The sequence below is a fragment of the Pseudomonas sp. BF-RE-25 genome (assembly GCF_019956105.1).
Taxonomy (GTDB): Bacteria; Pseudomonadota; Gammaproteobacteria; order Pseudomonadales; family Pseudomonadaceae; genus Aquipseudomonas; species Aquipseudomonas migulae.
In genome coordinates this window covers 56,810-113,899 of record NZ_JAHBDB010000006.1, presented here as the reverse complement: position 1 = coordinate 113,899, position 57,090 = coordinate 56,810, and the positions used below count along the sequence as shown (strand labels likewise).

The following is a 57,090-nucleotide window of genomic DNA, read 5'->3' as shown; positions in this document are numbered from 1 at the left end:
TCGGGTTTGACCAGCACCTTCCAGGTTTTCAGCGTCTCGGCCATGCCCCATTCCGGCGGTGTCGGCGGCGTGTGCTGAACGAACTTGGCCATGGCCGTGATTTGCTCCTTGGTCAGGGCATTGGACGTCCCCCAGTTCGGCATGCCTGCCGGTGAACCGTAGGTAATCAAAGCCTCCAGGAACGGTTGCCCGCGCGACTGGGTGATGTCCGGGGTCAGCGGCTTGCCGGTCGCCCCTTTGCGCAGCACGCCGTGACAGCCGGCGCAGCGCTGGAAGTAGATTTCCTTGGATGAATCGAACTCGGCCCGGCTCATATCGGGAGCGCCAGCGGTTTTGACCATGGGCGGTGTGGCGGCGGGCTCGTTGGCTCTGGCTGCGTGAGACACCGCAAAGGCCAGTGTCGAACACAGGGTGGCGACGGTCAGAGCAAACGTTTTTCTATTGCTGATCAGCATTCCATTTCTCCTCAGGCAAGACCTTTGCGATGCGCTGGAACGACAGCGCAGGACGCAGGTTCTTAGTGCGCTGCAAGGCTATGCCCGAGCAGGCCAATGCCCGCTTGACGGCGATCAAGTTTGTCGGCCATGTCACTTGCCAGGTTGTCGCAGGGGTCCGTAGCGTGTCCCTCAATTCTGTTGTTGAATCAGGTGCCCCATGGACCATCTCCCGTCTGGCGAACACAAGGCCGAACCCTTCTACCAACCGCTCAATAATGAGGAGGCGCTGTTCGAGCAGGCCTGGCAACACGGCATGCCGGTGCTGATCAAGGGGCCGACCGGATGCGGCAAGACCCGTTTCGTCCAGCACATGGCGCATCGGTTGAACCTGCCGCTGTACACCGTGGCGTGCCACGACGACCTGAGCGCGGCTGACTTGATCGGTCGCCATCTGATCGGTGCCCAGGGCACCTGGTGGCAGGACGGACCGCTGACCCGCGCGGTGCGTGAAGGCGGCATCTGTTATCTCGACGAAGTGGTCGAGGCGCGCCAGGACACCGTGGTGGTGTTGCATCCGCTGGCCGACGATCGTCGCGAGTTGTTCCTGGAGCGCACCGGCGAAGTGTTGCAGGCGCCGCCGTCCTTCATGCTGGTGGTGTCCTACAACCCCGGTTACCAGAACCTGCTCAAAGGCATGAAACCCAGTACCCGACAACGCTTCGTGGCGATGCGTTTCGATTACCCGCCGGTGGCCGAAGAGGAGCGCATTGTTGCCCGCGAGGCTCAGGTGGACAGCGCGCTGGCGGCGCAAGTGGTCAGGCTGGGGCAGGCGCTACGGCGGCTTGATCAGCATGATCTGGAGGAAGTCGCTTCGACGCGGTTGCTGATTTTCACCGCACGAATGATCCGCGCCGGCATGAGCCCGCGTGAGGCGTGCATGGCCTGCCTGGCCGAACCATTGAGCGACGATCCGCTGACCGTCGCGGCGCTGATGGACGTGGTTGATGTCCACTTCGGTTGAACCCGGCGGCGTCGCGCCCAGGCATTTGCCGGGCGATCTGGCGATGTGGTTTTTCATTCTGGCCGAGCTGTCGGTGTTTGCCATTCTGATTCTGGCGTTCGCCGTGACCCAGGCGCTCAAGCCGCAGCTGTTCAGCGAAAGCCGTCTGTTGCTGAACACGTCGACCGGTCTGGCGATGACCCTGAGCCTGCTGACCGCCGGGCTGTTCGCGGCGCTGGCGCAGGCGCAAGTCAGGCGCTCACGGCCTCGCCACGGTGCTGTCTGGCTGTTGGCCGCGTTGTTCGTCGCCAGTGTCTATGTGGTGTTGAAAGTCACCGAGTACCGACACTTGCTGGGCTCGGGGCTGGGGATGGAGCACAACACGTTTTTCACGCTGTACTGGATCCTCACCGGGTTTCATTTTCTTCATGTGTTGCTTGGCATGTTCATCCTCGGATGGCTGGCCGAGCGTTGCCGTCGTGGGTTGTACGACGCCAGTAATCGCAGCGGATTTGAATCCGGCGTGTTGTATTGGCACATGGTTGATCTGATCTGGGTGGTGTTGTTTCCGCTGGTTTACGTGCTGGGTTGATGAGGTTTTCATGTCTGCTTCCAGGTTCTTGTTTGTCTGCTGGGCAGCGCTGGCCACGCTGAGCGTAAGCACTGTGTTGCTGGCGCAGTCGGGCGCGACAGGGTTGTTGTCCGTGGCCATTTTGCTGGTGGCGGTTGTCAAGGCCTGGTTGATTACTGATGGCTTCATGGAAATGCGCCATGCGCCGCGATTGTGGCGTCGGTTGTTGGTGAGTTGGGCGTTGGTGTTGGCGGTGGTTGTGGGGGGGATGTTGGTGGTGGTTGATTGAGTACATATCCGTTTCTGCGGTGATGGCGGCTATTGGTTTCGCCCTTACGGCGAGTCACTTGGAAGAGCCCCAAGTAACCAAGGGCTCTTGCCCCTTTCGTTCGGTGCCTCGCTGTGGCTCGGCATGCCCTCGCTCCGGTCCTGCTCCGTGGGCCCGCCGCCATCGGCCATCCATGCCGGGTTGCCCGCTGCGCAGAACCTGCGCTCGGCCTCTCGAGGGGGCGCTCAGATCAAAAGCGGAAGGCGAGCTAACGCTCGACCTGATGAGTGGTGGAAATCAAAAGCAAACGCGATTCCCTGTAGGAGCCGGCTTGCCGGCGAAAAGCGTTTGGACAATGAGTTCATTCAGACAGCCCGCGTTATCGTTGACCTCCATCGCTGGCAAGCCAGCTCCTACAATTTCAAACCGTGTGAACCCAATCTCTTGTAGGAGCCGGCTTGCTGGCGATGGCGGTGGGTCAGTCGACGTATGTATTGGCTGGGTAGACGCAATCGCCAGCAAGCCGGCTCCTACAGGGGAGCGGTGTACATGTCCGGAATGAGTGAACGCATCAAAGAAGGACAACGCGTACACAAAATGAGCCAGGTCGGCTTTCAGGCCGCCTCGGCGGCTGTCGCGGTGGTCGCCCCCTCGAGAGGCCGAGTGGAGGTTCTGCGTAGTGGGCAACCCGGCATGGATGCCGGGTTAGCCGCCCCCGGCCATGGATGGCCGATGGCGGCGGGCCCACGGAGCAGGACCGGAGCGAGGGTATGCCGAGCCTTAGCGAGGCACCGAACGAAAGGGGCAAGAGCGCTTTGGTTACTTTCGCGCTTTTCGAAAGTGACTCGCCGTAAGGGCGAAACCAATAGCCGCCAACACCACAAAAACGGATATGTACCCCCCCCCTCAAAAAAAACCGACCGCCTGACACAAAGCGCTCCCACATTCGATCTGTGGTGTCGGTAATACCCGAGCAAAACCATCGGAGTTTCTTGATCGCCATCAAGCAGGTTTCAACCCTTCGCTTCCTATCATGGACGGGCCAAGCAAAGAGGAAGCGACCATGTCAGAGACCTTCACCAAAGGCATGGCCAGGAACATCTACTTCGGGGGAAGCATCTTCTTCTTCCTGGTATTCCTGGCCTTGACCTACCACACGGAACAGACCTTCCCGGTGCGCAGTAACGAAGCGCAATTAACCGAATCAGTGATTCGCGGCAAAACAGTCTGGGAGCAAAACAACTGCATCGGCTGCCACACGCTGCTGGGCGAGGGCGCCTACTTTGCGCCTGAGCTGGGCAACGTCTTTCAGCGGCGCGGCGGGGAGCAGGGCTTCAAACCTTTCCTGCATGCCTGGATGAAAATGCAGCCGCTGGGCGTACCGGGCCGGCGCGCGATGCCTCAGTTCAAATTGAGTGACCAGGAGGTGGATGACATCGCCGAGTTCCTCAAATGGAGCTCGAACATCAACACCAATGGCTGGCCGCCAAACAAGGAGGGCTGAGCAATGAGCATTGCCAATCCACATCTGAAATTCGCCTCGCAAGCCGTGGCCAAACCGTACTTCGTGTTTGCCCTGATCCTGTTCCTCGGTCAGGTGCTGTTCGGTTTGATCATGGGCCTGCAATACGTGATCGGCGACTTTCTGTTCCCGATCATTCCGTTCAACGTGGCGCGGATGGTGCACACCAACCTGTTGATTGTCTGGCTGCTGTTCGGCTTCATGGGCGCGGCTTACTACCTGATCCCGGAAGAAGCCGACCGAGAGCTGCACAGCCCGAAACTGGCAATCCTCCTGTTCTGGGTGTTCGCCGCCGCCGGTGTGCTGACGATCCTGGGCTACCTGCTGGTGCCTTATGCGGGCCTGGCCAGGCTGACCCACAACGAGTTGCTGCCGACCATGGGCCGGGAGTTCCTCGAACAGCCGACCATCACCAAGATGGGCATCGTGGTGGTGTGCCTGGGCTTCCTCTACAACATCGGCATGACCCTGCTCAAAGGTCGCAAGACCACCGTCAGCATGGTGATGATGACCGGGTTGATCGGGCTCGCGGTGTTCTTCCTGTTCTCCTTCTACAACCCCGGCAACCTCGCCCGTGACAAGTTTTACTGGTGGTGGGTGGTGCATCTTTGGGTGGAAGGCGTGTGGGAATTGATCATGGGTTCGATGCTCGCCTTCGTGCTGATCAAGATCACCGGGGTAGACCGGGAAGTCGTGGAGAAATGGCTGTACGTGATCATCGCCATGGCGCTGATTACCGGGATCATCGGCACCGGTCACCACTTCTTCTGGATCGGTGCGCCCGAGGTCTGGTTGTGGGTCGGCTCGATCTTCTCCGCCATGGAACCGCTGCCGTTCCTGGCCATGGTGATCTTCGCGTTCAGCATGGTGAAGAACCGTCGTCGGCAACACCCGAATCGCGCGGCCACACTGTGGGCCAAGGGCACCACCGTTACGGCGTTCTTCGGTGCGGGCGTCTGGGGTTTTCTGCACACGTTGGCCCCGGTCAACTTCTACACCCACGGTTCGCAACTGACGGCGGCTCACGGTCACCTGGCCTTCTACGGCGCTTACGCGATGATCGTGATGACCTTGATCAGCTACGCCATGCCACGCTTGCGCGGCTTGGGTGAAGCCGGCGACGAGCGCTCGCAGACGCTGGAGATCTGGGGCTTCTGGTTGATGACCCTGTCGATGGTGATGATCACATTGTTCCTCACCGCTGCCGGTGTCGTGCAGGTCTACCTGCAACGCTGGCAGGCCGACGGAATCGCGTTGCCCTTCATGTCCACGGTCGAACATTTGCAAGTGCTGTTCTGGGCCCGCCTGGGTTCCGGTGTGGGGTTCTTCGCCGGGTTGCTCTGCTACTTGTTCAGCTTCAAGCAACGTGGCCGCGCCGCTTTGCGCGCCCCGGCTGCCGTGGTTCCGTCATGAGCCTGCATAACGGCTAGAAAAGGTCGGCCCGGCTGAGACAGCGGGCCGTTTTTTTGCTTTGGAAAAAGGGCAACTACCATGGCCTTTACCGTTGAACTGGAAGAGTGGGTCGGCAGTGTCTGGCACCGTTTCATCACCCGGCGCGCCAGTGCGGATTTCCCCGAGGCACGCGTTGAGCTGATCAGCCAGCAACGCCCGCTGGCGCTGTTGTTTCGTGCTATGGGCGGTGCCAACGGTGTCGGCGTCGAAGCCGCCAGCGACCGCGATCTGCTGCTGCGGCGCAACGTGTTGCAGCAGATCGCCGGCACCTGCAAACAAGTGCCGTTGGCGTGGTGCGACGCGGCGAATCTTCGGCTGCCGTCGAGCCTGGCGGTGTTTCCTGACGTCGCTCTGAACGAAGAACTCTATCGTTGGCTCGCGCTGCTGGCGGCGCAGGCCGGGCCGATGCGTCACTGGGGTCGGGACAATCAGCGCTGGACGCAACAGCTGTTGCAGCGCTTCCCCGCGTTGCGCGTCCGCTATCAACGCCTGGTCGATGCGCATCTGCAATTACGCCCGGATCCGGCCTCGTTGAACCGCAGCGAAGCCGCGCTGGAACGGGCGTTATGCCAGGCGTTGCGTGAGCCGGGCAGTGTCGAGCATTTTCCTCGTAGCGAACGCGCTGCCTGGCCGCTGCCATTGTGGTTGTACCCGCCGCAAAATTTCGCCAGTGCGCAGGCAGCGGATCTGGGCGATGAATCCGAAGAGTCGTTGACCACGCCACCCGGCGAACAGAAAAGCGGACGCAAACGCGCCACGCGGATCGATGAAAGCACCCGTGATGGCGGGCTGTTGGTGGTGCGCCTGGAGAACCTGTTCAGTTGGACCGAACACGTGGATCTGGATCGCTGGTCGGACGACAGCGAAGACCCGGACGCCGCCCGGGTTGCCGATGACCTGGACGAACTGACGCTGTCGCGCACCCGCCTGCGCAAGGGCGGTGGCCTCAAGCTGCACCTGGATCTGCCGCCGGCCGATGTCGACGATATTCCCTTGGGCGAGGGCATCAAGTTGCCGGAGTGGGACTATCGCAAGCAACGGATGCAGGACAGCTTCGTCAATCTGCAAATGATGGTGCCGCGCGACTGTGAAGCGCAGCCGCTACCGCCACGGCTCAAGGCCTCGGCGCGACGTTTGCGCCGCCAGTTTGAGCACCTGCGCAACGACCGCCAGTGGTTACGCCAGCAACCCCAGGGTTCTGAACTGGACATGCAGGCCTGGCTGGATTTTCACGTTGAACGCGAGCATGGCGAGTGCGCCGAACGGGGTTTGTTCATGGAACAACGCCAGACCCGCCGCGACCTTGCGTGCCTGTTGCTGGCCGATGTGTCGATGTCCACCGACGCCCATCTCAACGATGAACATCGTGTCATCGACGTTATTCGCGACAGCCTGCTGCTGTTCGGCGAAACCCTGTCGGTGCTGGGTGATGATTTTGCCCTGTACGGGTTTTCCTCGTTGCGTCGCCAGCAAGTGCGCATGCAAGAACTCAAGTCGTTCACCCAGCGTTATGACGACAACACCCGAGGTCGCATCCAGGGACTCAAGCCGGGTTATTACACACGCATGGGCGCCGCCATTCGCCAGGCCACCAAACTGCTGGGCACCAGCAAACGACGCAGCAAATTGTTGCTGTTGCTGACCGACGGCAAACCGAATGATCTGGATTTGTATGAGGGCCGCTACGGTGTCGAAGACACCCGCGAGGCGGTGCGGGAGGCGCGGCGCCAGGGATTGACGCCGTTCTGTATCACGATTGATCGCGAGGCCGGGGACTACTTGCCGTACATGTTCGGCGCCAATGGCTACACCTTGATCCGCCAGCCCGAACAACTGCCTCTGCGCTTACCGCAGTTGTATCGCCAGTTGACCCAGCCATGACCCTTCCTGTCGGAGCGAGCTTGTCTCGGGCGGCGTTCCGATGATGGAGGTTAACGATAACGCGTACGTCCTGATTCAACGCGTCGTCCTCAGATCCATCGCGAGCAGGCTCGCTCCTACAGTGCGTCGCGCAGCATCAACGCGGCAGCCAGAAAAACATCGCCACGCAAAAGATCGTGAGGCCGATGCAGAACCACATGAACCGATGCTGCCGACGCTCCCCGGCGCGTTCGGCCAGTGCCGGCAGGGGCATGCCGCAGTGGCGGCATTCGGTTTCTTTTGAGGGGTTGGCGTGCTGGCAATACAGGCAGACGGGCATGGCGCTCACTCGAACTGTTCCAGGCGTGGACGATCAAGAATGGCGATCTGGCGGCCATCCTGGGTAATGATTTTTTCATCGATCAGGCGGCGGATGATGCGCGAGAACGTTTCCGGCTGGATCGACAGGTGCCCGGCAATCAGTTGCTTGGCCATCGGCAGTTCGAATTGACTGTCGATGGTTTGCTGGCGCACCAGTTGCGTCAGCAGATAGCGCACGACCCGGTGAGTGGCGTTTTTCAGTGACAGGGTTTCGATTTCGTTGACCCGCTGGTGCAGGCGAACGCAGAGCTTGCCCAGCAGTGCGAAGGTCAGCCGGCTGTTGTTCTGCAGCAAACGCATGTAGGTGCTGTTGGATAACCGGTAGAGCTGGGTAGGGCAGACCGCTTCGGCCGAGGCCACATAGTTGGGGGTGTCCATCAGCATCATCGCTTCGGCGAAGGTTTGCCGATCGCTGAGCACCTCGAATACTTTCTCCTGCCCGTCGGGTGTCAGGCGGTAGATCTTCACCGCCCCGGCAATCACGAAATAGAACGAATCGGCCGGCTCGCCCTGACGGAACAACGGCTCGCCTTTGTCGATGCTCAGCAGTTGGCTGGTACTCATCAATTCATCCAGCTGTTCTTCATTCAACGGCTCGAACAAGTGATGACTGCGCAGAATCTGGTGATGGACGCGATGAAGCACCATGGGAATTCATCCTGAAGGTTGAGGAGGTGGCTTGCGATCAAGAATCAGACAAGGCCCAGGGAGATGCCGCTGGCTACCGCCAGGACGGAGGTCAACACCACAAACCAGGCCAGTGGCTGGACGACTTTTTTCATGAGGACTCCCGGGATCGAGTTTGCTTTGAGTTCCCGAGGCTTGAGCAAGACGCGGGCCATGCCTGAAGGCCTTTGTTTATTGGGGCTGTAGACGGTCAGGGTAAAAAAGACCCATGCAATCAGGGTAAAAACAACCATTAAATGGTCATTTTTACCCTGCATCAGCTACCGTTACAGCTAGGAAGTGCCGCCAGCCGTTGATCTGGAGCGGGGGCACGGCCCTTGCACACTTGATCTGCGACAAAGGCAATTGCTCGGCAATACCCGATGATTGCACCCGGAATTACCTCGCGCGCAGGTTGGCGCCAGGTCAGCAACAAGGTAGAGGAGTGGCTTTATGCAAGTGCTTGACCGCCGTAAAGCGATGGCCATCGCGCCGCTGTTACGTCTGGCCTTTCGGCCGTTCTTCCTCGCGGGCGGCCTGTTGGCCGTGCTGGTCATCCCGCTTTGGCTGGCGGCCTTCAGCGGTTCGTTGTCCGCGTGGCAGCCGGCCGGTGGTTGGCTGAGCTGGCATCGACATGAATTGCTGTTCGGGTTCGGGCTGGCGATTATTGCTGGCTTCCTGCTGACGGCCGTACAGACCTGGACCGGTCGCCCCGGCCTCAGCGGCAAACCGTTGGCCGCGCTGGCGCTGCTGTGGTTGGCGGCGCGCGTGGCGTGGCTGGTCAATGCCCCGTGGCCGCTGCTGGTGGTGCTGGAAATGGCGTTCCCGCTGGCGGTGGCGGCGTTGATGGGCTTCACGTTGTGGAAGGTGCGGCAAAAGCGTAACTACCCGATTGTGGTGGTCCTGCTGTTGCTGGCCGGGGCTGACGGGTTGTCCGTGTCGGGGCTGGTCGCAGGTCATGAGGGCTGGCAGCGTCAGGGCGTGCTGACCGGCATCTGGCTGGTGGCGGCCATGATGGGGTTGATCGGCGGCCGCGTGATTCCATTCTTCACCCAGCGCGGCCTCGGCCGGGTTGACGCTGTTGCCCCTTGGCCATGGCTGGATTGGCTGCTGCTGATTGGCTCGCCACTGGTGGCGTTGCTGTATGCCGTCGGCCCTGCGCTCAACGCCAATGTCTGGGTAGGTTTGTTGTTCGCGGTGCTGGGGGCTGGGCATCTGGTGCGCCTGGTGCGCTGGCAAGATCGCGGCCTGTGGCGCGTGCCGTTGTTGTGGTCGCTGCACCTGGCTTACGGCTGGCTGGCGGTGGCCTGTCTCGGCATGGCGCTGTGGCATTTCGGCGTGCCGCTGAACCCGAGCCTGGCAGTGCATTGCCTGACAATCGGCGCCATGGGTGGTCTGGTGCTGGCGATGATCGCGCGGGTAACGCTCGGGCATACCGGCCGTGCGCTGGAGCCACCGTCGGGCATGACCTTGGCGTTCATTTTGCTCAACCTGGCGTGTCTGAGTCGGGTCGTGTTGATTGTGTTTTTCCCTTTGCCGGCGCTGTGGCTGGCCGGTCTGTGCTGGACGCTGGCGTTTGCGCTGTACGCCTGGCGTTATGGGCCGATGCTGCTGCGGGCCCGGGTCGACGGTCATCCGGGATGAGCAGGCCAAAGAATGGAGGCGGGCGATGATGTATCCCTTTTTGTTGATTACGCATTTGCTGGCAGCCATCGCCTTCATCGGCACGCTGTTTTTCGAAGTGGTGATCTGGCACCGCGCCCGCCAGCCGCTGGCAGAAGCGGCGCGAGCGACGGCGGATCAGGCGATTGCCGTGCGCTCGCGCAAGGTGCTGCACGGTGTGGTGTTGCTGTTGTATGGCGCCGGCATCGCGCTCGCCTGGCAACACCGTGGTGTTTTGAGCCAGCCGCTGGCCAGCAGTTTTGGCACTTTGCTGAGCCTGAAAATCATCCTGGCCCTGAGCATCATCGGCCATTACCTGCTGCTGGCGTATTGGCTGAAAAGCGCGCGGCTGTCCACGACCCGTGCGACCTGGATTCGCCGCAGCATTCTCGGGCACATGGTGTTGATCGTGATCCTGGCCAAGGCGATGTTCTATTGGCACGGCTGATGGCGCTGTAAAGCCGGTAGTTCTGAGGTGACGCCATTCGCGAGCAAGCCCGCTCCCACAGGGGAATGTTGATCCCTGTGGGAGCGAGCCTGCTCGCGAAAAGTGTGATCAGTGGTGTGGGTTCAGGGCGTTGATGAACAGCACGTTGTTTTCCAGGTGAATGTGTTGCATCAGGTCGTCCTTGAATTCCAGCAACCCGCGATAGAGTGCACGCCAGGTGTTGCAGGCATCCGCCGGCGGGGTGATGTGGTGGGTCAGGGCGAGCATCTGTTCCAGCGCTTCGCCATGTTGATCATGTTCGAAACGCAACACCTGGATCGGCGGTGCGGCCTGCGGGCCGATGCCCTGTTGCAGCATCGGGAAGAGCACTTGTTCTTCCTTGAGCATGTGGCCTTCGAGTTCTTGCTGCATGTCGCTCAGCAGATCGGCCAGGCCGTTGGGACAGGTGCTGCGCGCACCGTGCACTTGCTCGACACGTCGGGCCAGGCGGATCAGTTCCGGCAGTTGCTCGCGGTGGCGGGCGTGGTAGCGCGTCAGGAGGTGGGCAATCAACGCCTCGGACGTCTCGGTGCGCCAATCGTGCTGGGTTTCGCCGGTGTCTTGCAGGGTTTCCAGGGCATCGGCAATCAGCAGCGGATCGAGGTCTTTGCCAAGGGCCGCTTCCCGCAGGCTTTTATGCCCGCCGCAACAGAAGTCCAGTTTGAAGTTGTGAAAGATTCGGGTGGCGCCGGGAATGTCGCAGGCCAGTTGGCCGAGGCTTTGTTCCAGTAGGGTCTGGCTCATCAGGGGTTCCTTGCTTGGGTTTCAACGGTTCTCCTGGCTTGTTGCATCCGGCGTGCCATATTTAACTGATTGATAAATATGAATTTATTTTTAGTTGTGGTGATGCGCACCCTGACGCATTAGGGTGAATCCCACCATAGAGGGTAATTAAAACCATGCTGCGTGAAAGCCTGGCGGCCGACCTGATTGTCGAGTTGCCCAATGCCGTGCGGTTGCAACGACTGGTCCAGACCCTGCGCCAATACTTCAACAGTGGCGCGGTGGGTTTGTTGCGTCTGGATGACGACAGCCTCAGGCCCGTGGCGACGGTGGGGCTGGTGCATGAAGCGTTGGGACGCCGCTTCGTCATCGCCCAGCATCCTCGGCTGGCGGCGATCATGGCGTCGCGCGAACCTGTCTGGTTCGAGCCCGACAGTCGCCTGCCGGATCCTTACGACGGATTGCTCGACAACCACATCGGCGAACCACTGCCGGTGCACGACTGCATGGGCGTGAGCCTGTATGTCGAAGGCCGGATCTGGGGCGCGATCACCCTCGATGCGCTGCACGCCGGAACCTTCGACAGCCGAGCACGGGAGGAACTCAAGCGCTGCACCTTGCAGATCGAAGCAGCCGTGCGGGTCACTCGCCTGGAACAGGAAAACCGCAGCTTGCGCCTGTCCCGCAGCGATCCTCAGGATTTGCGAATGCCGGTCGAGGAGGGCGAGATCCTCGGGCAGAGTGAGGTGTTGCATCAGCTACTCAATGAGCTGGACGTGTTGGCCGACTCCGATCTGCCGGTGTTGCTGCTGGGCGAGACCGGCGTTGGCAAAGAGCTGTTCGCCCGGCGCTTGCATCGTCTGTCGCGGCGCAGCCACAAGCCGCTGATTCAGGTCAACTGCGCGGCCTTGCCCGAGTCGTTGGCGGAGAGTGAATTGTTCGGACACGTCAAAGGCGCATTCTCCGGTGCCACGGGTGACCGTGCCGGGCGCTTCGATGCGGCCAACGGTGGCACGCTGTTTCTCGATGAAGTCGGTGAGTTGCCATTGAGTGTGCAAGCGAAATTGCTGCGCACCTTGCAGAACGGCGAGATCCAGCGCCTGGGCGCGGACAAGCCGCTGCATGTCGATGTGCGCATCATCGCCGCCACCAATCGGCACTTGCCGGACAGCATCCGCGATGGCCTGTTTCGGGCTGATCTGTATCACCGTCTCTCGGTGTACCCGGTGCCGATCCCTTCGTTGCGCGAACGCGGCAATGACGTGTTGATGCTGGCCGGGCATTTTCTTGAGCTTAATCGGGCGCGGCTCGGCCTGCGTGGCTTGCGTCTGTCGCCGGCGGCGGAACGCGCGCTGCTGGCGTATACCTGGCCGGGCAACGTGCGCGAGCTCGAGCATGTGATCAGTCGTGCCGCCTTGAAGCAGCTCAGTCGCGGCAGCAGTCGTGCGTTGATCATGACACTGGAGCCCGAGATTCTTGATCTCGACAGTGCTCCGAACGCACCGCAGGTTGTTTCTGAGCCTTGCGACGCCGCTCCGGCTGATCTGCCATTCCAGCCGCTGGGTGAAGCCGTCGACGATTATCAACGCAAGAAAATTCTCCAGGCCCTGAGCCTGTCCGGGGAAAACTGGGCCAGCGCGGCGCGGATTCTGGAAGTCGATCCGAGCAATTTGCACAAACTGGCGCGGCGTCTGCGGCTCAAGTAATCGACACTGTTGATGGCGGTCAAGGTCGGTTGGCGCAGTGCCTCGCACACTGAGCAAAACCTTCCGGAGATCACTGTCATGCCGCTTTCCCTGGCCCAAATGCGCCGCAACTACACCTTGTATGGCTTGCAGGACGAGCATGCGCTGGATGACCCTTTGGTGATGTTTCGCCAATGGCTGCAACTGGCCCGCGACACCGAGAGCGCGCCTGTCGAAGCCAATAGCATGATGCTGGCGACGGTCGACAGCGATGGGCGGCCGCACTGTCGTGTCCTGTTGCTCAAGGGCTTGAGCGAGGAAGGGTTTACGTTCTTCGGTCATTACCAGAGTGACAAGGGGCAGCAACTGGCCGCCAATCCTTATGCCGCCATGACGTTTTTCTGGCCGGGGCTGGAGCGGCAGGTGCGTATTGAAGGTCGCGTCTCGAGGCTGGATCCGGCGCTGTCGGATGAGTACTTTGATTCCCGGTCCATGGCCAGTCGTCTCGGCGCCTGGGCTTCACCGCAAAGCCGTCCGCTGGCGAGTAGGGCAGCGCTTGAATTGCTGTTGGCTGACACGATCAAACGCTTCGTCGGGCAGACTGTGTCGCGACCTGAGCAATGGGGCGGCTATTGTCTGCATCCTGAGCGTCTGGAGTTTTGGCAGGGACGTGCTGACCGGTTGCATGACCGTATTGACTATCGCTTGCATGACGGTGTCTGGAAACGGAGCCGTTTGGCGCCTTGAGCCCGATGGGAAATGGTGGGGTGGCTTTGTTGGTGTGTATATCCGTTTTTTCGGTGATGGCGGCTATTGGTTTCGCCCTTACGGCGAGTCACTTTCGAAAAGCGCGAAAGTAACCAAAGCGCTCTTGCCCCTTTCGTTCGGTGCCTCGCTGTGGCTCGGCATGCCCTCGCTCCGGTCCTGCTCCGTGGGCCCGCCGCCATCGGCCATCCATGGCCGGGGGCGGCTAACCCGGCATCCATGCCGGGTTGCCCACTGCGCAGAACCTGCGCTCGGCCTCTCGAGGGTGCGACTACCGCCACAGCCGCCGAGGCGGCCTGAAAGCCGACCTGGCTCTTTGCTGCGTTCACTCATTCCGGACATGTACACCAATCCCCTGTAGGAGCCGGCTTGCTGGCGATGGCGTCCGTCCAGTCAATAAATGTGTCGACTGACACACCGCTATCGCCAGCAAGCCGGCTCCTACACGGGATTGGGTTCACACGGTCAAAATTGTAGGAGCTGGCTTGCCAGCGATGGACGTCAACGATAACGCGGGCTGTGTGAATGAACGTGTTGTCCGGTCGTTTTTCGCGGGCAAGCCTCGCTCCTACAGGGAATCGCGTTTGCTTTTGATTTTCACCACTCATCAGGCCGAGCGTTAGCTCGCCTTCAGCTTTTGATCTTGAGGTGCACGCCCCCTCGAGAGGCCGAGCGCAGGTTCTGCGCAGTGGGCAACCCGGCATGGATGCCGGGTTAGCCGCCCCCGGCCAGGGATGGCCGATGGCGGCGGGCCCACGGAGCAGGACCGGAGCGAGGGCATGCCGAGCCACAGCGAGGCACCGAACGAAAGGGGCAAGAGCCCTTGGTTACTTGGGGCTTTTCCAAGTGACTCGCCGTAAGGGCGAAACCAATAGCCGCCATCACCGCAGCAACGGATATACACCCCAACAAACCCATCCCCCCATCAGCCAGAAATCCATGCGCCCGAGAGGTACCTCCTTGGAGGAATAGGCTCATCAAGGATTCCGGTTCAGGCTTGGGCCCATACCCTCATCTACGGGAAAACCTGGACATGGCCCATCTGGCGCAACGCACATTTGAACCCCTGAACATTGCCGTGCTGACCATCAGCGATACACGCACCTTCGACACCGACACCTCGGGACAGACCCTGACCGATTTGCTGCAAACCGCCGGGCATGTGTTGATCGATCGTGATCTGGTCAAGGACGATATCTATCAGATCCGCGCCACTGTTTCCCGGTGGATCGCCGACCCCGAAGTACAAGTTGTGCTGATGACCGGCGGCACCGGTTTCACCGCTCGCGACAACACGCCGCAAGCTGTCCTGCCGCTGCTGGACAAACACGTGGAAGGTTTCGGCGAATTGTTCCGTCAGGTATCCCTGGAGGAAATCGGCATGTCCAGCCTGCAATCCCGGGCACTGGCCGGCATGAGCAACGGCGTGCTGGTGTGCTGCGTACCCGGTTCGCCGGGTGCCTGCCGGACGGCCTGGAACAAGATCCTGCTAGAACAACTGGACAGTCGCACCGGCCCCTGCAATTTCGCCCCGCATTTGAAACCTCAGGCTCAACGCAACATTGATGCCTGCGAGACACGCTCATGACCGGCCGGGTGTGCGACCTCGGCAACCTGATGCCGGTGGACGAGGCCATCAGCCGCCTGCTCGATCAGGCACCGCCGCCGCCCCTGGTGCAAATGATCCGCCTGGATCAAGCGATGGGGCGCGTGCTGGCAGCGGATATTCATTCCCCGGTGAACCTGCCGGCCTGGGACAACAGCGCCATGGACGGTTACGCCCTCAGGGCCGTCGACCTGCCCGAGGAGGGTGGCTGGCTGTTGATCGGCGGGCGAATTGCGGCGGGGGATCAGGCGTGCGTACCGTTGCTCGCGCAACAAGCGGTGCAGATTTTTACCGGTGCACCCTTGCCTCCGGGCGCCGACACCGTCGTGCCGCAAGAGCGTTGCCGTATCGACGGCGAGCGAGTCTGGTTGCCACCCGCAAGCGTTGGCGATCACGTCCGCAAAGAGGGTGAAGAAGTTCGTCGCGGGCACCTGCTGCTCAAGGCGGGAAAGCGCCTGCGCGCACAGGAAATCGGATTGCTGGCCGGCGCCGGAATTGCGCGGATCGAAGTCTATCGACCGTTGCAGGTGTGTTTGCTCAGCAGCGGCAATGAACTGCGCGAGCCGGGCGATCCCTTGGCGCCGGGACAGATCTACAACAGCAATCGCTACTGCCTGGCGGAGCTGTTGCGTGGATGGGGCGTGGAGGTGCATGACTACGGCGTGATGGCCGATGAGCTGGCGGCCAGTCGGCACGCCTTGAGCCTGGCGTCGTCGGAATGCGACCTGTTGCTGAGCAGCGGCGGCGTTTCGGTCGGCGAGGAGGATCATCTCAAGCACGCCATCGAGGAACTGGGCAGCGTCGATTTCTGGCGCATCGCCATGCAGCCGGGAAAACCGCTGGCCTTTGGCGAAGTGGCGGGCAAACCGTGGATCGGCGTGCCCGGCAATCCTTCGGCGGCATTGATTACCGCGTTGGTGGTGGTGCGACCGTTCTTGCTCCGGGCCCAGGGTATGACGGACGTGATGCCACGGCCACTGGCCGTGCCCGCCGGGTTCGAGTGGTTGCAACGCAACAAGCGTCGGCAATACCTGCGAGCCAGGTTGACGCCCGGCGCTGGCGGCCAGTTGAGCGTGGAACTGCACCCTCAGCAAAGCTCGGCGATGCTGACGGCCGCGTGCTGGGCTGACGGGCTGGCAGTGATCGACTGCGAGCAGCAAGTGCTCAAGCACGACAACGTGATGTTCCTGTCCTTTGCCGACCTGATGCAGTGAGGGCAATTGATTGCCGTCAAGGCAGTGCCTGCCGGTCTGGCTAGACTGGCAGCGCCGCTTTTTTCATGAGGATTACCCATGCAACTGGTCTGCCCGGCAGGGAACCTGCCTGCGCTCAAAGCGGCGGTGCGCCAAGGCGCCGATGCCGTGTATGTCGGCTTTCGCGATGACACCAACGCCCGGCATTTCGCGGGGCTGAACATGGACGATAAACAGTTCGACGCCGCCGTCGCCCACATCCGTCAGCATCAACGCAAACTCTATGTCGCCGTCAACACCTACCCGCAACCCAAGGGCTGGGAGCGCTGGCAGCGGGCGGTGGACCGTGCTGCCGATTTCGGTGTGGATGCGCTGATCGCCGCCGACCCCGGGGTGCTCAACTATGCCAGCCAGCGCCATCCGCAACTGGCGTTGCACCTCTCAGTCCAGGGCTCGGCGACCCACGCCGCCGCGCTGGCGTTTTACGCGCAGCGCTACGATATTCGGCGCGCCGTGCTGCCACGGGTGTTGTCGTTGGCGCAGGTGCGCCAGGTGGCCGCCAGCAGTCCGGTGCCCATTGAAGTCTTCGGCTTCGGCAGCCTGTGCATCATGGCCGAAGGGCGTTGCCACCTGTCGTCCTACATCACCGGCGAGTCACCGAACCTGTGCGGCGTCTGTTCGCCGGCCAAGGCGGTGCGCTGGAGCGAGGATGCCGAAGGGTTGAGCGCGCGGCTCAGTGAAGTCCTGATCGACCGCTACACCCCCGACGAACCGGCCGGTTACCCGACCTTGTGCAAAGGCCGTTTCCTGGTCGACGGCAAACGCTTTCATGCCCTGGAAGAACCTACCAGCCTCGACACCCTGGACCTGCTGCCGGAGCTGACGGCCATCGGCGTCGAAGCCGTGAAAATCGAAGGCCGTCAACGCAGCCCGGCTTATGTCGAGCAAGTCACCCGGGTCTGGCGCGCCGCGCTGGATGCCCATCGCGGCGCGCCGGGCGCTTTTCGGGTCAAGGAAGAATGGCGTCAGGTGCTGGCCGGTTTGTCCGAGGGCAGCCAGACCACCCTGGGTGCTTATCATCGATCATGGCAATGAGGGGACGCGACATGAAGCTCAGCCTGGGACCGGTCCTGTTTTATTGGGACAAGGAGCAACTCAGCAACTTTTACGCCGAGATGTCGGCCATGCCCCTGGACGTGATTTACCTGGGGGAAACCGTGTGCTCGAAACGCCGGGCCTTTTCACTGGATCAGTGGTTGGGACTGGGGCGTGAGTTACAGGAGTGCAGCCGGGCGCAGTTGGTGATCTCCAGTTTGACGCTGATCGAAGCAGCGTCGGAACTTTCCAGCCTGCGCCGCCTGTGTGACAACGGCCAACTGTTGGTGGAGGCCAATGACATGGGCGCGGTGCAGTTCCTCGCCGAGCGCCAGTTGCCGTTCGTGGGTGGCCCGGCCCTCAACCTGTACAACGGCCACTCGCTGGCGCAACTGCTCGACTGCGGAATGACGCGCTGGGTGCCGCCCGTGGAGTGTTCGGCGGCGCTGATCCGCGATGTGATCGGGCAGGTCCGTGAACTTGGGCGTGCGGTGCCGGAAGTTGAAATTTTTGCCTATGGGCATTTGCCCCTGGCCTATTCCGCCCGCTGTTTCACTGCCCGCGCGGAAAACCGGCCCAAGGACGACTGCCAGTTTTGCTGCATCAACTACCCCGACGGCATGGCGCTGACCAGCCAGGAAGGGCAGGCGCTGTTTACCCTCAACGGTATTCAGACCATGTCGGCCGAAGTCACCAATTTGCTCGCCGATTATTCCGGGCTGGTGGACTGCGGCGCCGATCTGTTGCGCCTGAGCCCACGTGCGCAGGGCATGGCTGAGGTGATTGACAGTTATCAGCGGGTTCGTTCGGGCGAGATGCCGCCGCTGTTTGTCGAAGGGTGCAATGGCTACTGGCATGGCCAGGCCGGCATGTTGCGCGTCGAGGAGGTTGGCCTGTGCTGAACCGAAAAAAGTGGCTGCTCAAAGGTGCCGACCGGTTGTTGCCGCTGGTGCGTCGGGTGCCGTTTGCCGTGCAGCGCCTGGCGTTGCAGCAGGCGCTCAATCGTTGCCTCGCCGAGCCGTTGCGTGATGGCGAGTTTGAGGTGTTGCGCGGGCGTTGGTTGTGTTTGCGGATTCCGGATCTGGGGTTGTCCTGGTACTTGACGCTCAGTCGTCAGGGGTTGCGGATTGCCGAGCATGCTACGGCGGCTGTGACCATCAGCGGGAACTGGCGTGAGTTTTTACTGTTGGCCAGTCGTCAGGAGGATCCTGATACGCTGTTTTTTCGTCGGCGTCTGGTGATTGAGGGTGATACTGAGTTGGGGTTGGCGTTGAAGAATTTGATCGACAGTCTTGATCCTGATGTGTTGCCGGTCTGGTTGTGGCGGAATCTGGAGCGGGCGGGGAAGGGGCTGGCGGCGGGGTGACCTGTAGGAGCCGGCTTGCTGCGGGCGGCGTTCCGACGATGGCTTTATGTCAGGCGCCGAATTTTTTCAGGTGTACATATCCATTCCTTCGGTAACGACGGCTTATGGTTTCGCCCTTACGGCGAGTCCCTTTTCCAAACGCCGAAAAGGAACCAAAAGGCTTTGCCCCTGACGTACGGCCCTTCGCCTAGGCTCAGGGTACCCTCGCTCCGGTCCTGCTCCGTGGGCCCGCCGCGATCGGCCATCCCTGGCCGTGCGCGGCTAACCCGGCATCCATGCCGGGTTGCCCACTGCGCAGAACCTCCACTCGGCCTTCCGACGGGGCAGATCAAAATCAAAATCAAAATCAAAAGCCAAAGCGAGGCGGCCTGCCAGCCGACCTGTCTCTATGATCGTACGCATTCCCCTGTAGGAGCCGGCTTGCTGGCGATGGACGTCAACGATGACGCGGGCTGTCTAAATGAACGCGTTGCCCAGACAATTTTCGCCGGCAAGCCGGCTCCTACAGTTGATCGGTGTCATGCCCGCGTATCGGATTCGCATGACGATGCTGCAGGGGCTTTGTGGTTGATCTGAGATGTCAGGCGTACACATTCCCTGTAGGGGCCGGCTTGCCGGCGATGGACGCTAACGATAACGCGGGCTGTCTGAATAAACGCGTTGTCCGGGCGTTTTTCGCCGGCAAGCCGGCTCCTACAGGGGGCACGTACGCTTTTGATTTTCACCACTCATCAGGCCGAGCGTCAGCTCGCCTTCAGCTTTTGATCTTGAGGTACACGCCCCCTCGAGAGGCCGAGTGGAGGTTCTGCGTAGTGGGCAACCCGGCATGGATGCCGGGTTAGCCGCCCCCGGCCATGGATGGCCGATGGCGGCGGGCCCACGGAGCAGGACCGGAGCGAGGGCATGCCGAGCCTTAGCGAGGCACCGAACGAAAGGGGCAAGAGCCCTTGGTTACTTGGGGCTGTTCCAAGTGACTCGCCGTAAGGGCGAAACCAATAGCGGCCGTTACCGCAGCAATGGATATGTACCCCATCAAAAAACTCGTCAGCCGAAACACAGCCATCGCCGGCAAGCCGGCTCCTACAGGGAATGTTCGCTGCCCTCAAGCCCGGCTTTCATGCTGCCGGGTATCACTGACAATCAACCCCCTGATCCCCTCAAACAACTCATCGCTCTGCGCCTCGGTGCAATCCTCGCCATAACGTTTACGCAACCCGTAATGACTCAGAATCAAATGCACATCCGCATGCAATCCATGCTGCTTCAGACAGTTCTCGACACATTGCAGCGGGCAACCATCCAGCGCAAAAATCCGCCGCCCCGACCGCGCCTTGTTGACCAGCGCGGCCACATGCCCGCCGACACCGGCGATGCAGGACATTTCAGCAACGCCACTGCGATCCAGGCGCACAGCCAATGTGTTGGCCAGTTGCGCAACATTGGAACAACCGGAACAGGCATAGACCAGAGGCAAAGTCGAAGGGGGCATTGATGCTCTCCGTTGATGGGGTGTTCAAGTGTGCAAGGCACGGGGCATTGCGCATTGATGGCAGTCAATTCCGGTTATTGGAACGCCGCCAGGTCCTCTTCCGCGAGGATGCTGATGTGACGTCGCTCCATGGCGATCAGGCCGCTGTCCACCAGGCGGTGCAAAATCCGCGAAAAGGTTTCCGGCTGAATCCCCAGCTTCGACGCCACCAGGCGTTTGGACATCTGCAAGACAATCTGGCCGGTGACCGGGTTGCGTTCCTGAAACAGGAAATTGATCACCCGACGGCTCGCGCTCGCCATGGTCAACGTGTCGATGTCCCGCAGCCGCAAGTGCAGGTGAACACTCATGCTCGCCAGAATCGCCAGGCAGACTTTCGGCTGGTCCTCCAGCGCATTGCGATAGTGGGTGCCCTCGATGCTGACCAGCACGCTGTCCTTCAACGCGGTGGCGCTCACCGGGTAGAGCCGGGCCTGGCTGAACAGCAGCGCTTCGGCAAAGGTTTGCCCGGGCTGGATGATCTCCACCAGGTTTTCCTGGCCTTCGCCAGTGAGCCGGTACAACTTGACCTGGCCGCTGACCAGCAGAAAAAAGCGTTTGGCCGGATCGCCCTGATGCATGAGCGTGCTGTGACAGGGCAGGCGCTTGAGCATGGCCAGGGCACAGACTTCCTCGAAGACTTTCTCCGGCAATTGGCTGAACAGATGATGACGGCGCAACGTTAAAACGATGGAAGGGTGGGTCAGCATGGCGTACCTCCGCTGACGGTCATAGTAGAGAGCGCAGGCCGGTTGACCTATGCCTCTGCAGGCCTACCTCCAAGGAGGCATGGCCGTCAGCCCGCACTACGCAGATGCTCCATGGCCCACACCGCCGCTTCGACCCGCGAGCGCAAACCGAGTTTGTGCAGCAGGTTCTTGACGTGAACCTTGACTGTCCCTTCGGTGATGCCCAGCTTGTGCCCGATGACCTTGTTGCTGAAGCCGCTGGCGATGGTTTTCAACACCTGGCGTTCGCGGTCGGTCAGTTCAACCACCGCCTGGCGTGGCGGTGAGCGCAACGCCTGGGCCATGACCTGGGTCAGGCCGGGGCTGATGACCAATGCACCGTCCAACGCTTCGCGGATGTACTGGATCAACAGTTCGGGCTCCATGTCCTTGAGCAGATAACCGTCGGCATCCAGGCGCAGCGCGTCGCGAATATCGTCCTCGGCGTCCGACACGGTGAACAGCAACACCTTGCCGGTGTAGTGCATCGCGCGCAGTCGACGCAGGGTTTCAATGCCGTTCATTTGCGGCATGTTGTTGTCGAGCAACACCAGGTCCGGTTGCAGCGGTTCGATCAGGCTGAGTGCTTCTTCGCCATGGTTGGCTTCGCCGACGATCAGGAAGTCATCTTCGAGTTCGAGCATTTGGCGGATGCCGCGACGCATCATGGGATGGTCGTCTACCAGCAGGATTCTATGGTGTGGGGACGGGTTCATGTGACGCTACCTTCTGTGTGCTGTCCGAGAAATTCCGGGTGGAATTCCAGCTGGACGAGGGTGCCTTGAGGCTCCCTGGAAAATATGTGCAAGTGGCCGCGCAAGCTCCGCGCCCGCTCATCCATGATGTTCAGGCCATGATGTTCGCGCTGGTCGACGTCGCCGCTGAAGCCGCGCCCGTCATCCTCGACCGAAAGCCTGACGGTTTCGCCGTCCTGACGCAGTTCCAGCCAGGCGTTTTGCGCGTGGGCATGGCGCAGGCAATTGGAGAGCGCCTCGCGGGTGATCTGCAGGATATGGATCTGCTCGCTGGCCGAGAGTTGAAAGGCCAGCGCATCGACGTGCAGGTGCACCTGGAATTCGCCGCGACGGGAGAATTCTGCGGCGGTGTCCTTGAGCTCCTGCACCAGCCCGGCATCGTTAATCTGCAAGCGGAAAGTGGTCAGCAGTTCGCGCAATTGGCGGTAGGCATTGTTCAGTCCTTCGCGCAATTCGGCGGTGACGTTTTCCAGGGTCTGCACCGGTTCGCCCCGGCGCATCAGGGTCTGCATGCGGCTGACTTGCAGCTTCATGTAGGACAGGGCCTGGGCCAGTGAGTCGTGCAGTTCACGGGCGATGATCGTGCGCTCTTCCAGCAACAGCAGCCGATGATCCTGTTCCCGTTGGCGCTTGAGTGAGAGCGAAGTGCCGATCAGGTTGGCCAGGGCCTGGATCAGTTGGGTTTCCCAGGCTTGCGTGGGGTGGCCGTCGACAAAGTAAGCCTTGAGTTCACCCAGTTCGCTGCCCTGGTTGCTGATGCTGAAGGATTGCGGCCTCGCGTCGTGGTGTTTCTGGCACGTGGCGCAATCGCTGCTGGCGCAGACGTCGCGGATGTTGGCGCCATGCAGGGCGATCAGTTGCTGGGCAGGCGCCTGCGCCTGGCCTTGCAAACACAGCGACAGGCGCAAGCCCGGCAGGCGTTGCTGGAAGCGCCGGATCAACTCGTCCAGCCCTTCGGCATTGGCCAGGCGTGTGGCCAGGCTGCGACTGCTTTGATAGAGCAACTCCAGCGCGGCGTTGGCCTGTTGCAGGTTCAGGGTTTTTTGCCGGACCTGACTTTCCAGCGTGCGGTGCGACTCTTCTATCGTTTCGGCCATGGCGTTGAAGCTCGTGGCCAACTGGCCCAGTTCGTCCTGGGACTGATGGTTGACCCGCACCTTGAAATCACCGCGTCGAAAGCGCTGGGTTGCGTCCACCAACTCCTTGAGGGGCGTGACGACGCCGTACTGCAACTCGTACAAACCTATCAGCAGGACAATCATGGTGGTGAACAGCGCCATGCCCTGGATCACTTGTTGCCAGCCCTGCTTTTGCTCGCTCTGGCGCTGGAGCAGGCTGACGAACTGGTTCAGTTGCTCAACGAACGGCCGCGCCTGGGCTTGAAATGCCACGGCATCGCCGCGTTCCAGCGCCGGGCGCAACGCTTCGTTCCATTGTTGCTGGAGTTGCCTATAGCTGGTTTGCAACGCGGTGGTCGGGCCATCTTCCAGCACGGCCTTGAGTGACTGGCTGTTGAGGCGACGTTGCAGGCTTTCAGTGATGCCGATGATTTCTTCATCGGTGGCACCGGCGGCGAGTTTCCAGCTCAGGTGGTAGGTTTCCATGCGTACCGAACCCGCGGTGTTGATGGCGGCGGCATCACCCTGGCTGAACCAGGCGATCAACCCGGCGCTCAACGAGCTGGCGAGCGCGAGCACGGCGATCAGGATCACCGCGAGCCCGGCGCGGGCGGGCAGGGAGCTGCGCAACCAGCGGATCATCGGCGCAGGTCCCGGGGGTAAAGCAGAAAGCAGAGCATGTACAGCTCCAGAGTGAGGTTGTTTGTTATGGCCTCTTCGCGGGCAAGCCTCGCTCCTACAGTTACCGGCGTTTCAGTGATCGATACCTAACCTGTAGGAGCGAGGCTTGCCCGCGAAGGCGATCCAGAGGCGCGCTACCTCTAAAGAGTTGTCGACGGCTCCCTGTCGACAGAACACTGGGTGGAAAAAGTTAAAACGCTGATAAACAAGGGGTTTTAAGCATTCTCCGGTCTACCTCCTTGGAGGTAGGCAGTGCAAGCATAGGCTTGGGCCCGCTTGGGCTTCGTTGACGTGGATCAAGTTTTTACGGGGTTGCTCTCTCTAGTCTGCCGCCATGGCTAACTGACTGGAGAGCATTGTGACCCAACCCCGTGTACGACAAGGCTTGGTGCTGGGCATGAGCACGCTGGCCTTCACTGTATGTTTCATGGTCTGGATGATGTTTGCCGTGCTCGGGGTGCCGATCAAGGAACTGCTCCAGCTCAACGAAACCCAGTTCGGCCTGCTGGCCGCGACCCCGGTCTTGACCGGCTCGCTGGTGCGTTTGCCGCTGGGGCTGCTGACCGACCGCTTTGGCGGGCGCAGCGTGTTCTTTCTGCTGATGCTGTCCTGCGTCGCACCGCTGTACCTGATCAGCCACGCCACCGCTTATTGGCAGTTTTTGCTGCTGGGCCTGTTCGTCGGTTTGGCCGGCGGCTCGTTTTCGGTCGGGATTGCCTACGTCGCCAAGTGGTTCGACAAAGAGAACCAGGGCTTCGCCATGGGTATCTTCGGCGCCGGTAACGCCGGGGCTGCGGTCACCAAATTTCTCGCCCCGGCCCTGATCGCCGCCGGCAGTTGGCAGCTGGTGCCGAAAGTCTTCAGCGCCATCCTCTTTATCACTGCGCTGTCGTTCTGGTTCCTCAGTGCCGAAAACAAGGACCACCGCAGTGCCTCGGGCGCCACGCTGCGTGAGCAACTGCGTTCGCTGAAAGATCCTGCGGTGTGGCGCTACTGCCAGTACTACTCGATCGTCTTCGGCGGCTATGTGGCCCTCGCGCTGTGGATGACCAAATACTACGTGCAGGAATACGGTTTCAGCCTGCAAAGCGCGGCGCTGCTGGCGGCGTGTTTCTCCCTGCCCGGTGGCGTGCTGCGTGCCGTCGGTGGCTGGATGTCGGATCGCTGGGGCGCGCAAAGCGTGACCTGGTGGGTGTTGTGGGTCAGCTGGATCTGCCTGTTCCTGCTCTCGTACCCACAGACCCAACTGCAAGTGCAGACCATCAACGGCACCGTGGATTTCCACATCGGCCTCAACCCCGCGCTGTTCACCGTGCTGCTGTTCGTCATGGGCATTGCCTTCGCGTTCGGCAAGGCCTCGGTCTTCAAATACATCGCCAATGACTACCCGAAAAACATGGGCGCGGTGTCCGGCATCGTCGGTCTGGCCGGTGGCCTGGGCGGTTTCGTGCTGCCGATCATGTTTGGCGCCCTGGTGGACCTCACCGGCGTGCGCTCGTCCTGCTTCATGTTGATGTACGGCGTGGTCTGGGTCTCCCTCACCTGGATGTACTTCAGCGAAATGCGCAAAAGCCCGGTGCTTGGTAAAGCGCCGACGCTGACCCCGTCCCCGATTTCCAGCATTGCCCAAGGAGAACAACATGTCCGTTCTGCAAAAGCCTGATAAAGGGCCGGTCATTCATGACTGGCGCCCCGAGGACCCTGCGTTCTGGGGAAGCAGCGGCAAACAGACCGCCACGCGCAACCTGTGGATCTCCATTCCCGCGCTGCTGTTGGCCTTCGCGGTGTGGATGGTCTGGAGCACGGTGATCGTGCGTCTGAACGCCATCGGCTTCACCTTCACCACCGACCAGTTGTTCTGGCTGGCGGCGTTGCCGGGGCTGTCCGGCGCGACCTTGCGCGTGTTCTATTCCTTTATGGTGCCGATCTTCGGTGGCCGGCGCTGGACCGCCCTGAGCACCGCATCGCTGCTGGTGCCATCGATCTGGATGGGCTTCGCGGTGCAGGACCCGGGCACCCCGTACAGCGTGTTCGTATGGATTGCCTTGCTCTGCGGTTTTGGCGGCGGCAACTTCGCCTCGAGCATGTCCAACATCAGCTTCTTCTACCCAAAGTCCCAGCAAGGCACGGCCCTGGGCCTCAACGCCGGGTTGGGTAACCTGGGTGTCTCGGTGATGCAGTTCTGCGTACCGCTGGTGATCACCTTCGGCGTGTTCGGTGTCATGGGCGGCAATCCGCAAACCCTGCCGGACGGTGGCCAATTGTGGCTGCAGAACGCCGGGTTCATCTGGGTGCCGTTCATTGTTCTGGTGACGGTGCTGGCCTGGTTCGGCATGAACGATTTGTCCAGTGCGCGGGCCTCGTTCAGCGAGCAAGCGGTGATCTTCAAACGCAAGCACAACTGGCTGATGTGCTGGTTATACCTGGCGACCTTCGGTTCGTTCATTGGTTTTTCCGCTGCGTTTCCATTGCTGATCAAAACCTCGTTCCCTGACGTGATCGCGCTGAAATTCGCCTTCCTCGGCCCGTTGGTGGGTGCGCTCGTGCGTCCATTGGGCGGCTGGCTGGCGGACAAGCTCGGCGGCGCGAAAGTGACCTTGTGGAACTTCGTCGCGATGATCGTGATGGTCTTCGGTGTCATGCACTTCCTGCCGCAGAACGGTACGGGCGGCAACTTCTACGGCTTCCTCGGCATGTTCATGCTGCTGTTCATCACCACCGGCGTGGGCAACGGCTCCACCTTCCGCATGATCCCGGTGATCTTCCGCACCCAGCATGAAAAAGCCGCTGCCGGAAAATCCCCAGCCGTACGCGAACAAGCACTCAAGAATGCCGGCAAAGAGTCCGCCGCCGTCCTGGGCTTCAGTTCGGCCATGGGCGCCTTCGGTGCGTTCTTCATTCCCAAAACCTTCGGCACTTCGATGGCCCAGACCGGCGGACCGGAGATGGCCTTCTACATGTTCGTCGGTTTTTACCTGAGCTGCATCGTCGTGACCTGGTGGTGGTACGCGCGCAAAGGCGCCGCGACACCCTGCTGAGACGACCCGAATCCAACCATTGCGTGGGCGGGGCACAGAACCCCGCAGCAAGCCTGAGAGGACTACACCGTGAGTCATTTACTGGATCAATTGCGGTTTTTCAATCGCAAGCAAAACGAGTTTTCCGAGGGTCATGGAGAGACCCGCAAAGAGTCGCGCGACTGGGAGAACGTCTACCGTTCGCGCTGGCAGTACGACAAGATCGTGCGTTCCACCCACGGGGTGAACTGCACCGGGTCTTGCTCGTGGAAGATCTACGTGAAGAACGGCCTGATCACCTGGGAAACCCAGCAGACCGACTACCCGCGTACCCGCAACGACCTGCCCAACCATGAGCCTCGTGGCTGCCCGCGTGGCGCCAGTTACAGTTGGTACATCTACAGCGCCAACCGGCTCAAGTACCCGAAAATCCGCAAGCCGTTGCTCAAGCTCTGGCGCGATGCGCGCCAGACCATGGCGCCGGTCGAAGCCTGGGCCAGCATTGTCGAGGACAAGGCCAAGGCCGACTCCTATAAAAGCAAGCGCGGCATGGGCGGCTTCATTCGTTCCAGCTGGGACGAAGTCAACGAGATTATCGCGGCGTCCAACGTCTACACCATCAAACAGTACGGCCCCGACCGGATCGTCGGGTTCTCGCCGATCCCGGCCATGTCGATGGTCAGCTACGCCGCAGGTTCGCGTTACCTGTCGCTGATCGGCGGCGCCTGCCTGAGCTTCTACGACTGGTATTGCGACTTGCCACCGGCCTCGCCGATGGTTTGGGGCGAGCAGACCGACGTGCCGGAATCGGCCGACTGGTACAACTCCAACTACATCATTGCCTGGGGTTCCAACGTTCCGCAGACTCGTACCCCCGATGCGCACTTCTTCACTGAAGTCCGTTACAAGGGCACCAAGACCGTGGCGATCACTCCGGACTATTCGGAAGTCGCCAAGCTCACCGACCTGTGGCTGAACCCCAAGCAGGGCACCGACGCGGCGCTGGCGCAGGCCTTCAACCATGTGATCTTCAAAGAATTCCACCTGGACAAACCGAGCGCCTATTTCACTGACTACGCCAAGCGCTTCACCGATCTGCCGGTGCTGGTGCTGCTCAAGCAAATGGCCGACAAGGCACCGGGCGCCGGTTACCAGCCGGACCGCTTCCTGCGCGCCAGCGACTTGACCGACAACCTCGGCCAGGAAAACAACCCGGAATGGAAAACCATCGCCCTGGATACCAGCGGCGAACTGGTGTCCCCTCAGGGCTCCATCGGTTATCGCTGGGGCGAGAAGGGCAAGTGGAACATTCTGCCGCGTGAAGGCGGCGAAGGTCGCGAGATCGATCTGAAACTGAGCCTGATCGGCGATGATGTGGCCGAAGTGGCGTTCCCGTATTTTGCCGGCGAGTCCCACGAGCACTTCCAGCACGTGGCCGGCGATGCCGTGCAATACCGTCGTGTGCCGGTGCACAGCCTCGTTCTGGCTGACGGCAGCGTGGCCAAAGTCGCCACCGTGTTCGACCTGTCGGCCGCTAACCTGGCGATCGACCGTGGCCTGGGTGGCGAAAACGTCGCCAAGGATTACAACGACGCCTCGGTGCCCGGCACCCCGGCCTGGCAGGAGCAGATCACCGGCGTCAGCCGCGAGAAAGCGATCCAGATTGCCCGTGAGTTTGCCGATAACGCCGACAAGACCAAGGGCCGCTCGATGATCATCGTCGGCGCGGCGATGAATCACTGGTACCACATGGACATGAACTACCGCGGGCTGATCAACATGCTCATGCTCTGCGGGTGTGTCGGTCAGACCGGTGGCGGTTGGGCGCACTACGTCGGCCAGGAAAAACTCCGTCCGCAATGCGGCTGGCTGCCCCTGGCGTTCGGCCTGGACTGGAACCGTCCGCCACGGCAAATGAACGGCACCAGCTTCTTCTACGCCCACAGCTCGCAGTGGCGCCACGAGAAGATGAGCATGCACGACGTGCTCTCGCCATTGGCCGACAAGTCGCAATTCCCCGAGCATGCGCTGGACTACAACATCCGCGCCGAACGCGCCGGCTGGTTGCCTAGCGCACCACAACTCAACACCAACCCGCTGCACATTTGCCGTGATGCCGCTGCTGCCGGCATGGAACCGAAAGACTACGTGGTCAAGTCGCTGCAGGACGGTTCGCTGCGCTTCTCTTGCGAGCAACCGGACAGCCCGGTGAACTTCCCGCGCAACATGTTCATCTGGCGCTCCAACCTGCTGGGCTCCTCGGGCAAGGGCCACGAGTACATGCTCAAGTACCTGCTCGGCACCAAGAACGGGGTGATGAACGAAGACATCGGCCAGGTCGGCGACTGCAAACCGGAAGAAGCCGAATGGGTGGACGAGGGCGCCATCGGCAAGCTCGATCTGGTGACTACGCTGGACTTCCGCATGTCTTCGACCTGCGTCTATTCCGACATCGTCTTGCCGACCGCGACCTGGTACGAAAAAGACGACATGAACACCTCGGACATGCACCCGTTCATTCACCCGTTGTCGGCCGCGATCGACCCGGCGTGGGAATCGCGTTCCGACTGGGAAATCTACAAAGGCATCGCCAAGGCGTTTTCCAGCATGGCCGAAGGGCACCTGGGCATCGAAAAGGATCTGGTGACCATTCCGCTGATGCACGACAGCGTCGGCGAGCTGGCCCAGCCATTTGGCGGCACCGACTGGAAAAGCGAAGGCGTGGCACCGGTGCCGGGTAAAAACGCACCGAACCTGCACGTGGTCGAGCGCGACTACCCGAACATCTACAAGCAGTTCTCGTCCCTCGGGCCATTGCTGGAGAAACACGGCAACGGCGGCAAGGGCATCAACTGGAACACCGAGGCCGAAGTGAAATTCCTCGGTGAACTCAATCACCACGAACGGGACGCCGGTATCAGCCACGGCCGTCCGAAAATCGACTCGGCCATCGATGCAGCGGAAGTGATCCTGTCGCTCGCACCGGAAACCAACGGCCACGTAGCGGTCAAGGCCTGGGCCGCGCTGTCGGAATTCACCGGCATAGACCACAGCCATCTGGCGGTGGGCAAGGAGCATGAGGCGATTCGCTTCCGCGACATCCAGGCGCAGCCACGCAAGATCATTTCCAGCCCGACCTGGTCGGGGCTCGAAGACGATCACGTCAGCTACAACGCCGGTTACACCAACGTTCATGAAGCCATTCCATGGCGCACCATCACCGGTCGTCAGCAGTTCTACCAGGATCACCCGTGGATGCAGGCGTTCGGCGAGCAGCTGATGAGTTACCGGCCGCCGGTCAACACCCGGACCATCGCCGGGGTGAAAGGCAAGCGCAGCAACGGCCACAAGGAAATCGTCCTGAACTGGATCACGCCGCACCAGAAGTGGGGCATCCACAGCACCTACAGCGACAACCTGCTGATGCTGACCTTAAGCCGTGGCGGCCCGATTGTCTGGCTGTCGGAGAACGACGCGAAAAGCGCCGGCATCGAGGACAACGACTGGATCGAGTGCTTCAACGCCAACGGTGCGCTGACCGCCCGTGCGGTGGTCAGTCAGCGGGTCAAGGACGGCATGGTGATGATGTACCACGCCCAGGAACGGATCGTGAACGTGCCCGGATCGGAAACCACCAAGACCCGTGGCGGCCACCACAACTCGGTGACCCGCGTCGTGCTCAAACCGACCCACATGATCGGTGGCTATGCCCAGCAGGCCTACGGTTTCAACTATTACGGCACGGTCGGTTGCAACCGCGACGAGTTCGTCGTGGTGCGCAAAATGTCCAAAGTCGACTGGCTCGATGGTTCGTCCGGTGATGACCTGCCGCGTCCTCTGCCGACCGATATCGAGGAGAACTGAGATGAAGATTCGCTCACAAATCGGCATGGTGCTGAACCTGGACAAGTGCATCGGTTGCCACACTTGCTCGATCACCTGCAAAAACGTCTGGACCAGCCGTGAAGGCATGGAATACGCCTGGTTCAACAACGTCGAAAGCAAACCCGGGATCGGCTACCCGAAAGAATGGGAAAACCAGGACAAGTGGAAGGGCGGCTGGATCCGCAATGCCAACGGCTCGATCAACCCGCGCATCGGCGGCAAGTTCCGCGTGTTGGCCAACATCTTTGCCAACCCGGACCTGCCGAGTCTCGACGACTACTACGAGCCGTTCGACTTCGATTACCAGCACCTGCACACCGCACCGCTGGGCGAGCATCAGCCGACGGCGCGCCCACGCTCGCTGGTCTCCGGCAAGCGCATGGAGAAAATCGAGTGGGGCCCGAACTGGGAAGAAATCCTCGGCACCGAATTCGCCAAGCGTCGCAAGGACAAGAACTTCGACAAGATCCAGGCGGACATCTACGGCGAGTACGAAAACACCTTCATGATGTATTTGCCGCGCCTGTGCGAGCACTGCCTCAACCCGGCGTGTGCGGCATCGTGCCCGAGCGGGGCGATCTACAAGCGTGAAGAAGACGGCATTGTCCTGATCGACCAGGAAAAATGCCGTGGCTGGCGCATGTGCATCAGCGGTTGCCCGTACAAGAAAATCTACTTCAACTGGAAAAGCGGCAAGTCCGAGAAGTGCATTTTCTGCTACCCGCGTATCGAAGCCGGGATGCCGACCGTGTGCGCCGAAACGTGCGTCGGTCGTATCCGTTACCTCGGCGTGTTGCTGTATGACGCCGACCGCATCAGCGAAGTGGCGAGCACCGCCAATGAGCAGGATCTGTACGAGAAACAACTGGAGATCTTCCTCGACCCGAATGACCCGGCGGTGATCCGTCAGGCCCTGGCAGACGGTGTACCGCAGTCGGTGATCGATTCCGCCCAGCGTTCGCCGGTGTACAAAATGGCCGTGGACTGGAAACTCGCGCTGCCGCTGCACCCGGAATACCGCACCTTGCCGATGGTCTGGTACGTACCGCCACTGTCGCCGATTCAAAACGCCGCAACCGCTGGCACCGTCGGCATGAACGGGGTGATTCCGGACGTCGACAGCCTGCGTATTCCACTGAAGTACCTGGCCAACCTGCTGACCGCCGGCGATGAAAAACCGGTCAAGCGTGCGCTGAAACGCTTGCTGGCGATGCGTGCCTACAAGCGTTCCGAGCAAGTCGATGGTGTGCAAGACCTGCAAGTGCTGGCAGACGTCGGTTTGAGCGTGGACCAGGTCGAGGAAATGTACCGCTACCTGGCCATCGCCAACTATGAGGACCGCTTTGTGGTACCGACCGCCCACCGCGAAGACGCCATGAGCGACGCCTTTGCCGAACGCTCCGGTTGCGGTTTCAGTTTCGGCAGCGGTTGCAGTGGCAGCTCCGACACCAACATGTTCGGCGCGAAAAAGGCCAACCGTCGCGACGTCCTGAAAACCGTGCAGTTGTGGGAGGAATGAGCATGCAAATTCTCAAAGTGATTTCGCTGCTGCTCGATTACCCGACTGAAACGCTGATCAGCGGCCGTGACGAACTGGAGCAGGCGATCATTCAATCGCGGGAAATCAGCCCGAAGCAGCGCGGTGCGTTGTTCGAGTTGCTGGAGCTGATCTGCGCCAATGACCTGATGGACGGGCAGGAGCACTACGGTGCGCTGTTCGGTCGGGGGCGCGCGCTCTCGTTGCTGTTGTTCGAACACGTGCACGGTGAGTCCCGCGACCGTGGCCAGGCCATGGTCGACATGATGGCGCAGTACGAAGACGCCGGTTTTGCCATCGGCGTCAAAGAGCTGCCGGACTACATCCCGTTGTACCTGGAGTTTCTGTCCACTCGCGAAGACATTGAGGCCCGGGAGGGCCTGGCGGATGTCTCGCACCTGCTGGCCTTGCTCGCGGCGCGTCTGGAGGAGCGTGAAAGCGCCTACGCCAGTTGCTTCCGGGCGCTGCTGCAGATTGCCGGCTCCGAACCGCATCAGGCCGTGGCCGACCTGCGTGAGCAGGTCGCGGCGGAAGTGCGCGACGACTCGCTCGAAGCCCTCGACAAAATCTGGGAAGAGGAGGCCGTGGACTTTCTCCAGGCCGAACAGCAGGACCGTTGCGGTTCGCTGCCAAGCGCGCCGGGCAAGGCCCGGGAAGAAAGCGCGGTGCCGTTGCACTGGGTGGATTTTCAGCATGAAGGACTGGCCTCCGCGCCAGTCCAGGAGGTAGGCAATGTCTAAATGGAACCTGTTGTTGTTCGGGATTTATCCCTATATCGCTTTGGCCATTTGCCTGATCGGCAGTTGGGCCCGCTTCGACCTGTCGCAGTACACCTGGAAGGCGGGCTCCAGCCAAATGCTCAACCAGCGCGGCATGCGCGTGGCGAGCAACTTCTTCCACATTGGTGTGTTGTTCGTGCTGGCCGGGCATTTCGTCGGCCTGCTGACGCCTGCGTCGGTTTATCACCATGTCATCAGCACTGAGAACAAGCAGTTGCTGGCGATGGTGTCCGGCGGGTTCTTCGGCCTGTTGTGCCTGATCGGCCTGCTGATGCTGGTCAACCGGCGCCTGAGCGACCCTCGGGTCCGCGCCACGTCCAGTACGTCGGACATCCTGATTCTGCTGGTGCTATTGGCGCAGTTGCTGCTCGGCCTGCTGACCATCGTTGCGTCCACCGCGCACATGGACGGTTCGGTGATGGTGATGCTCGCCGACTGGGCGCAGAACACCGTGCTGTTGCGGCCGACGGAAGCGGCGGCCTCCATCGCGCCGGTCGGGCTGACCTACAAGCTGCACGTGTTTCTCGGCCTGACCCTGTTTGTGCTGTTCCCCTTCACCCGTCTCGTACATGTGATCAGTGCACCGGTCTGGTACCTGGGACGCCGTTATCAAATCGTTCGGCAGAAATTCTGAGGAGACAATCATGTCAGGTGGATGTGGATGTGGCGGTGGTAACGGCGGCAGCGGTGGCTGCGGATCTTCCAAACAAGTAGAGGCTGTGGTGCCGGACGATGTCGCGCCGTTTGAAGAGCTCGCGGTTGAGCCTGCGGCGGCCGATGACGCGCCCGCGCAGTTGATCGCCAGCAGCGAGCAGGAATGGCCGATCATCAGCGTCAACGAGGTGGTGATCACCCCGGAAGCGATGGCCCAGGAGCTGCAATATCACCCGGCCGAAAGCCGCGAAGAGGCGGTGTATCTGGCCGCCAAGGCGCTGGTGATCCGCGAGTTATTGCAGCAGCGCATTGCCGAACTGGGCGTGTCGCTGGAGGTCGGTGCCGGTGAGAACGAAGAGGAAGCCGCCACGCGCTTGTTGCTCGAACGCGAGGTGATCGTGCCGCAATGCGACGAGCAAACCAGCCTTCGTTACTACGAAAACAATCGCGGGCGCTTTCACAGCGCGCCGTTGCTGGCGGTGCGGCACATCCTGCTGGAGTGCGCGCCGGACGATGCCGAAGCCCGCGAGTTGGCGCATGCCCAGGCAGAAATCCTGCTGCAACGGCTGGAAGACTTCCCCGGCAGCTTCGCCGAGCTGGCGGTGAAATATTCGGCCTGCCCGTCGAAAGCGCAAGGCGGTTCTCTGGGGCAGATCAGCAAAGGCCAGACCGTACCGGAACTGGAGCGGCAGCTGTTCACGCTGGCACCTGGGCTGGCCAGCAAACCACTGGAAAGTCGTTATGGCTGGCATGTGGTCAGCGTCGATCAGCGGATTGAAGGCATGCCGTTGCCCTATGAAGCGGTGTCGACGGCAATCCGCACGCAGTTGCAGCAGGGCGTCTGGCAAAAGGCCCTGGTGCAATACCTGCAAACCCTGATTGGCGCGGCGGATGTTCGCGGTATCCATTTGCAGGGCGCTGACTCACCGCTGGTGCAGTGAGCCTCAAGGCTAACCGGGAGATGTGATGAACGCTGTGATGCAGGATGGTTTTGGGCGGCAGATCGATTATCTGCGGATGTCGGTGACGGACCGGTGTGATTTTCGTTGTGTGTATTGCATGGCGAAAAACATGACCTTCCTGCCGCGTCAGCAGGTGCTCACGCTGGAGGAATTGCAGCGCCTGGCAACGTTGTTCGTCGGATTGGGCGTGCGCAAGATTCGCCTTACCGGCGGCGAGCCGTTGATCCGTCCCGGCATTGTCGATCTGTGTCGCAACATCGCCGCGTTGCCCGGTTTGCGCGAACTGGTGATGACCAGCAACGGCTCGCAGCTGGGCCGCCTGGCAAGGCCGTTGGTGGAGGCGGGTGTTAAACGGATGAACATCAGCCTCGACAGCCTGGACGCGCAGAAATTTCGCGCGATCACCCGCAACGGCGATCTCGATCAGGTGCTGGGCGGCATCGAAGCGGCGCGGGATGCGGGGTTTGAGCGTATCAAGCTCAACTGCGTGGTGATGAAGGGGCGCAACTTCGATGAGGTCCCGGCGTTGGTGCAATACGCCATCGACCAGCGCATCGATATCAGTTTTATCGAAGAAATGCCGCTGGGCGACGTCGGGCGATCACGGGGCGAATCGTTTTGTTCCAGTGATGACGTGCGCACGTTGATTGCTCAGCGTCATCGCTTGCTCGACAGCACGGAAAACAGCGGCGGGCCGGCGCGTTATGTGCGCCTGGAACGCCATCCCGAGACCCGGATCGGTTTCATTTCACCCAACAGTCACAACTTCTGCGGTACTTGCAACCGGGTGCGGATGACAGTGGAAGGCAAGCTGCTGTTGTGTCTGGGGCAGGACGATGCGCTGGATTTGAGAGGGTTGCTGCGGCGTTATCCGCTGGATGACCAGCCGGTGATCAATGCGGTGCACAAAGCGCTGCGCGGTAAACCGTTGCGCCATGATTTCACTCCGGAGGGGGATGTGCAGATTGTTCGGTTCATGAATATGAGTGGTGGTTGAGTAAGTCTGTGAAACAGAAAAAACCCCTGTGGGAGCGAGACCGGCTTGCCGGCGATGGCTTTGTGTCAGGCGAAGATTTTTTGATGGTGTACATATCCATTCCTGCGGTAACGGCCGCTAATGGTTTCGCTTTTACAGCGAGTCACTTGGAGAAGCGCCAAGTAACCAAGCGCTCTTGCCCCTTTCGTTCGGTGCCTCGCTAATGCTCGGCATGCCCTCGCTCCGGTCCTGCTCCGTGGGCCCGCCGCCATCGGCCATCCATGGCCGGGGGCGGCTAACCCGGCATCCATGCCGGGTTGCCCACTACGCAGAACCTGCGCTCGGCCTCTCGAGGGGGCGACTACCGCCACCGCCGCCGAGGCGGCCTGAAAGCCGACCTGGCTCTTTGGTGCGCGCGTTCCCTCATTCCGGATATGTACACCGATCCCCTGTAGGAGCCGGCTTGCTGGCGATGGCGTCCGTCCAGCCAATACATACGTTGACTGACCCACCGCTATCGCCAGCAAGCCGGCTCCTACACGGGGATTGGGTTCACACGATTCAAAATTGTAGGAGCCAGCTTGCTGGCGATGGACGTCAACGATAACGCGGAGTGTCTGAATGATCGCGGTGTCTGGGCGTTTTTCGCCGGCAAGCCGGCTCCTACAGGGAATCCCATACGCTTTTGATTTTCACCACTCATCAGGCCGAGCGTTAGCTCGCCTTCAGCTTTTGATCTGAGCGCCCCCTCGAGAGGCCGAGTGGAGGTTCTGCGCAGTGGGTAACCCGGCATGGATGCCGGGTTAGCCGCCCCCGGCCATGGATGGCCGATGGCGGCGGGCCCACGGAGCAGGACCGGAGCGAGGGCATGCCGAGCCTTAGCGAGGCACCGAACGAAAGGGGCAAGAGCCCTTGGTTACTTGGGGCTCTTCCAAGTGACTCGCCGTAAGGGCGAAACCGTCAGCCGCCATCACCACAACAACGGATCTACACACCAAAAACAAATGCTCAGCAATCACCGCCAAATCTTGATATCGGTCAATTGCAGATCCGTCCTTTGTCCGTAACCTCCACTGCATGTTGTGTTTTTAGATGAATAAAAATCTATATGTAGTATCTGGAGGCCGAATGCAAAGCACGCTGATCTCAGTAGGAAGTAACCGTTTGCACAAGCGCAACGGTGACCTGGTTGCCTTCGACGCCGACAAGATCCGTCAGGCGTTGATCGCTGCCGGCAGGGCAACCGGGGAATACACCGACGTTGAAGCCGAAGGCCTGCTCGAGGCCGTACTCGCCCGTCTGGAAGGGCTGCCGAGATTGCATGTCGAACAGATCCAGGACCGTGTCGAACGGGTGCTGATGGACGCCGGTTTTTTCTTCGCCATGCGCGCCTACATCGTCTACCGCGAACAGCACGGACGCTTGCGCCGCGACCGCCGGACCCTGGTCGAGGTCGCCACCTCCATGAACGAATACCTCGACCGTGAAGACTGGCGGGTCCAGGCCAACGCCAATCAGGGCTATTCCCTGGGCGGGCTGGTGCTGAACGTGTCGGGCAAGGTCACCGCCAACTACTGGCTGGACGAGGTCTACAGCGAAGCCATCGGCCAGGCCCACCGCGAGGCGGATTTGCATGTGCACGACCTCGACATGCTCGCCGGTTATTGCGCCGGATGGTCGCTGCGCACCCTATTGCACGAAGGGCTCAACGGTGTGCCGGGACGGGTCGAAGCCGGTCCGCCGAAGCACCTGAGCAGTGCCCTGGGGCAGATGGTGAATTTCCTTGGCACCCTGCAAAACGAATGGGCCGGTGCCCAGGCGTTCAGTTCGTTCGACACCTACCTGGCGCCCTATGTGCGCAAGGACCAACTGGGTTTCGAGCAGATACGCCAAGCGATCCAGGAGTTCATCTACAACCTCAACGTCCCGTCGCGCTGGGGCACGCAAACGCCCTTTACCAACCTGACCTTCGACTGGGTTTGCCCGCAGGATCTGCGTGAGCAGATCCCCATCATCGGCGGTGAGGAAATGCCGTTTGCCTATGGCGACCTGCAAGCCGAAATGGACCTGCTCAACCGCGCCTACATCGAGGTGATGCAGGCCGGCGATGCGAAAGGGCGGGTGTTCACCTTTCCGATCCCGACCTACAACATCACCCATGATTTTCCATGGGACAGTGAAAACGCTGACCGCCTGTTCGAGATGACCGCGCGTTACGGCCTGCCGTATTTCCAGAACTTCCTCAATTCGGACATGCAGCCCAATCAGGTACGTTCGATGTGCTGCCGCTTGCAACTGGACGTGCGCGAGTTGCTCAAGCGCGGCGGCGGTTTGTTCGGTTCGGCGGAACAGACCGGATCGCTCGGCGTGGTGACCATCAACTGCGCGCGACTGGGTTATGTGTTCAAGGGTGATACCAGCGGTTTGCTCAAGCGTCTGGACACGCTGATGGAACTGGCGATGGAGAGTCTGGAGGTCAAGCGTAAGGTGATTCAGCATCACATGGACGCCGGTTTGTACCCGTACACCAAGCGTTACCTCGGCACCTTGCGCAACCATTTCTCGACCATCGGCCTCAACGGCCTGCATGAAATGCTGCGCAATTTCAGCGGCGACAAGGAGGGCATGCACACCGAGCACGGCCGGCAGTTTGCCCTGAGGATGCTGGACCATGTGCGCGCCACGCTCGTGCGTTTCCAGGAAGAAACCGGCCACCTCTACAACCTCGAAGCGACGCCGGCCGAGGGCACTACCTACCGTTTCGCCAAGGAAGACCTCAAGCGCTATCCCGACATTCTCCAGGCCGGCAGCGCGCAGGCACCGTATTACACCAACTCCTCGCAACTGCCCGTGGGCTACACCGAAGACCCCTTCGAGGCCCTGGAACTGCAAGACGAATTGCAATGCAAATACACCGGCGGGACGGTCTTGCATCTGTACATGGCCGAGCGGATTTCTTCGACCCAAGCCTGCAAGCAACTGGTGCGCAAAGCCCTCGGGCGGTTCCGCCTGCCGTACCTGACCGTGACCCCGACATTCTCCATCTGCCCGGTGCACGGCTACCTCGATGGCGAGCACGAGTTCTGCCCCAAATGCGACGAGATCCTGCTGCTCAAAGAACAGCAAACCGGCACCGTTCACTGATTTCGATCCACTCAACCGCAAGGAGCTTCACCATGATTGCATCGCAAACACTGCCCCAGGCTCAACGTCAACGCTGCGAAGTCTGGACCCGGGTGATGGGTTATCACCGTCCGGTGTCGGCGTTCAATCCGGGCAAACAGTCGGAGCACCGCGAACGGGTGCACTTCACCGAAAGCGCGGCCGTGGCCGGGCGCCAATGAGTCGAATGCTGCGGGTCGGGGGCATGGTGCCCCTGACCACTATCGACTATCCGGGACAGCTCGCCTGCGTGCTGTTTTGCCAGGGGTGCGCCTGGCGTTGTCGTTACTGCCATAACCCGCAACTGATCCCGCCTCGTGGCACCGAGGAAGTGGATTGGCGGCGGGTTATGGCGTTTCTGCAACGTCGACAGGACCTGCTCGATGCGGTGGTGTTCAGCGGCGGTGAGCCGACCTTGCAGGACGCGTTGCCCGGCGCCATGGATGAAGTGCGCGCCATGGGATTTCGCATCGGTCTGCACAGCGCCGGCATCAAACCGGCCGCGTTCGCCAAGGCGCTGGCCGGGGCCGACTGGGTGGGCTTCGACGTCAAGGCATTGCCCGAGGATTGCCAGGCCATCACCCGCGTCGAGGGCAGCGGAACAGCCAACTGGCGCAGCCTCGAGCATCTGCTGGCCAGCGATGTCGACTACGAATGCCGCACCACCGTGCATTGGCATCTCGTCGAACCGGCACGTCTGTTGACCCTCGCGCAGCGATTGAGCGCGCTGGGCGTCAAGCGCTTCGCCGTGCAACTGGTGCGCACCGAGCGAATGTTCGATCCGCTGCTGCCGAGCGTTTCGGCACAGGCCTTGCTACCCGATCTTTGGGAAGCGATGCGCGAGTTGTTTCCAGCGTTCGTGTTACGGGGGTAACCGAACCCGAGGAACAACGTTCAACAGTGACATCCACCATGAATTTCAAATGCGCTGCCAATCAGGCAGGTATCAAACTGGGAGCATTTGATATGGCTAAATTAACCACGGCTCAACGGATCGTCATCGGCTTTGCAATCGCGCCGCTGGCGCTGATGGGCATGGCGTTTTACGCGTTGCACGATCTGGCAACGCTCAAGGAACAGGCGGTGGTCATCGTCAAACAGGACTGGCCGAAGATCGAACCGATCATGGTCATTGCCACGGGCGTGCGCGATAACGCCAGGAACACCCGGGACTTGCTGATCAACAAGGACAATCAGCAAGTGCAGCAGTCGATCGACGCCACCAAGAAACGCATCACCCAGGCGCTCGAAACCCTTGAGCCGCTGTTCTATCTGCCAGAGGGCAAAGCCGCTTACCTGGCCTTGAAAAAGAACCGCGAAGCCTACGTTGCCGCGTTCACCCAGGTGCAGGTCTTGATTCGACAAGGGGCTTCCGACGATGCCATGGCCCAGCTGAAGCAGAAAGTCGTACCGGCCGAAGCCGAGGTGTATCGCAGCCTGGATGAGTTGATGGCGCTGCAAGGGAAAATCTTCATCGACCGTGAACAGTCGGCGCAGGCACTGTACAGCGATGCCCGGCGCAACATGCTCGGGTTGTTCCTGTTCTGCCTGGCGCTGGTGATTGCCGCTGCGATAGTCGTCACGCGCAGTGTGACCCGGCCATTGGGTGGCGAGCCGGATGATGCCGCACGGTTCTTGAGTGAAATCGCCGAGGGCGACCTGACGATTCAGGTGCCGGTGGGTGCAAGTGCCGACGGCAGTGTGATGATGAACATGCATCAGATGCAGCAAAGCCTGAATGCCATGGTCAAGCACATCGCTTCTTCGGTTGACCGGGTAGCCAGCTCTTCCGAAGAACTGAGTGCCGTCAGCAGCCAGACTGCCAGCAACCTGCAATTGCAGGGGCTGGAGATCGAGCAGGCCGCTGCTGCGGTGAATCAGATGACGGCTGCGGTGGATGAAGTGGCGCGCAACGCGGTCAGTACTTCCGAGGCCTCCAAACAGTCCGAGCAAACCGCGCAGCGCGGCCGCGAACAGGTTCAGGAAACCGTGGTTGCCATTGGCGAACTGGCCGATGGCGTCACCGATACCTCGCAACGCATCGAGCAACTGGCGGGCCGGGTGCAGGACATCAGCAAAGTCCTGGACGTGATTCGCAGCATCGCCGAGCAGACCAATCTGCTGGCCCTCAACGCGGCAATTGAAGCCGCACGGGCCGGGGATGCCGGGCGCGGCTTTGCCGTGGTCGCCGATGAAGTGCGCGCGCTGGCGCATCGCACGCAGGAGTCCACCCAGGAAATCGAGCAGATGATCGGCAACATTCGCCAGGATACCGGCCATGCGGTGACGGCCATGCAAAGCAGCAGTCATCTGGTGCGAGCCACCCTGGAAGTGGCGCAGCGCTCAGGTGATGCACTGGATCAGATCACCCGGTCCATCTCGCAGATCAATGAGCGCAACCTGATGATTGCCAGTGCCACGGAGGAGCAGGCGTTGGTGGCGCGTGAGGTGGATCGCAATCTGGTGGGGATTCGCACCTTGTCCGAGCAAGTCTTGCTGGGTGCGCAGCACACCGACACCGCTGGCCATGAACTGGCGCAGATGGCCGGGGCGCTGCATCAGACCGTGGCGCGATTCAAGGTCTAGACCACCCGGGCGGGTGGTTGTGGAGGTGGGCGCTCAGGACCAGCCCCAGAACTGCAACCACCAGCCAAACCCGATCAAACCATTGGCCAACAGCAGGCAGGCGCTGCCCGACATGCGCCGCGCCAGAGAGCGGTTTTCGCGGCTCAGTCGCTTCCATCCCAGCAGCAAACTCCAGCCTATCGCAGCTACCAACAGGCTGGCCCTGACCGGTTGCACCCATTCCAGCAGCAAACCTTCGTAGCGCAGCAGTTTCACGGTGGTTGCCGACAACCCGAGAAACAGTCCCGCACCACCCAGGGGCGTGAGTGTGAGCGCCAGGGGCCAATACAGTGCACGATCACCCGCCAGTCGAGCGGTCAGGCGCAAGAGAACCATTAACACGGTGCCGAGCAGCACCGAACTCAAACTCAGGTAAGTGACGATGCTGAACCCGTCGAGCCAACTGAAGCTGTCGTTGAGCTGCGGGTAATGGGTGAGCAGCCACCAGGGCACGTTGTCTTGCAAGGCCCAGAACTGGTCGTGTTCAACCAGCCATTGGGCGAGCGTTTGTTTGAGGGCGACGAACCAGGGACTGACCGTCCACTGGAATGCGCCCATTGCCAGGCCGATCACACCGAACAGCAGCAAGCGAGCATCCCACGGGGATAGCGTCTGCGACGTCGCGTGAAGAATCTCTTGATTGCCCGACCGGGCGATCAACTGGACGGCACCGCGTTGCCCGCTGCAGCGCCCACAGGCATGGCAATCACTGGCGCCTTGCAGGCGTCGGATATCGAGCAACGGAGCGCAGTTGGGGGGCGGCAGGCGTGGCGGGGCGTTTTCTATCCAGCGTTGTTCATTGACCTGAAAATGCACCGGCGCAAGGCGGGCGAGCAGTGCAAACACGCCGCTGACCGGGCACAGGTAACGGCACCAGACCCGCTTGCCTCGGGCGAACAACAACCCGACGACCACCGCAGCGACTGTCGAACCACCCAGAATCAGCAGCGCCGCCTGAGCGTAGTCATAGACGCTGATCAACTGGCCATAGAGGGTCGTCAGGCAGAACGCCAGGGTCGGCCAGCCGCCCCAGCGCAACCAGCGCGGCACGCCCATGCCTTTACCGTAATGGCTGGCCCATTCGCTGAGCGAGCCTTCCGGACACAGCACGCCACACCAGAGCCGACCGAACATCACGATCGACAGCAACACGAACGGCCACCAGATCCCCCAAAACAGAAACTGCGCGAGCAAGGTCAGGTTGTCGAGCATCCGGGCCTGGCTGTCCGGCAGCGGCAGCAGCGGCGGGATCACCAACAGCACTGCGTAAAACACCACAACCAGCCACTGCGCGGCACGAATGAACCGAGCATGGCGACGCATCCCGTCGCCCAGTCGCTGGAGCCATCGATTGTGCCAACTCAGTTCAGGCATGGGACTTTTTCCATCGCCCGTTGCCGTAGCCATCCGCCGACGACCAGCCAGTAACCGATCCATACCAGCAAGGTCAGGCCGCTGGGGGTTGCCCGATAACCGGCAAAACCGGCGAGGAAACCACCCAGTCCATGGCTGTCGTTCAGCAAGGCGCTGCTGTCCCAGAACGCGTCGCCAATGACGCCGTAAACCTGCTCCGGCAGATCGAGGGCGAGCAGTTGGCCGCCGATTCGCTCGGTGCCACTGACCAGCAATGCGGCCCCGAGCATGAGCAGGATGACTTCGCTGATGGCAAAGAATCGTTGCCACGAAATGAACCGGCGACTGCTGTGCAGCAGGATGATGGTCAACGCCGACAGCACCAGTCCCATGGCGCCGCCGATGGCAAACAAACCGAGCTGCGGGCCTCGCAGTTGAGCACCGGCGCCATAGAGAAACACGACCGTTTCACTGCCTTCACGACTGACCGCGAGCATCGCCAGCAGCAACAACCCCATGCCGCCTTGCCGGGCCAGATGGCTGTCGGCGTGGCGCTGCAAATCCTGTTTGAGGGAGCGTCCGTGACGGTGCATCCAGCCCACCATTTGCACGATCAACAGGCTGGCGACCAGGGCGAGTGCGGCCTGGAACCATTCACTGGCCGACCCGCTCATGGCCTCGCCGGCAAACAGAATCAGCACGGCCAGCAGACCCGAGAGCAGCAACCCCAGCCCCACGCCGACCCACAAGTATTTGACCAGTCGATGGCCCTGGTACTGCTGGCTGGCCCAGGCCTGGAGAATGCCGATCACCAGCAACGCCTCGACGCTTTCGCGCCAGACGATGAACATTGATTGATTCATGAAAACTCCGTGCGCTGACAGGTTATTTCGCGAGGATGCCGCCCTCGGGCAATTGCGGATTGAACTCGTCGAAAAACGGGTAGTGACCGGGCCTGAGCGGGTGAATGACGACAAAGGTGGTCACGCCCGGTGACATGACTTTTTCAACCCGCAGCGGTGTGCTCTCGAATTCGGCCGGCCCCTGACCGTTGTTTTTCAGGACGATCTTGAATCGCTGCCCGGCCGGGACCTCCAGCAAGGCCGGCGTGAAGTGACCATCGCGCAGGATCAGTTCGTAGCTCGGCAACTCGGCATGGGCGGTCAACGGCGCAAGGGCTCCAGCCACCAGCAGGCAGGCAACCTGCAGGCGTTTCATTCAATAGCCACCTTTTTTGCCAATGCCGGCGTAGACGAATTCGTAGTGCAGTTCGCAGCGTTCGAACCAGGGCGCGACACCGGTTTCCTTGTCGGTGTGGCGACCGAGAGAGGCATGACCACCGGGTGGCAGGATGGTGAAGGTGAGTTGATATTTGCCCGGCCCCATCAGCTTCACATTGTCGCCGTAGTGCGGACCGTCGTTGGCGACCATGGCGTGGAAATCGCCTTTGAGTTCCGGGTCGTTGCCTTGCTTTTTCAGATTGAAAGAGACGTTGAGATAGGGCACGAAGCTGCCTTCCTGAAAGCCCTGGTGATTATCCGCAGTGGCGCGGATGTCGGCCTCCAGATGCACATCCGAATCCGCAGTGGCGCGCATCATGCCCGCAGGTTCCATCTCGATCGGTTGCAGATAAACCGCCCCGACTTCCAGCCCCGGACACAGCTGTGGTTCGCCGATCGGGTATTCCTTGGCCTGAGCCAGCGGTACGAACAAGAGCAAAGCGAGTGTGAGAGAGGTACGCATGATTTCTTCCTGGGCACTGACGAGTAGGAACCCGAGTCTAGGAAGGTTTGCTGCGAACAATAATGATTGCTATCAAGTTTTAAGTAATTAAACCGACGGCTCGTCGCGCCGGCGAAATCGCTGGGCGCGCTCGACGCTGTGGGTCATCTGTGCCGCCGCATGGACGGTCAAGGGATGCTGGGTAAATCCGGCTCTGGGGGAAATGTAGCCGGCCATTTCCCGGGCAACGGCGAGCTGACGTTCCGAACCTTCCGCCAGCAGCGCGATGACCAGGTTTTCCAGGGCAATGACGCGGACACGCAAGTGAACCAGTTCGGCGTTTGTCAGCGCAGGTGGGGCGATAAACGCATCGCTATCAATGGATGTTGCGGCGTCTTGATCGTCCCATGTCGACAGCGGTGGACGGTCGGGTGTCTCTGTGTTCGGGTGAGGATTTTTATTGATCATGAGCGACGCCTCCAAGTCTGTTCGGCCGTTATCAGCTTAGCCTCAGGATCATGATCGGGGGAGGGCAGTTACTCGATGTCGATAGCTTGATATCCATCAAGGATGGCTGCGCGCGATGGTTGTAGCTTGGCAAGCACGCCTCTCAATGACCGGAGATCGGCATGGCCAAGAATTTCCCCGACAACCCCAAACACCCCGAGCGGATTTGCTGGGGGTGCGACCGGTATTGTCCGGCCAAGTCGTTGGCGTGCGGCAATGGCTCCGAGCGTACGATGCATCCGGCCGAGCTGTTTGGCGAAGACTGGAACGTGCCCGGCGACTGGGGTATCGAGCCCCTCATCGTCACAACCAAGGCGGCGGATGACGATATCTGACGCAGGTCCAACCTGGTCATACCGCAGCATTGCGTTCCATGCCCGCAACCATCTGTCATGAAATGAAAAGCCTGTGTCGTCTGATGAGAAGCGGCTCACCAGACTGCGTCCTACAGTCCAATCAGCGCAAATCGACGCTGTACAGACTGGAGAATAAGAAAAAATGGCCAACGCCGTACGCTTCTACGAAACCGGTGGTCCCGAAGTCCTCCGTTATGAGGAGGTCGAGGTCGGCGATCCCGGTCCAGGCCAGGTTCGTCTTCGTCATGTGGCGGTGGGCCTTAATTATGCCGACACCTATTTTCGCAATGGCACTTACCCGATTCCGATGCCCAACGGCATGGGGGTTGAAGCGTCCGGTGTGGTCCAGGCCGTTGGCGAAGGGGTGACCAACGTCCAGGTGGGGGACCGCGTCACTTATACCGGTTTCCTCAACACCCTTGGCGCCTACAGCACCGAACGGCTGATCGCGGCCGCGCCGTTGATCAAGCTGCCGGAAACCATCAGTTTCGAGACCGCTGCGGCCATGACCATGCGCGGCCTGACGTCTTCGTACCTGATGCGCCGCATCTACGACTTCAAGGAAGGCGACAGCATTCTGCTGCACGCCGCCGCCGGTGGCGTTGGCCTGATCGTCTCGCAGTGGGCCAAATTGCTTGGCTTGAACGTGATCGGCACGGTTTCGACCGAGGAAAAGGCACAAATCGCCCGGGCTCACGGTTGCGACCATACTATCAATTACAGCCATGAAGACGTCGCCGCCCGCGTTCGCGAATTGACCGATGGCGTCGGCGTCAACGTGGTGTTCGACAGCGTCGGCAAGAACACCTTCGCCGGCTCCCTGGATTCGCTCAAGCGTCGTGGCCTGATGGTGTGCGTCGGCACGGCATCCGGTCCGATCCCTGCGTTCGACCCGGTGATGCTGGCGATGAAAGGCTCGTTGTTCCTGACCCGTCCGGCCCTGGCTGACTACATCGCCGACCCTGCGGAGAAAGCTGCGCTGGCCGGTGAGTTGTTCGACCACGTCGGCAGCGGCCGGATCAAGATCGAGATCAACCAGCACTACGCCTTGCAGGATGCGGTGCAGGCTCATCGCGACCTTGAGTCGCGCAAGACCACCGGTTCGTCGATTTTCGTCATTTAAGGAGCGGCCAGCCATGAAAGTCGAACAATTGACCTGCAACATCGGCGCCGAACTGATCGGCGTGAACCTCGCCGACGCGGTGCATGACGACGGTCTGTTTGCCGAGATTCGTGCCCAGTTGCTCAAGCACCGGGTGGTGTTCCTGCGTGATCAGAACATCACTCGCGACGAGCACGTGGCCTTCGCTCGCCGCTTTGGTGAGTTGGAAGACCATCCGGTGGCCGGCAGCGATCCGGATCATCCGGGGCTGGTGCGCATCTACAAGAACCCGGACCAGCCGATGGACCGCTATGAAAACGCCTGGCACGCCGACGCCACCTGGCGCGAGGCGCCGCCAATGGGGTGCGTGTTGCGCTGCGTGGAATGCCCGCCGGTCGGCGGCGACACCATGTGGGCCAACATGGTCGAGGCCTATGCGCGTTTGCCGGAAGACGTGAAGATGAAAATCGCCGACCTGCGTGCCCGTCACAGCATCGAAGCGAGTTTCGGTGCGGCGATGCCGATCGAAAAACGCCTGGCGCTCAAGGCGATGTACCCGGATGCCGAACACCCGGTGGTGCGCACCCACCCGGAAACCGGCGAGAAGGTGCTGTTCGTCAACGCCTTCACCACCCACATCAGCAACTACCACACCTCTGAGCGGGTGCGCTTCGGCCAGGACGCCAACCCCGGCGCCAGCGAATTGCTGCGCTACCTGATCAGCCAGGCGTACATCCCCGAGTATCAGGTGCGCTGGCGCTGGAAGCCCAACAGCATCGCCATCTGGGACAACCGCAGTACCCAGCACTACGCCGTCATGGATTACCCGCCGTGCCATCGCAAGATGGAGCGCGCCGGGATCATCGGCGACAAGACCTACTGATCGACCCTTTCTGCATACGCACTCGTAAACACGTCTGCCCGGCACGATCCCGGGTGGGCGGGACAATCATAAAAAGTGGAGTAAATCATGCAATTCTTCGACGATTCCCTGCACCCGGAAAACATGGAAAAAGTGGTCATCACCGTGGCCCCGTACGGCCCGGAATGGATGCCTGAAGATTTCCCGGAAGACATCCCGCTGACCATGGACGAGCAAGTCCAGAAAGCGGTCGATTGCTATGAAGCCGGCGCCACCGTGCTGCACCTGCATGTGCGTGAACTGGACGGCAAGGGCTCCAAGCGCCTGTCGAAGTTCAACGAGCTGATCGCCGGCGTGCGCGAAGCCGTGCCGGACATGATCATCCAGGTCGGTGGTTCGATTTCCTTCGCCCCGGAAAGTGATGGCGAAGCCGCCAAGTGGCTGTCCGACGATACCCGCCACATGCTGGCCGAGCTGACGCCAAAACCGGATCAGGTCACGGTGGCGATCAACACCACCCAGATGAACATCATGGAGCTGCTGTATCCGCAATACCTGGAAGGTACCTCACTGGCTAACCCGTTGATCCAGGCTGCCTACAGCGAAATGACCGTACCGGCCGGCCCGGCCTGGGTTGCCGAGCATCTCAAGCGCCTGATGGACAACGACATCCAGCCGCACTTCCAGTTGACCGGCATGCATGCCCTGGAAACCCTCGAGCGTTTGGTGCGCAAGGGCATCTACAAGGGCCCGCTGAACCTGACCTGGATCGGCATCGGTGGCGGTTTCGACGGCCCGAACCCGTTCAACTTCTTCAATTTCATCCACCGCGCGCCGAACGGCTGCACCCTGACCTCCGAGTCGCTGCTCAAGAACGTCATGCCGTTCAACACCATGTCGATGGCCATGGGCATGCACCCGCGCGTGGGCAATGAAGACACTATCATTGATCACAAGGGTGATCGCTTCGGCTCGGTGGCGCAGATCCAGCAAACCGTGCGCATTGCCCATGAACTGGGTCGCGAAATCGCCACGGGCAAAGAAGCCCGCGAGATTTATCGCATCGGTGTGAAGTACGACAGCATCGAGCAGACCCTGCTGGCCAACGGTATGGCCCCCAACCGCAAGGCTGGGCAAAAGGGTGTGCCGCAACGCGGCTGACCGGCGGTCCGGACGAGGGGCCGCAACCTCTCGTCCACCGCACTGCAACACGCTTGATAACAACAATAAATAAAAGCATTGAGGAGGCTGCATGGCCTTTCACCCAATCGCCGCTGACGATGACGACGCAGGTTGCGTCGGCGTTTCTCGCCAATATGCCTGGATCGTTTTTGCATTGACGTTCGGCCTGTTGATTTCCGATTACATGTCGCGTCAGGTGCTGAACGCGGTGTTCCCGCTGCTCAAGAGCGAGTGGGCCCTGAGCGACGGCCAGCTCGGGTTGCTCAGCGGCATCGTTGCCTTGATGGTCGGCCTGCTGACATTCCCGCTGTCGTTGATGGCTGACCGCTTTGGACGAGTCAAGAGCCTGGCGCTGATGGCGCTGCTGTGGAGCCTGGCCACGCTGGGCTGCGCATTGGCGCAGGATTACCAGCAAATGTTCATTGCCCGGTTCATGGTCGGCGTCGGTGAAGCGGCTTATGGCAGCGTCGGTATCGCCGTGGTGATTTCGGTGTTTCCGAAACACATGCGCGCCACCCTGGCCAGCGCGTTCATGGCGGGCGGCATGTTCGGCTCGGTGTTGGGCATGGCGTTGGGCGGTGCCATCGCGGCCAAGCTGGGCTGGCGCTGGTCGTTCGCCGGCATGGCGTTGTTTGGCCTGGTGCTGGCGATGCTTTATCCGATCATCGTCAAGGAAACGCGCATCGCTCCGCAACGGGTCGCCAAGGCTGTCGCGGGGGCCAAGCGTCCGCTGCGTACGCTGTGGTCCAGTCGTTCGGTGGTAGCGACCTACGTCGCCAGCGGCTTGCAGTTGTTCGTCGGCGGCACGGTGATGGTGTGGATTCCCAGCTACCTCAATCGCTACTACGACATGCCGACGGACAAAGCCGGCGCCATGGCGGCGATCATCGTGCTGTGCAGCGGTGCGGGGATGATTGTGTGCGGCATGCTCAGCGATCGGCTGTGTCGCAACTCGCCGGAACGCAAGGTCAGCCTGGCCATCGCCTTTTGCCTGGGCAGTTGCCTGCTGCTGTCGGCGGCGTTCGCAATGACGGCAGGGCCTATGCAACTGGCACTGATTTGCCTGGGCATGCTGATTGCCACCGGTACCACCGGCCCGGCTGGCGCGATGGTCGCCAACCTGACCCATTACTCGGTCCATGGCACGGCCTTCGCCACGCTGACATTGGCCAACAACATGCTGGGACTGGCGCCAGGGCCGTTCATCACAGGAAGGGTGTCGGACCTCATCGGCCTGCATGCCGCTTTCCAACTGGTGCCATTGGTCAGCCTCGCGGCAGCGGCCGTGTTCTTTTATGCCAAGTGTCATTACCACAAAGATATTGCCCGCCTTCAGGGTCAGCGCGTGCCTGACCCCGTCAGCCAGGCCGGGTTAGAGGTGAAGTTGTGAGTCGTCGTCTACAGATTGATGTGTTTTTCGATTTTATCTGCCCTTGGTGCCTGATCGGCAAACGCCAACTGGAGCATGCGCAGGTACAGTTTCGCAGTCGCCATCCGGATGTGCAGATCAGCACGCAGTGGCATGGCGTGCAGTTGCTGCCGCAGTTGCCGTTGGAAGGTGAGCCTTTCGTCGATTTCTACCGCAAGCGTCTGGGCAATGCCGATGCCATGACCATGCGCCAGGCCCAGGTACAAAAAGCTGCCGCGGCGGTTGGACTGACCATCGACCTCGGCCAGATCGAGACGATGCCCAATACCGCAGACGCCCATCGTCTGTTCGAGCGGGTCAGCGCGCTGGGCAACGCTGCCCAGAGTGAAATGTTGCTTGAGCGGCTGTTTGCCGCTTATTTCCGCAAACGCGAAAACCTTGGTTGCCGCGAGACCTTGCTCGCCATTGCCCGCTCCTGCGGCATTGATGCGCAGGTTTTGGCTGACTGCCTGACGGGCGACGCCACGCCATTTGCCGGATCACCCGAGGCGAGCAGTGGCGTACCGGGCTTTCAGTTCGATCGCCGCATGACGGTGGTGGGCGCGCAACCTGCAGCGGTGTTGCTCGGGGCCATGAGCCAGGCACTGAAAGAAAGTGATTACGAGCGGCAACCTGCATGACCCGGCGTATCCCCGTGCCTGCCGGCAAACACCCGCAGGCGGGCGGTCGTGCACTGTTCGAATTCGATGACAAAAGCCTGGCGCTGTTCAACGTCGAAGGTGACTTGTTCGCCATCGACGACAGTTGCCCGCACCAGGGCGCCTCGCTGTGTGGCGGGCGTCTTGAGGGGCGAGTGATTCAGTGTTGCGCCCATGGTCTGCGCTTCGATCTGCGCAGCGGTTACCTGCTCAATTCCACCGCAGTCAAAGTCGCCAACTACCCGGTCGAGATCATCGACGGTCAGGCATTCATCGTCATTGTTCCCGAGGAGGCCGCGCCATGAACGCCATCGCTCTCACCCGTATCCACAGCCGAACGCGCGAACTGGCGCCGGGTTTTGTTGTCAGTCTGATCGTGGCGGCGGCCGCGTCCTTTTTGTCCGAGCACTACGGTGCGCCGGTGATGCTGTTTGCCTTGCTATTGGGCATGGCCCTGAATTTTCTGGCCGGCGACGGTGCCTGCAAGGCCGGCATCGAGTTCACGGCGCGCACTGTGTTGCGCATCGGCGTGGCGCTGCTGGGTATGCGCATCACTCTCGAACAGATGGCTGCGCTGGGCTGGAAGCCAGTGGCGCTGGTGGTGATTCTGGTGGTGGTGACCATCGGCGTTTCAGTGATCGCTGCCAAGGCGCTGGGCTTTCAGCGTTTGTTCGGCATGCTCACCGGAGGGGCCACGGCAATTTGTGGTGCATCGGCCGCGTTGGCGCTGGCGGCAGCGCTGCCCAATCATCCGCAGAAAGAACGCGCGACCTTGTTCACGGTGATTGGGGTGTCGGCGCTGTCGACTCTGGCAATGATCGTGTACCCGATGATTGCCAACTGGCTGCAACTGTCGCCGCAAGTGGCCGGGGTGTTCTTGGGAGCGACCATCCACGACGTGGCCCAGGTGGTCGGCGCCGGTTACAGCATGTCGACCGAGACTGGCGATACGGCCACGGTGGTCAAGCTGATGCGGGTCGCGATGCTGCTGCCGGTGATCGTCACCGCCGCGATGATCACCCGCATGCAGGGCGCCGATCCGACCGGCAAGCGACCGCCGTTGCTGCCGTGGTTCGCCGTCGGTTTCCTGTTGCTGGCGTGCATCAACAGCACCGGCTGGGTGGCCCCGGTGGTGCAGGGCTCGATCAATGAGCTGTCGCGCTGGTGCCTGGTGGTGTCCATCAGTGCCCTGGGCATGAAGACCCAGCTCAAGGAACTGGCGGCGGTGGGTATCAAGCCGATTCTGTTGATGGTGGGGGAGACGGTGTTCCTCGTCGTGCTGGTGCTGTTGTTGCTGCACTGGGGGCTTTGACACCCGACGCATAACGCTTTTTGACAGAGGGCTGCACCGCGGTTGACTCCTCACTGTGGTGGTGTCCTCGACCGGTGTCGACAACACCGGTTTTTTTCGGCGACTGTGCCAGCAGTCGCCTTTTTTTTTGCCCGGGGTGAGCTCGCTGGGGAAGGACCAGAGGCCAGGCTTCCCGCGTTATCGTTGACCTCCGTCGGTGACTTTGCCGACGTTGATCCATGCCGTGTCAAAGCTTGTGGGAGATTGTTGTTTGAGTACATATCCGTTTTTTCGGATGCGGCGGCTATTGGTTTCGCCCTTACGGCGAGTCACTTTGGAAAAGCCCCAAAGTAACCAAAGGGCTCTTGCCCCTTTCGTTCGGTGCCTCGCTAATGCTCGGCATGCCCTCGCTCCGGTCCTGCTCCGTGGGCCCGCCGCCATCGGCCATCCATGGCCGGGGGCGGCTAACCCGGCATCCATGCCGGGTTGCCCACTGCGCAGAACCTGCGCTCGGCCTCTCGAGGGGGCGACCACCGCCACAGCCGCCGAGGCGGCCTGAAAGCCGACCTGGCTCATTTGCGTACGCGTTCTCCTTCTCTGCTGCGCTCACCCATTCCTGACATGTACACCGATTCCCTGTAGGAGCCGGCTTGCTGGCGATGGCATCCGTCCAGTCAATAAATGTGTCGACTGACACACCGCTATCGCCAGCAAGCCGGCTCCTACAGTTGATCGTATTTATCCAAACACATATGCATTTCCCTTGTAGGAGCCGGCTTGCCGGCGATGGACGTCAACGATAACGCGGGCTGTCTGAATGAACGCGTTGCCCAGACGCTTTTCGCCGGCAAGCCGGCTCCTACAGGGAATCCCATACGCTTTTGATTTCCACCACTCATCAGGCCGAGCGTTAGCTCGCCTTCAGCTTTTGATCTTGAGGTACACGCCCCCTCGAGAGGCCGAGTGGAGGTTCTGCGCAGTGGGCAACCCGGCATGGATGCCGGGTTAGCCGCCCCCGGCCATGGATGGCCGATGGCGGCGGGCCCACGGAGCAGGACCGGAGCGAGGGCATGCCGAGCATTAGCGAGGCACCGAACGAAAGGGGCAAGAGCCCTTGGTTACTTGGGGCTCTTCCAAGTGACTCGCCGTAAGGGCGAAACCCATAGCGGCCGTTACCGCAGCAATGGATATGTACACCATCAAAACCCATATCGCCTGACGCAAAGCCATCGCGAGCAGGCTCACTCCTACAACAGGCGCGATATCAGTAGGGTTTGGGTGGGGCCGCGTCCGCCGGGGCTTTTGCCGAACCCTGCTTTTGCACCCGCCACGTCGCCGGTGGCATGCCGAACTGGCTGATGAACCACCGTGTAAACGAACTCGCCATCGAGTAGCCAAGCATGTCGGCAATGCGCCCGAGCGTGTAATTCGGGTTGTCCAGATAACGCAGCACCAGGTCGCGGCGCACATCGTTGATCACATCGTTGAACGCACAACCATCATCCTTCAGGCGACGTTGCAGGGTGCGAACGTTCATGCCCTGGCTCTGCGCGACTTGCTCGATGGTAGCGCGGCCCATGGGCAGCAGCAGGTAGATGGCCTTGCGCACTTCGAACAGCATCGAAGTGCCTTGGTGGCTTTGCAGCGAATCGAGGTAGCTCTGGGCGTAGCGGGCCATGGCCGGGTCGGCATTGGCGTTGGTCATGTCCAGGCTGGCACCTGCGCAGACGATGCCGTTGAACTCACTGCCGAACTCCAGGGTGCAGCCGAACAGGCGACGGTGCAGTTGAAGGTTGTCGGGGGGCTGGTGGGTGAAATTGACGCTGTAGGGATGCCAGTGAGAGCCGAGCAGGGCGGCGCACAGGCGGAACATCACGCCGATGGCAAGCTCGGTGGCCTGTCGACTGGGCATCGGCGAGTCGGTGACCACCTCTTCGCGAATGATCACCATCTTGCCGGCCTCTTCAATGAAGATGGCCAGCGAATCATTCATCAAGTGCCGGTAATGCACCACCACCTGCAAGGCATCGCGCAGCGTGCGCTGATGGCTGAGCAGCAGGCTGACCACGCCGAAGTCCGAGAGCTGGCGCGACTCGGCCATGCTCAGGCCGAAGTTCTGGCAGCCGCTGGCGGCGGCTGAATCCTCCAGCAGACGCACGGCGGCATCGATGGGAATGCGATGTTCAGGGGCTTGCAGCAGGGCTTTGCTCAAGCCGACGCCGGCCAGTACATCGCGCGGGTTGAACCCCAGGTACTGAGTAACCTCCAGGTAGTTGGTCAAGACGGCGGCGCGAACAAGCTTGGGCATGCGAAGGTCTTTCCTGGGCCGGTTGCGATTCAGATGAGCGTGGCGACTATATCCAGCACATCAGCGATTGAACAGTTGCGATGTTGTCGAGGGCGCTCGCCAGTTTCTGTCCGCAATCACCTCCATTGTCGTGGAGCTATCCACGCTCACCCATTGATTACAGTGAGCTGCAGAGAACCTGTGGGGATTTTCGACCAGTGGTCGGCGCGCGCCAATACCTGGAAATTTGTCATGAAAAGAAAAGTGCCTGACGTCCAATGAAAAGCGCCTGGGGTGGGCGCTCTTTAATGTCAGTCCTACAAAAAGCCGCTGGCGAAAGAGCCAGTCGAGTCCTCGAGAAAGCGAAGGTGTTGAAGTGGACAAACTGCAAACTGCCGCAACCGTTCTGATCGTACCGGGTCTACGCGAGCACGTTGCCGAACATTGGCAAACGTTGCTTGAAGCCAGGCTGAGCAAAGTGCGCAGTGTGCCGCCGCTTGAAACCGACAAGCTCGACTGCAGCAAGCGGGTCGAAGCGATCCAGCACGCGCTGGAGCAGATCGACGGGCCGGTGATTCTGGTCGCCCACAGTGCCGGCGTGTTGATGGTCGCCCATTGGGCCGCGCGACACAGTCGGCCGATCAAGGGCGCATTGCTGGCCGCTCCACCGGACCTTGATGCGCAATGGCCGTCAGGCTACCCAGCGCCTGAAACCCTGCGTACCCAAGGTTGGAACCCTCTACCCAATGGCCCGCTGCCATTCCGCAGTCTGGTGGCCGCCAGCACCAACGATCACCTCGCCAGCCTGGAAGCTGTCACGCACATGGCCGAAGGCTGGGGCAGCGAACTGCTCAATCTGGGTGACGTCGGTCATCTCAATCCTGCTGCCGGGTACGGGCACTGGCCGCAAGCCGAAGCCCTGATCCTGGAACTGGATCGCTAGTTCAGGCGCCGGTTGGCTCGCGCCATCCGGCATTTGCCCTCACTCCTGAAAAACGCAAACCCCTGGAACAAGAGGGTGCGCGAGGGCGGCTGCGCTTAAAACAAATACAAAAAGGCGGAGACAACGCAATGCACAACAATAAGAGTCACGGGTTCACCGCTTCACGCTACACCTTGCTGGCCTCAGCCATTCTCGCGGCAACGGTGCCGATGGCCCATGCGGCAGAGATCGAGACAGGTAACCCGGACTGGACCGTTCGCCTGGATAACACCATCAAGTACAACTATGGCGTGCGCACCGAAAGCGCGGACAAACGTATGTTGGGCACGCCCAACAACAACGACGGCGACTACAACTTCCGCAAGGCCGGGACCAACATTACCAACCGCGTCGACCTGTTGACCGAGATGGACGTGGTGTACCAGAACCACATGGGCTTTCGCGTCAGCGCCGCCAGTTGGTACGACAAGGCCTACGAGAACACCGGTTCCAATTCCAACCCGTTCGTCAACGGCAACGGTTCAACTTCGGGCCTGGTCGCCAACGACCCGCGCCTGGCCGGGGTCACCAATGACAACGTCGGCAACGGCAGCCCGCACCTGAGCAACTATGCCCAGCGTTACTACACCGGTCCGTCCGGTGAAATCCTCGACGCCTTTGTGTTCTACAGCACCGAAGTGGGCGAGGAGTCGATGCTGAGCTTCAAGGCTGGCCAGCACAACGTGTTCTGGGGCGAGACCATTCTCAACCCGGTGCATTCGATCAGCTACGGCCAGTCCGGCCTGGACCTGGCCAAGCTGGCCGCGTCGCCGGGCACCGAAGCCAAGGAGCTGTTCGTTCCGCGCAATCAGCTGTCGATGTCCTTCACGATCAATCCCGAACTGACCGTGGCCGCCCAGTACTTTCTCGACTGGGACGCCGCACGCCTGCCGGAAGCCGGCACCTACTACGGCGGCTCCGACCTGGTCGGTTTCGGCGCGCAGTCGTTCCTGCTGGGTAACACTAATGCTGTTGTGCCTGGCAGCCCTCTGGGTTGCGGCCTGGCGCCGTGCAACGGCTTGACCAACGTGCGTCGCGGGCATGACCTGACGCCGGACAAGCGCGGCGACTGGGGCCTCATGGCCAAGTGGTCGCCAGCCTGGCTGGACGGCACCCTCGGCGTTTACTACCGCGAAACCTCGGAAATCCTCCCGCAAGCCTGGCTGGATGCCCGAGGTCTGACCTCGGCCAACCCGAACGGAACCCCCCCGGCCGGCCAGGTGCCTGCGGTGATCAATACGCTCAACTCGCTGAGCACTGCCACCTATCAAATGGCCTATGCCGACAACATCAAGATCGTTGGCCTGAGCCTGTCCAAGGATGTGGGCGGGGTGAGCGTGGGCTCGGACCTGAACATTCGTCACAACATGCCGCTGGCGAGTATTCCGGCGGTTGTCAGCACTAACAGTCCACTGGGTCTGGGCGCCGGCCTCGGCCTGTTGCCAGCGCGCACGCCCGGCACCGGTGTGATCTATGACACCCCGCAGAAGGGCGACAGCATGGCCGCCACCGGCGACACCCTGCACTGGACGGTCAATGGTCTGATGACCATGCCGAAAACCCCGGTATTTGATTCGGCGACCCTGCTCGCCGAGTTGTACTACAGCAACCTGCTCAAGCTCGATAGCAAGAACGAGGCGCTCTACAAAGGCAAGGGCACCTACCACGGCATCGACCAGCCAACCCGGGACAACTGGGGCATCGCGGTCAACTTCACACCAACCTGGTACCAGGTGTTTCCCGGTGTCGACCTCAACGCGCCGATGTCCATCAACGTCGGTCTCGATGGCGTTTCACCGGTCTCCGGTGGCGGTGCCAAAGACACCGGTAACTACGCCATCGGTCTCGGGGCCGTTGTGTACAACAAATACTTTGTCGACCTGAAGTACGTGGACTCTTTCGGCAAGACCGACAAGTGCAATGTCAGCGGTGTGAGTACCGGCCCGACCGGAGGTGACGGCGCGGCGCCGAACGCCTTTAGCGGTAACGAAAACTACGCCTGTTACGCCGGTGGCTACTCGGCCTTTTCCGGTGGTGGTGCAACGACTGAGGACCGTGGCGCCGTTTACCTGACGATGAAAACCACTTTTTGATTCAACACTGATTTGCTCAATGCAAGCAGGAGAATAACAAGATGAAATTCGCAAAAACCGTGTTGGCCGCTTCGCTGGCCATGGTCCTGGCCGCTCAGGCACAGGCCGCTGTTTCAACCCAGGACGCTGCCAAGTTGGGC

At 61.0% G+C, this 57,090-nt stretch carries 53 protein-coding genes (2 of these 53 only partly in view); 38 read left to right on the top strand and 15 right to left on the bottom strand.

What is annotated here, in order from left to right; all coding sequences use genetic code 11:
* Nucleotides 1-341, bottom strand: partial view of a nitrite reductase gene (gene nirS, locus KGB24_RS03590; protein WP_223413864.1) — the 5' end (the start) only. 1,228 nt of this gene lie to the left of the window's left edge; only the first 341 of its 1,569 coding nucleotides appear in the window; it begins with the start codon at nt 339-341; its stop codon lies beyond the left edge, outside the window.
* Nucleotides 342-654: 313 nt separating this feature from the next.
* Between nirS and KGB24_RS03585 the strand changes: the two genes are divergently transcribed.
* The 6 genes from KGB24_RS03585 to KGB24_RS03560 all read left to right on the top strand — a co-directional run bounded on the left by KGB24_RS03585 (nt 655) and on the right by KGB24_RS03560 (nt 7,131).
* On the top strand, nt 655-1,458 hold the full coding sequence (locus tag KGB24_RS03585; RefSeq protein WP_008034410.1) for a CbbQ/NirQ/NorQ/GpvN family protein: 804 nt from the start codon (nt 655-657) through the stop codon (nt 1,456-1,458).
* Nucleotides 1,442-2,029, top strand: a complete 588-nt coding sequence (locus KGB24_RS03580; protein ID WP_223413824.1) for a cytochrome c oxidase subunit 3 family protein — start codon at nt 1,442-1,444, stop codon at nt 2,027-2,029. Before KGB24_RS03585 ends, KGB24_RS03580 begins: the two co-directional genes overlap by 17 nt.
* A 10-nt stretch (nt 2,030-2,039) precedes the next feature.
* Nucleotides 2,040-2,297, top strand: coding sequence for a cytochrome C oxidase subunit IV family protein (locus tag KGB24_RS03575; protein ID WP_008034406.1), 258 nt, complete (start codon nt 2,040-2,042; stop codon nt 2,295-2,297).
* A 1,042-nt stretch (nt 2,298-3,339) separates the two neighbouring features.
* Nucleotides 3,340-3,780 carry a c-type cytochrome gene (locus tag KGB24_RS03570; RefSeq protein WP_008029662.1) on the top strand — a complete coding sequence of 147 codons (441 nt, stop codon included), beginning with the start codon at nt 3,340-3,342 and terminating at the stop codon, nt 3,778-3,780.
* Between the two features lie 3 nt (nt 3,781-3,783).
* Nucleotides 3,784-5,211 carry a cbb3-type cytochrome c oxidase subunit I gene (locus KGB24_RS03565; protein WP_008029660.1) on the top strand — a complete coding sequence of 476 codons (1,428 nt, stop codon included), beginning with the start codon at nt 3,784-3,786 and terminating at the stop codon, nt 5,209-5,211.
* A 78-nt stretch (nt 5,212-5,289) separates the two neighbouring features.
* Entirely contained in the window at nt 5,290-7,131 is a 1,842-nt protein-coding gene (locus KGB24_RS03560) for a nitric oxide reductase activation protein NorD (RefSeq protein ID WP_008029658.1), read from the top strand.
* A 136-nt stretch (nt 7,132-7,267) separates the two neighbouring features.
* On the opposite strand, the gene KGB24_RS03555 is transcribed toward KGB24_RS03560, so the two are convergent.
* Genes KGB24_RS03555 through KGB24_RS03545 form a run of 3 tightly spaced genes read right to left on the bottom strand, consistent with a single transcriptional unit; the run spans nt 7,268 to nt 8,435 of the window.
* Nucleotides 7,268-7,450 (bottom strand): hypothetical protein, encoded by a 183-nt coding sequence (locus KGB24_RS03555; RefSeq protein WP_008029656.1) that lies wholly within the window; start codon nt 7,448-7,450, stop codon nt 7,268-7,270.
* A 5-nt stretch (nt 7,451-7,455) separates the two neighbouring features.
* On the bottom strand, nt 7,456-8,139 hold the full coding sequence (locus tag KGB24_RS03550) for a Crp/Fnr family transcriptional regulator (RefSeq protein ID WP_008029654.1): 684 nt from the start codon (nt 8,137-8,139) through the stop codon (nt 7,456-7,458).
* 44 nt (nt 8,140-8,183) lie between these two features.
* Nucleotides 8,184-8,435 (bottom strand): hypothetical protein, encoded by a 252-nt coding sequence (locus tag KGB24_RS03545; RefSeq protein WP_223413825.1) that lies wholly within the window; start codon nt 8,433-8,435, stop codon nt 8,184-8,186.
* Between the two features lie 175 nt (nt 8,436-8,610).
* Here KGB24_RS03545 and KGB24_RS03540 point away from each other — a divergent pair, with 175 nt between their 5' ends.
* Nucleotides 8,611-9,801 (top strand): NnrS family protein, encoded by a 1,191-nt coding sequence (locus KGB24_RS03540; protein ID WP_223413826.1) that lies wholly within the window; start codon nt 8,611-8,613, stop codon nt 9,799-9,801.
* 28 nt (nt 9,802-9,829) lie between these two features.
* The gene (locus tag KGB24_RS03535) at nt 9,830-10,267 is read left to right on the top strand and encodes a CopD family copper resistance protein (protein WP_008029649.1); all 438 of its coding nucleotides are present in this window, start codon (nt 9,830-9,832) and stop codon (nt 10,265-10,267) included.
* Nucleotides 10,268-10,375: 108 nt separating this feature from the next.
* Here KGB24_RS03535 and ytfE read toward each other — a convergent pair whose 3' ends face one another.
* On the bottom strand, nt 10,376-11,050 hold the full coding sequence (ytfE, locus tag KGB24_RS03530) for an iron-sulfur cluster repair protein YtfE (RefSeq protein ID WP_008029646.1): 675 nt from the start codon (nt 11,048-11,050) through the stop codon (nt 10,376-10,378).
* A 155-nt stretch (nt 11,051-11,205) separates the two neighbouring features.
* Between ytfE and norR the strand changes: the two genes are divergently transcribed.
* From norR to KGB24_RS03495, 7 genes are all read left to right on the top strand, one after another.
* Entirely contained in the window at nt 11,206-12,735 is a 1,530-nt protein-coding gene (gene norR / locus KGB24_RS03525) for a nitric oxide reductase transcriptional regulator NorR (RefSeq protein ID WP_008043455.1), read from the top strand.
* A 78-nt stretch (nt 12,736-12,813) separates the two neighbouring features.
* Complete coding sequence (pdxH, locus tag KGB24_RS03520; RefSeq protein ID WP_223413828.1) at nt 12,814-13,461, top strand: pyridoxamine 5'-phosphate oxidase; 648 nt, start codon at nt 12,814-12,816, stop codon at nt 13,459-13,461.
* A 1,051-nt stretch (nt 13,462-14,512) separates the two neighbouring features.
* The gene (gene moaB / locus KGB24_RS03515) at nt 14,513-15,067 is read left to right on the top strand and encodes a molybdenum cofactor biosynthesis protein B (RefSeq protein WP_008034780.1); all 555 of its coding nucleotides are present in this window, start codon (nt 14,513-14,515) and stop codon (nt 15,065-15,067) included.
* Complete coding sequence (gene glp / locus KGB24_RS03510; RefSeq protein ID WP_223413830.1) at nt 15,064-16,299, top strand: gephyrin-like molybdotransferase Glp; 1,236 nt, start codon at nt 15,064-15,066, stop codon at nt 16,297-16,299. Before moaB ends, glp begins: the two co-directional genes overlap by 4 nt.
* Nucleotides 16,300-16,377: 78 nt before the next feature.
* A complete protein-coding gene (locus tag KGB24_RS03505) occupies nt 16,378-17,373 on the top strand; it encodes a peptidase U32 family protein (RefSeq protein WP_008034782.1) in 996 nt (331 codons plus the stop codon).
* Between the two features lie 11 nt (nt 17,374-17,384).
* Nucleotides 17,385-18,275: a U32 family peptidase gene (locus KGB24_RS03500; protein ID WP_223413832.1), complete on the top strand. Its 891-nt coding sequence runs from the start codon at nt 17,385-17,387 to the stop codon at nt 18,273-18,275.
* On the top strand, nt 18,269-18,739 hold the full coding sequence (locus KGB24_RS03495) for an SCP2 domain-containing protein (protein WP_008044144.1): 471 nt from the start codon (nt 18,269-18,271) through the stop codon (nt 18,737-18,739). The genes KGB24_RS03500 and KGB24_RS03495 overlap by 7 nt, the downstream gene beginning before the upstream one ends.
* A 1,102-nt stretch (nt 18,740-19,841) precedes the next feature.
* On the opposite strand, the gene KGB24_RS03490 is transcribed toward KGB24_RS03495, so the two are convergent.
* The 4 genes from KGB24_RS03490 to KGB24_RS03475 form a co-directional block, all read right to left on the bottom strand.
* Nucleotides 19,842-20,228 (bottom strand): putative zinc-binding protein, encoded by a 387-nt coding sequence (locus tag KGB24_RS03490; RefSeq protein ID WP_223413834.1) that lies wholly within the window; start codon nt 20,226-20,228, stop codon nt 19,842-19,844.
* Nucleotides 20,229-20,302: 74 nt separating this feature from the next.
* Nucleotides 20,303-20,977, bottom strand: coding sequence for a Crp/Fnr family transcriptional regulator (locus KGB24_RS03485; protein WP_008030978.1), 675 nt, complete (start codon nt 20,975-20,977; stop codon nt 20,303-20,305).
* Between the two features lie 86 nt (nt 20,978-21,063).
* Entirely contained in the window at nt 21,064-21,711 is a 648-nt protein-coding gene (gene narL / locus KGB24_RS03480; RefSeq protein WP_192226472.1) for a two-component system response regulator NarL, read from the bottom strand.
* Nucleotides 21,708-23,510, bottom strand: a complete 1,803-nt coding sequence (locus KGB24_RS03475; protein ID WP_223413835.1) for a HAMP domain-containing protein — start codon at nt 23,508-23,510, stop codon at nt 21,708-21,710. The genes narL and KGB24_RS03475 overlap by 4 nt, the downstream gene beginning before the upstream one ends.
* Nucleotides 23,511-23,907: 397 nt before the next feature.
* On the opposite strand from KGB24_RS03475, the gene KGB24_RS03470 reads away from it, so the two are divergent.
* The 12 genes from KGB24_RS03470 (at nt 23,908) to KGB24_RS03420 (ending at nt 41,107) form a co-directional block, all read left to right on the top strand.
* Nucleotides 23,908-25,212 carry an MFS transporter gene (locus KGB24_RS03470; protein WP_008030986.1) on the top strand — a complete coding sequence of 435 codons (1,305 nt, stop codon included), beginning with the start codon at nt 23,908-23,910 and terminating at the stop codon, nt 25,210-25,212.
* Nucleotides 25,190-26,587 carry a NarK family nitrate/nitrite MFS transporter gene (locus KGB24_RS03465; RefSeq protein WP_223413836.1) on the top strand — a complete coding sequence of 466 codons (1,398 nt, stop codon included), beginning with the start codon at nt 25,190-25,192 and terminating at the stop codon, nt 26,585-26,587. Before KGB24_RS03470 ends, KGB24_RS03465 begins: the two co-directional genes overlap by 23 nt.
* A 69-nt stretch (nt 26,588-26,656) precedes the next feature.
* Nucleotides 26,657-30,430, top strand: coding sequence for a nitrate reductase subunit alpha (locus KGB24_RS03460; protein ID WP_223413837.1), 3,774 nt, complete (start codon nt 26,657-26,659; stop codon nt 30,428-30,430).
* Nucleotide 30,431: 1 nt separating this feature from the next.
* Entirely contained in the window at nt 30,432-31,970 is a 1,539-nt protein-coding gene (narH, locus tag KGB24_RS03455) for a nitrate reductase subunit beta (RefSeq protein WP_008030993.1), read from the top strand.
* A 2-nt stretch (nt 31,971-31,972) separates the two neighbouring features.
* Nucleotides 31,973-32,728: a nitrate reductase molybdenum cofactor assembly chaperone gene (narJ, locus tag KGB24_RS03450; RefSeq protein ID WP_008030997.1), complete on the top strand. Its 756-nt coding sequence runs from the start codon at nt 31,973-31,975 to the stop codon at nt 32,726-32,728.
* Nucleotides 32,721-33,401, top strand: a complete 681-nt coding sequence (gene narI, locus KGB24_RS03445) for a respiratory nitrate reductase subunit gamma (protein WP_008030998.1) — start codon at nt 32,721-32,723, stop codon at nt 33,399-33,401. The genes narJ and narI overlap by 8 nt, the downstream gene beginning before the upstream one ends.
* Nucleotides 33,402-33,411: 10 nt before the next feature.
* Complete coding sequence (locus KGB24_RS03440; RefSeq protein WP_008043734.1) at nt 33,412-34,362, top strand: peptidylprolyl isomerase; 951 nt, start codon at nt 33,412-33,414, stop codon at nt 34,360-34,362.
* Nucleotides 34,363-34,387: 25 nt separating this feature from the next.
* Nucleotides 34,388-35,380, top strand: coding sequence for a GTP 3',8-cyclase MoaA (gene moaA / locus KGB24_RS03435; protein WP_223413838.1), 993 nt, complete (start codon nt 34,388-34,390; stop codon nt 35,378-35,380).
* 1,107 nt (nt 35,381-36,487) lie between these two features.
* Nucleotides 36,488-38,503, top strand: a complete 2,016-nt coding sequence (locus KGB24_RS03430) for a ribonucleoside triphosphate reductase (protein ID WP_008032936.1) — start codon at nt 36,488-36,490, stop codon at nt 38,501-38,503.
* A 32-nt stretch (nt 38,504-38,535) separates the two neighbouring features.
* Nucleotides 38,536-38,703 (top strand): anaerobic ribonucleoside-triphosphate reductase, encoded by a 168-nt coding sequence (nrdD, locus tag KGB24_RS29205; protein ID WP_008032934.1) that lies wholly within the window; start codon nt 38,536-38,538, stop codon nt 38,701-38,703.
* A complete protein-coding gene (locus tag KGB24_RS03425; protein WP_008043833.1) occupies nt 38,700-39,395 on the top strand; it encodes an anaerobic ribonucleoside-triphosphate reductase activating protein in 696 nt (231 codons plus the stop codon). Before nrdD ends, KGB24_RS03425 begins: the two co-directional genes overlap by 4 nt.
* A 92-nt stretch (nt 39,396-39,487) precedes the next feature.
* Nucleotides 39,488-41,107 carry a methyl-accepting chemotaxis protein gene (locus KGB24_RS03420; protein WP_008032931.1) on the top strand — a complete coding sequence of 540 codons (1,620 nt, stop codon included), beginning with the start codon at nt 39,488-39,490 and terminating at the stop codon, nt 41,105-41,107.
* Between the two features lie 33 nt (nt 41,108-41,140).
* Here the strand turns inward: KGB24_RS03420 and KGB24_RS03415 are convergent, their stop codons facing one another.
* The 5 genes from KGB24_RS03415 to KGB24_RS03395 form a co-directional block, all read right to left on the bottom strand.
* The gene (locus tag KGB24_RS03415; protein WP_223413839.1) at nt 41,141-42,520 is read right to left on the bottom strand and encodes a 4Fe-4S binding protein; all 1,380 of its coding nucleotides are present in this window, start codon (nt 42,518-42,520) and stop codon (nt 41,141-41,143) included.
* Complete coding sequence (locus KGB24_RS03410; RefSeq protein ID WP_223413840.1) at nt 42,508-43,362, bottom strand: FTR1 family protein; 855 nt, start codon at nt 43,360-43,362, stop codon at nt 42,508-42,510. Before KGB24_RS03410 ends, KGB24_RS03415 begins: the two co-directional genes overlap by 13 nt.
* A gap of 22 nt (nt 43,363-43,384) precedes the next feature.
* Nucleotides 43,385-43,717: a cupredoxin domain-containing protein gene (locus KGB24_RS03405; RefSeq protein ID WP_008032923.1), complete on the bottom strand. Its 333-nt coding sequence runs from the start codon at nt 43,715-43,717 to the stop codon at nt 43,385-43,387.
* The gene (locus tag KGB24_RS03400) at nt 43,718-44,242 is read right to left on the bottom strand and encodes an iron transporter (RefSeq protein ID WP_192226488.1); all 525 of its coding nucleotides are present in this window, start codon (nt 44,240-44,242) and stop codon (nt 43,718-43,720) included. It lies immediately after the preceding gene.
* Nucleotides 44,243-44,329: 87 nt separating this feature from the next.
* Nucleotides 44,330-44,689: a hypothetical protein gene (locus KGB24_RS03395; RefSeq protein ID WP_008032918.1), complete on the bottom strand. Its 360-nt coding sequence runs from the start codon at nt 44,687-44,689 to the stop codon at nt 44,330-44,332.
* A gap of 161 nt (nt 44,690-44,850) precedes the next feature.
* Between KGB24_RS03395 and KGB24_RS03390 the strand changes: the two genes are divergently transcribed.
* The 8 genes from KGB24_RS03390 (at nt 44,851) to KGB24_RS03355 (ending at nt 51,609) form a co-directional block, all read left to right on the top strand.
* Nucleotides 44,851-45,063: a DUF3079 domain-containing protein gene (locus tag KGB24_RS03390; protein WP_008032916.1), complete on the top strand. Its 213-nt coding sequence runs from the start codon at nt 44,851-44,853 to the stop codon at nt 45,061-45,063.
* 163 nt (nt 45,064-45,226) lie between these two features.
* Nucleotides 45,227-46,207 (top strand): quinone oxidoreductase family protein, encoded by a 981-nt coding sequence (locus KGB24_RS03385; RefSeq protein ID WP_008032914.1) that lies wholly within the window; start codon nt 45,227-45,229, stop codon nt 46,205-46,207.
* A gap of 13 nt (nt 46,208-46,220) precedes the next feature.
* A complete protein-coding gene (locus KGB24_RS03380) occupies nt 46,221-47,069 on the top strand; it encodes a TauD/TfdA dioxygenase family protein (protein WP_223413841.1) in 849 nt (282 codons plus the stop codon).
* 87 nt (nt 47,070-47,156) lie between these two features.
* On the top strand, nt 47,157-48,209 hold the full coding sequence (locus KGB24_RS03375; protein ID WP_008032909.1) for a 3-keto-5-aminohexanoate cleavage protein: 1,053 nt from the start codon (nt 47,157-47,159) through the stop codon (nt 48,207-48,209).
* Nucleotides 48,210-48,300: 91 nt separating this feature from the next.
* Complete coding sequence (locus KGB24_RS03370) at nt 48,301-49,620, top strand: MFS transporter (protein WP_223413842.1); 1,320 nt, start codon at nt 48,301-48,303, stop codon at nt 49,618-49,620.
* Entirely contained in the window at nt 49,617-50,279 is a 663-nt protein-coding gene (locus KGB24_RS03365; RefSeq protein ID WP_008032907.1) for a DsbA family oxidoreductase, read from the top strand. Before KGB24_RS03370 ends, KGB24_RS03365 begins: the two co-directional genes overlap by 4 nt.
* Complete coding sequence (locus KGB24_RS03360) at nt 50,276-50,602, top strand: Rieske (2Fe-2S) protein (protein WP_192418261.1); 327 nt, start codon at nt 50,276-50,278, stop codon at nt 50,600-50,602. Before KGB24_RS03365 ends, KGB24_RS03360 begins: the two co-directional genes overlap by 4 nt.
* Nucleotides 50,599-51,609, top strand: a complete 1,011-nt coding sequence (locus KGB24_RS03355; protein WP_008043853.1) for a YeiH family protein — start codon at nt 50,599-50,601, stop codon at nt 51,607-51,609. The genes KGB24_RS03360 and KGB24_RS03355 overlap by 4 nt, the downstream gene beginning before the upstream one ends.
* A gap of 1,243 nt (nt 51,610-52,852) precedes the next feature.
* On the opposite strand, the gene KGB24_RS03350 is transcribed toward KGB24_RS03355, so the two are convergent.
* Nucleotides 52,853-53,896, bottom strand: coding sequence for an AraC family transcriptional regulator (locus KGB24_RS03350; protein WP_223413843.1), 1,044 nt, complete (start codon nt 53,894-53,896; stop codon nt 52,853-52,855).
* A gap of 355 nt (nt 53,897-54,251) precedes the next feature.
* Between KGB24_RS03350 and KGB24_RS03345 the strand changes: the two genes are divergently transcribed.
* The 3 genes from KGB24_RS03345 to KGB24_RS03335 form a co-directional block, all read left to right on the top strand.
* Nucleotides 54,252-54,818 (top strand): RBBP9/YdeN family alpha/beta hydrolase, encoded by a 567-nt coding sequence (locus KGB24_RS03345; RefSeq protein ID WP_008032807.1) that lies wholly within the window; start codon nt 54,252-54,254, stop codon nt 54,816-54,818.
* 128 nt (nt 54,819-54,946) lie between these two features.
* Nucleotides 54,947-56,950 (top strand): DUF1302 domain-containing protein, encoded by a 2,004-nt coding sequence (locus KGB24_RS03340; RefSeq protein WP_223413844.1) that lies wholly within the window; start codon nt 54,947-54,949, stop codon nt 56,948-56,950.
* A 41-nt stretch (nt 56,951-56,991) separates the two neighbouring features.
* Nucleotides 56,992-57,090: the 5' portion of a DUF1329 domain-containing protein gene (locus tag KGB24_RS03335; RefSeq protein ID WP_008032811.1), read on the top strand. Its footprint extends 1,260 nt past the window's final position; 99 of the gene's 1,359 nt are visible here — the first part of the coding sequence; its start codon is at nt 56,992-56,994; the stop codon falls past the right edge of the window.

Bases quoted from the DNA above. Each gene is read 5' to 3' on its own strand.
- KGB24_RS03585 (WP_008034410.1), top strand. From the start codon at position 655: ATGGACCATCTCCCGTCTGGCGAACACAAGGCCGAACCCTTCTACCAA.
- KGB24_RS03580 (WP_223413824.1), top strand. From the start codon at position 1,442: ATGTCCACTTCGGTTGAACCCGGCGGCGTCGCGCCCAGGCATTTGCCG.
- KGB24_RS03575 (WP_008034406.1), top strand. From the start codon at position 2,040: ATGTCTGCTTCCAGGTTCTTGTTTGTCTGCTGGGCAGCGCTGGCCACG.
- KGB24_RS03570 (WP_008029662.1), top strand. From the start codon at position 3,340: ATGTCAGAGACCTTCACCAAAGGCATGGCCAGGAACATCTACTTCGGG.
- KGB24_RS03565 (WP_008029660.1), top strand. From the start codon at position 3,784: ATGAGCATTGCCAATCCACATCTGAAATTCGCCTCGCAAGCCGTGGCC.
- KGB24_RS03560 (WP_008029658.1), top strand. From the start codon at position 5,290: ATGGCCTTTACCGTTGAACTGGAAGAGTGGGTCGGCAGTGTCTGGCAC.
- KGB24_RS03555 (WP_008029656.1), bottom strand. From the start codon at position 7,450: ATGCCCGTCTGCCTGTATTGCCAGCACGCCAACCCCTCAAAAGAAACC.
- KGB24_RS03550 (WP_008029654.1), bottom strand. From the start codon at position 8,139: ATGGTGCTTCATCGCGTCCATCACCAGATTCTGCGCAGTCATCACTTG.
- KGB24_RS03545 (WP_223413825.1), bottom strand. From the start codon at position 8,435: ATGCAGGGTAAAAATGACCATTTAATGGTTGTTTTTACCCTGATTGCA.
- KGB24_RS03540 (WP_223413826.1), top strand. From the start codon at position 8,611: ATGCAAGTGCTTGACCGCCGTAAAGCGATGGCCATCGCGCCGCTGTTA.
- KGB24_RS03535 (WP_008029649.1), top strand. From the start codon at position 9,830: ATGTATCCCTTTTTGTTGATTACGCATTTGCTGGCAGCCATCGCCTTC.
- ytfE (WP_008029646.1), bottom strand. From the start codon at position 11,050: ATGAGCCAGACCCTACTGGAACAAAGCCTCGGCCAACTGGCCTGCGAC.
- norR (WP_008043455.1), top strand. From the start codon at position 11,206: ATGCTGCGTGAAAGCCTGGCGGCCGACCTGATTGTCGAGTTGCCCAAT.
- pdxH (WP_223413828.1), top strand. From the start codon at position 12,814: ATGCCGCTTTCCCTGGCCCAAATGCGCCGCAACTACACCTTGTATGGC.
- moaB (WP_008034780.1), top strand. From the start codon at position 14,513: ATGGCCCATCTGGCGCAACGCACATTTGAACCCCTGAACATTGCCGTG.
- glp (WP_223413830.1), top strand. From the start codon at position 15,064: ATGACCGGCCGGGTGTGCGACCTCGGCAACCTGATGCCGGTGGACGAG.
- KGB24_RS03505 (WP_008034782.1), top strand. From the start codon at position 16,378: ATGCAACTGGTCTGCCCGGCAGGGAACCTGCCTGCGCTCAAAGCGGCG.
- KGB24_RS03500 (WP_223413832.1), top strand. From the start codon at position 17,385: ATGAAGCTCAGCCTGGGACCGGTCCTGTTTTATTGGGACAAGGAGCAA.
- KGB24_RS03490 (WP_223413834.1), bottom strand. From the start codon at position 20,228: ATGCCCCCTTCGACTTTGCCTCTGGTCTATGCCTGTTCCGGTTGTTCC.
- KGB24_RS03485 (WP_008030978.1), bottom strand. From the start codon at position 20,977: ATGCTGACCCACCCTTCCATCGTTTTAACGTTGCGCCGTCATCATCTG.
- narL (WP_192226472.1), bottom strand. From the start codon at position 21,711: ATGAACCCGTCCCCACACCATAGAATCCTGCTGGTAGACGACCATCCC.
- KGB24_RS03475 (WP_223413835.1), bottom strand. From the start codon at position 23,510: ATGATCCGCTGGTTGCGCAGCTCCCTGCCCGCCCGCGCCGGGCTCGCG.
- KGB24_RS03465 (WP_223413836.1), top strand. From the start codon at position 25,190: ATGTCCGTTCTGCAAAAGCCTGATAAAGGGCCGGTCATTCATGACTGG.
- narH (WP_008030993.1), top strand. From the start codon at position 30,432: ATGAAGATTCGCTCACAAATCGGCATGGTGCTGAACCTGGACAAGTGC.
- narJ (WP_008030997.1), top strand. From the start codon at position 31,973: ATGCAAATTCTCAAAGTGATTTCGCTGCTGCTCGATTACCCGACTGAA.
- narI (WP_008030998.1), top strand. From the start codon at position 32,721: ATGTCTAAATGGAACCTGTTGTTGTTCGGGATTTATCCCTATATCGCT.
- KGB24_RS03440 (WP_008043734.1), top strand. From the start codon at position 33,412: ATGTCAGGTGGATGTGGATGTGGCGGTGGTAACGGCGGCAGCGGTGGC.
- moaA (WP_223413838.1), top strand. From the start codon at position 34,388: ATGAACGCTGTGATGCAGGATGGTTTTGGGCGGCAGATCGATTATCTG.
- KGB24_RS03430 (WP_008032936.1), top strand. From the start codon at position 36,488: ATGCAAAGCACGCTGATCTCAGTAGGAAGTAACCGTTTGCACAAGCGC.
- nrdD (WP_008032934.1), top strand. From the start codon at position 38,536: ATGATTGCATCGCAAACACTGCCCCAGGCTCAACGTCAACGCTGCGAA.
- KGB24_RS03425 (WP_008043833.1), top strand. From the start codon at position 38,700: ATGAGTCGAATGCTGCGGGTCGGGGGCATGGTGCCCCTGACCACTATC.
- KGB24_RS03420 (WP_008032931.1), top strand. From the start codon at position 39,488: ATGGCTAAATTAACCACGGCTCAACGGATCGTCATCGGCTTTGCAATC.
- KGB24_RS03415 (WP_223413839.1), bottom strand. From the start codon at position 42,520: ATGCCTGAACTGAGTTGGCACAATCGATGGCTCCAGCGACTGGGCGAC.
- KGB24_RS03410 (WP_223413840.1), bottom strand. From the start codon at position 43,362: ATGAATCAATCAATGTTCATCGTCTGGCGCGAAAGCGTCGAGGCGTTG.
- KGB24_RS03405 (WP_008032923.1), bottom strand. From the start codon at position 43,717: ATGAAACGCCTGCAGGTTGCCTGCCTGCTGGTGGCTGGAGCCCTTGCG.
- KGB24_RS03400 (WP_192226488.1), bottom strand. From the start codon at position 44,242: ATGCGTACCTCTCTCACACTCGCTTTGCTCTTGTTCGTACCGCTGGCT.
- KGB24_RS03395 (WP_008032918.1), bottom strand. From the start codon at position 44,689: ATGATCAATAAAAATCCTCACCCGAACACAGAGACACCCGACCGTCCA.
- KGB24_RS03390 (WP_008032916.1), top strand. From the start codon at position 44,851: ATGGCCAAGAATTTCCCCGACAACCCCAAACACCCCGAGCGGATTTGC.
- KGB24_RS03385 (WP_008032914.1), top strand. From the start codon at position 45,227: ATGGCCAACGCCGTACGCTTCTACGAAACCGGTGGTCCCGAAGTCCTC.
- KGB24_RS03380 (WP_223413841.1), top strand. From the start codon at position 46,221: ATGAAAGTCGAACAATTGACCTGCAACATCGGCGCCGAACTGATCGGC.
- KGB24_RS03375 (WP_008032909.1), top strand. From the start codon at position 47,157: ATGCAATTCTTCGACGATTCCCTGCACCCGGAAAACATGGAAAAAGTG.
- KGB24_RS03370 (WP_223413842.1), top strand. From the start codon at position 48,301: ATGGCCTTTCACCCAATCGCCGCTGACGATGACGACGCAGGTTGCGTC.
- KGB24_RS03360 (WP_192418261.1), top strand. From the start codon at position 50,276: ATGACCCGGCGTATCCCCGTGCCTGCCGGCAAACACCCGCAGGCGGGC.
- KGB24_RS03355 (WP_008043853.1), top strand. From the start codon at position 50,599: ATGAACGCCATCGCTCTCACCCGTATCCACAGCCGAACGCGCGAACTG.
- KGB24_RS03350 (WP_223413843.1), bottom strand. From the start codon at position 53,896: ATGCCCAAGCTTGTTCGCGCCGCCGTCTTGACCAACTACCTGGAGGTT.
- KGB24_RS03340 (WP_223413844.1), top strand. From the start codon at position 54,947: ATGCACAACAATAAGAGTCACGGGTTCACCGCTTCACGCTACACCTTG.